We start from the raw sequence: 56488 nt of genomic DNA, 5'->3' as shown, positions 1-56488 counted from the left end.
TCATTTAATAGACTCAAGACACGATGATTTAGATATAGATGAAGGTGTTTATGAATATTTACAAGATTTTATGAATGAAAATCAAATTTATATAAAGGTTTTTACAAAAATTGATAAATTAAATCAGAGTGAATTTTCAAAGCTAAAATCAAAATATAAAGATGCAATTTATGTATCAAGTGCTAGTAAAAAAGGTATAGATAAATTGCAGGAAAAAATATATGAGTTTATTAAATGAAAGAACGAGTTGGGTTAAGCTATTATATAACAATATTTGTTTTATTTTTTTACCAATTACTATGCTCTATTACATTTTTTTTACCACCTTTACTCGGAGTTTTTTTTGTATTTTTGATTATACATTTTAAAAAAAGTGGTTTTGATAAAACTAGCTTGCTTATTATTTTATATCTATGTCTTATTGAAATAACCCACGGATTAGTGCTGTTTAGCACTACAATAGCGTTTTTAATATTTTTTTATTATTTTTATGATAAGTTGATTTACAAACTTAAAAATAGGGATATTTTGATAATTATTTTTATAATATTTGTATATTTTATAGATATATTTTTAAATTTATTATTTTCTTATTTATTTGAACTAGAAGTGCTTAAATTAAGCAATATTTTTATTTATTATATATGCCTTGAATCTTTATTATCAATTATTTTGTTTAGAGGTATTGTGTGAGATTAAAATTTGTAATTTTTGTAATATTGTCATTTTTTATAATGCTACTTTCTAGGGTATATTGGCTTAGTATTTATAGCAATGATTATTATGAAGAACTAGCACAAAAGAATTCAACCAAAGAAGAATTAATTCCGCCTATTAGAGGGATAATATTAGATAGAAATAATACCCCATTAGCTGTTAATCAGCTCGGATTTTCAATATCTTTAAAACCACATTTAAGTAGTAATTTATTAGATGTAACAACTAATAAAATTCTAAAATGCTTTAGTGATTTAGATATTGATAAAATTATTAAAATATATAAAAGAGAAAATAGCTATTACAATCAAGATGAAATAGAAATTATAGATTTTATAGAGTATGAGAAGATAAATCCTTGTTATTTTGAGCTGAATTTAGATGATAATATATTAATAAAACCAAGTGTTAAAAGACTATATCCATTTAATTCTTTAGCAAGTCATATAATAGGCTATGTGGCAAGGGCAAATGCTGAAGATATGGTAAATAATGATGTTGTAAAAGTTACAAAAAAAATTGGAAAAACAGGCATAGAAAAATATTATGATGATATATTACAAGGCACGCCTGGCAAAAAAGTTACAAAAGTAAATTCCATCAATCAAGAAGTAGAAGAAATTGAGTTTAAAAAACCAATTATGGAAAATGACATAAAACTCACTATTGATATAAGAATGCAGCAATACTTAGATGAATTGTTTAAAAATATTAGTGGTTCAGCAGTTGTTTTAAATATTGAAGATGGCTCAATTATTGCAGCAGGTTCTTATCCAGAGTATGATTTAAATCCTTTTGTTACTGGAATTTCACAAAACGAATGGGATATGATGATACAAGATTTAGACCATCCTTTTACAAATAAGATTATAAATGGTCGTTATCCGCCTGGCTCGGTTGTAAAAATGGGCGTAGGCTTATCGTTTTTACAAAGTGGTAAAATAGATACTAATACTACTTTTACTTGTTCTGGTTCTTTTGATTTTGGTGGTAGAAAATTTAGATGCCATAATGTATATGGGCATGGGGTTATGGATTTAAGAACTGCTATTAGGTCAAGTTGTGATGATTATTTTTATAAAGGCAGTTTAAAAGTTGGAATAGCTGATATAAGTGCAAGTTTATATAAGCTTGGATTTGGTAGAAAAACAGATATTGATTTACCACTTGAGAGTGTTGGTATATTACCAAATAAAGTATGGAAAAGTTCAAGATATAATCAGCCTTGGTATCAAGGTGAAACTTTAATTACTAGCATAGGGCAAGGTAATTTCCTAGCAACTCCAATGCAAGTAGCAGTCTATACAGCAAAATTAGCTAGTGGATATGAAATAAAGCCACATTTTGTAGATGAAATAAATAAAGAAAAAGTTGAAATTGTTAAAAAAGATATTTTTACTCAAAGCGAACAACAAGATTTAAAATATATTAGAGCAGCTATGTATGATGTAGCAAATACACCTAAAGGCACAGGATATAAACCTTTATTAGAGAGTAAAATCACATTAGCAGCCAAAACAGGCACAGCGCAAGTTGTAGGGATTTCTCAAAGTGAAAAAAAGCGTATGAAAGAAGAAAATATGGAATATTACACAAGAAGTCACGCTTGGATGAATGCTTATGGACCTTATGAAGAGCCAAAATATGCCGTGGTTGTTCTAGTTGAGCATGGAATGCACGGAGGTGCTACTTCTGGGCCAATTGTTGCAAAAATATTTAATAAATTATTAGAATTAGGCTATATTGATGAGCAATATCAAAAGGGATTTAAAAAACATAAATGATATTTCAAATTCTAAATGTATTAAAGATAAATTATTATGATTAGCCTATTTTTTTGCAAGGATTTATATGTTTAGAGCATTTTATTTATCTAAAAAATGGTTTTTATGGTCTTGGGGCGGGAGTTTGCTTATTTTACTTGCAATTTTTTCTCAAACCTTACTTAATGTACAAATCAATAATTGGTATAAAGATTTTTATAATCTCTTACAAGCAGCACCACAAAATAGCACCTACGAGCAGTTTTTAAGTGGCTTGAGTGATTTTTTATTTATAGCTTTACCTTATATTTTAATAGCTACATTAACAGCGTTTTTTTCTAGGCATTTTGCTTTTGCTTGGAGAGAAGCTATTACATTTGCTTATCTTAAGGCTTGGCGTAAGAATAATGATTATATAGAAGGCTCATCACAGCGTATTCAAGAAGATATATATAGATTTGCAAAAATCGTTGAGAGCTTGGGTGTTGATATTATAAAGGCTTTTATGACCCTGATTGCCTTTTTGCCTATTTTATATACTTTAGGGGCTAATTTAGTTTTGCCTATTTTTAATTTTCAATCAGGTTTAATTATGTGGGCTTTATTGACAAGTGTTGGTGGTCTTATTATATCTTGGTTTGTTGGAATTAAACTTCCTAATCTTGAATATAACAATCAAAAAGCCGAAGCTGCTTTTAGAAAAGAACTAGTTTATGCAGAAAATGATAGAACCAATCACGCATTACCAGAGCAAATGTTTGAGCTTTTTACAGGGCTTAAGTTTAATTACAAAAGATTGTTTTTGCACTATGGATATTTTGATGTTTGGCTATATTTATACGAACAATTTATGGTGATTTTTGCTTATTTGATAGTAGGGCAAAATTTATTCTTAGGAATAATTGCCCTAGGTGTTTTAGTTCAAATCAATAATGCTTTTAGTAGTGTTCGTTCAAGCTTTAGTGTTCTTACTAAAAACTGGACAACTATTACAGAATTAAGAAGTATTCACAAGCGTTTAAAAGAATTTGAAGAGCATATTAATTTTAAAATTAATTCTTAATTTATGTTATTTTGAATTAATTTTATTTGTATAAACTAATGGCATTTTTTAATTTTTAATAAAGGTTATTAATGAATTTTTTACAAAATCAAGCTTTAAAATATACTTGCAATTTTCTTAACAAAGAGCTTAAGTCTAAGTTTAATTTTAAAAATGAAGTTAATTTAGAAAAATCTAAAGATGGTAAAAAGGTAATGCTATATATTCATGTTCCGTTTTGCCATACTTTTTGTCCTTATTGTAGCTTTCACAAATTTGCTTATGATGAAGAATTATGTAAAGAATATTTTAAAACTTTAAGAATTGAATTACAGCAATTTAAGGATTTAGGATACGATTTTAATACACTTTATGTTGGTGGCGGAACTACTTTAATCAATGAAGCAGAACTTATAAAAACACTTAGTTTATGTAAGGATTTATTTAGTATTGAAGAGATTTCTTGTGAGAGTGACCCAAATCATATAAAGCCTGAAGCTTTAAAAGACTTTAAAGGGCTTATTGATAGGCTTAGTTGTGGGGTGCAGAGTTTTGATGATGAAATTTTAAGAAAAGTTAATCGTTTGGAAAAGTTTGGAAATCAAAAAGAATTAGTAAAAAAATTAGAATTAGCTAATGGTATTTTGCCAACTTTTAGTATTGATTTGATTTTTAATTTTCCATCACAAACAAAACAAATGTTAATAAAAGATATTGAATTAGCTAAAAATATTGCTCCATCACAAATTACTTTATATCCACTGATGAAATCTAATCTTACTAAAGAAATAATTGCAGCTAAATTAGGCATAGATAAACAAGATAATGAATATGAATTTTATAAGATAATTTGCGAATACTTTAGTGATTATGAGCAAAATAACTCTTGGAGTTTTTCTAAGGATAGAACTAGTTTTAATGATGAATATGTAAGCACACATCACGAATACATTGGTGCTGGTAGTGGGGCTTTTTCTTTTACAAATAATAAGCTTTTAGTAAATGCTTTTAAATTAGATGATTATAAAGCTAAGGTTTTAGCTGGTAAAAATCAAAAATTAGCTCACATAGATTTTAGTCCTGAAGATAGAATTAATTATATTTTTCTAACAGAGTTTTTTAAGGATAATTTGAATATTAATAATTTTAATTCTAATTATAATTGTGATTTAGAAAAACACTTAGGGCTAAAACTAAAAGCAATGCAGACTATTGGAGCAATTAACATAAATAATGGTATTATTAATAATACTTTTTTTGGTAAATATCTAGCACTTACCTTGATGAAAGAATTTTATATAAATATGGATTTAGTAAGGGCTTATTTTAGAAAGGATTTATAATGAAAAAATATTTATTTTTACTAATAAGCTCAATGCTTTTTGCTAGAGAAAATCCATTTGTGCCTATTGTAAAAATCAATAATCCAAGTCCTATTGAAGAGATAAAGGAATTTAAAAAAACAGCTTTTAGTGTTCCAAGCGATGCTAGAATTTTAAATAAAATGAAACTTATTTATACAAATGTAGATGGGACATTGAAAGAATTTGAATTAGATATTAATGAGGCTCTTGATTGGCATAAGGTTTATATGCTACTTGACGCCCAAGAGCTTACAAACCAAGATAAAGAAGAAGCAAAAACTGAATTAAAAGAAGTTGATAAAATAAAACTTGCATTAAAAAATCAAGAAAATGCTAACGATGACAATTCTAATGTGGAGCAAAATACTACTAAAATTACTGAAGTTAAGAAAGAAGAAAACAAAGAAAATCAAATTAGTAAAACCACAGAATATACACCTTTATCATTAGACATATCAAATAATTTTAAAATAGTTATAGACAAAAAAAATATTTCAATTAAAACAAATAGCGAATTAATTAGGGAATTTAGTTTAAAAAAACCAAATAGAATTGTTATGGATTTTAAAATTAATCCAAGTTTAAAAAATAAATCATTTGAAATAAAAGCTAATTATTTTGATGAAATTTATACTGGAGTTCATAGAAATTTTTATCGTCTTGTAATAAAACTTGATGGTATATATAATTATAATATTGAAAAAAAATCTAAAGAATATTTAATTAAATTACAATAAAAAGGGGTGTTATGAAAAAAATAATTTTTTTAGGTGCTGGATATGCAAATTTATCTTTAATTAAAAGTCTAAGCAAGGAAGATTTAACAAAGGCTGAATTTTTACTAATTAATAATAATTCATATCATTATAAAACTACAGAATTGCATAAAATTGCAGCAAATGAGAGTGAAAAAAATATTAAAATTCCTTTAAAAGATATAATTCCTAGTGAAATTGTAATTATTCAAGATAGTGCTATTAAAATTGAAGGAAATAAATTATATTGCAAAAATACTGATTATGATTTTGATGAGATTTATGTAGGTTTAGGTGCTAATAAAAATACTTTTGGTATAGAAGGGCTTGATGAAGCTTATGAAATCGGAACTTATGAAGACGCTTTAAAAACCAAAGAAATTATTTATTCTAATTTAGAAAAATCTGAAAGTATTTATAAAAATATTGTAATTTGTGGAGCTGGATTTAGTGGTGTTGAATTATGTGCTTCTATAGCTCAAGTTTGCAAAAGCAAAGGAATTGATGCAAAAATTAGCATAGTTGAAGCTATGGATGAGATTTTGCCTATGTATAACAAAGATTTAGCAAAAATAGCAAGAAATTATCTTGAAAAATTAGGTGTAAAAGTTTTAACATCTCATAAAATTATTAAAAAAGTTGGGGATAGATTGTATTTAAACAATGAAGATACTTATATAGATTCAAAAAATATAATTTTTACAGCTGGTGTTAAGGGAAGTGAAGTTATTAAAAATAGTGTATTTGAAAACAAAAATAATAGAATATTAGTTAATGGGTTTTTACAAGCGCCAAATTATTCAAATTGTTATATTTTAGGAGATTGTTCTTTAATTATGAATAATGATAGACCATTTGCTCCAACAGCTCAAATAGCTTGCAAGCAAGGTAATTATTTAGCAAGAAGTTTAAGTGCTAGGTTAAATAATGAAGAATTTAAAGAAACATTTATTTATAAAGACCAAGGAAGTGTTTGCTCTCTTAGTGAAAAATATGCCGTTGCAAGTATTCAAGGCAAAGATTTTAGTGGATTTTTAGCAAAAGTTCTTAAAAAAATCACAGAATTAAAATGGCAATATAAATTATTTGGATTTAAAGGTCTATAAATTTTTAATTCAAATTCTTTTTAGAATTTGAATTAAATTTTACAAAAATATTACGAATTTACACACTTTAAAATAAATTACAAAATTACACACAAATCTTACTCTTTATTAAACTTTAAAATCTAATGTTTGCTTAAAAATAAGGAGAAAGAATGGGAGTTTTAGAAAACTTTAAACAAATTGCAGCAATTCCGCATTGTAGTTTTGATGCAGTTAAATTAAAAGATTTTTTAATTAATTATGCAAAATCAAAAGGTTTTGAGGTATTAGTTGATAAGGCTGAAAATATTTTATGCAAAAAGGGAAATCCTAATATATGCTTGCAAAGTCATTATGATATGGTTTGTGTTGGAGATGCACCTAATATAAATATAATAGAAAGTGATGGATTTATTAAGGCAAATAATTCAACCTTAGGTGCTGATAATGGTATAGGAATTGCCATTATGATGGAAGCTATGAATGAGTTTAGCGACCTTGAATGTTTATTTACCGCTAATGAAGAAGTAGGGCTTATAGGTGCAAATAATTTAGAACTAAAAATTAGTTCAAAACACTTATTAAATCTTGATAGCGAGTGTGTAGATAGAGTAATAATTGGTTGTGCGGCGAGTTTAATGATGAATGTAAATATTAAGCTAAATTATAAAAACCCTAGTAAAAAATATTTATATGAAGCTCATACTAAAGGCTATAAAGGCGGTCATAGTGGGATTGATATTATTAAAAACATTCCTAGTGCTATTAGTGATTTAGCTTTATTTTTATATAAAAACGATGCTGAATTAGTAAGCTTTAGTGGTGGAGAAAGAACTAATAGTATAAGTGTAAATGCTAAGGCTATTTTTTATAGCGACACTGAACTTAAATCTAGCGAAAATATTGAAATAACCAAGCTTGAGAGTAAAGGTGAAAAAGTAATTCAAGAAGATATTTTAAGTCTAATTGCTAGTTATAAACACGGAGTTTGGTCTTATTCAAGGGATTTAAATATAGTAAAAACTAGCGTAAATCTAGCAATTATTAGTCAAAATAATGATGAATTAAAGCTTAAATTATTTGCAAGAAGCGATAATTCAGCAGATTTAGATGAAGTCTTTTATAAAACCAAAGCACATTTTAATAATTACGAAGCAAAACTACTTGCTAAAGATGAGCCTTGGGAGCCTGTGCCAAATGATTTTACTTATGCAGTGCTTAATTCTTTACAAAAATATAATCCAAAAGCTAGTATGAGTAGTATTCACGCAGGGCTTGAGTGCGGAGTGCTAAAAACTAAGCAAAATGAATTATTATGTGCTTCAATAGGTCCAAATATCCTAAGCCCACATAGTATTTATGAAAGATGTGAGATTAGCACAATAGATATTATTAAAAACACAACATTTGATTTAATTAAAAACTACAAATAAAAGGAGATAAAATGAGTTTTCGTATAGAACACGATACAATGGGTGAAGTTAAAGTTCCTGCAGATAAATTGTGGGCAGCACAAACACAAAGAAGTTTAGAGAATTTCAAAATCGGCACAGAAAAAATGCCTGTAGAACTAATCCACGCTTTTGCACATCTTAAAAAGTCTTTAGCTTTAGTAAATAATGATTTAGGCAAATTAGACAATGTAAAAAAAGATGCAATCGTTAAAGCTTGTGATGAGATTTTAGCTAATAAACATAATGATGAATTCCCACTTGCTATATGGCAAACAGGTTCAGGCACACAAACAAATATGAACCTAAATGAAGTTATAGCAAATCTTGCTACTAAACTTAGTGGAATGGATTTTACTAAAGAAAAAATAGTCCATCCAAACGACCATGTAAATATGAGCCAAAGCTCAAATGACACATTCCCAACTGCAATGCATATAGTTGCAGTTTTAGAAACTGAAAGGACTTTAATTCCTGCATTAGAAATTCTAGAAAAAACACTAGATAAAAAAGCAAAAGAATTTGAAAATATAATTAAAATCGGAAGAACTCACTTGCAAGATGCAACCCCACTTACTTTAGGTCAAGAATTTAGTGGATATGTATATATGTTACAAAGCTCAAAAAGACATATTTTAAAAGCGCTTGAAGATGTAAGAGAGCTAACAATTGGCGGAACAGCTGTTGGAACTGGAATTAATGCTCATCCAGAACTTAGTGAAAAAGTATCAGCAAAATTAAGCGAACTTTTAGGCACTAAATTTATAAGTAGCCCAAACAAATTCCACGGACTTACAAGCCACGATGCTTTAGTATTTTTACACGGAGCATTTAAAGCTCTTGCAGCAAATTTAATGAAAATAGCAAACGATATTAGATGGCTTGCAAGTGGTCCTAGATGTGGTTTAGGAGAGCTTAGTATTCCTGAAAATGAGCCAGGTAGCTCAATTATGCCAGGTAAAGTAAATCCTACTCAAAGTGAAGCTTTAACAATGCTTAGCGTTCAAGTAATGGGAAATGATGCGGCAATTGGTTTTGCAGCTTCTCAAGGTAATTTTGAGCTAAATGTATTTAAGCCTGTGATTATTTATAATTTCTTACAAAGTTTAAGATTATTAGCTGATGGTATGATTAGTTTTAATGATAATTGTGCTATAGGAATTACTCCAAATATTGATAAAATTACTTATAATTTAAATAATTCTTTAATGCTAGTAACTGCACTAAATCCACATATTGGCTATGAAAATGCAGCAAAAGTTGCAAAAAATGCTCACAAAAAAGGAATTAGCCTAAAAGAATCTTGCTTAGAATTAGGCTTAGTTAGTGAAGAAGATTTTGATAAATTTGTAGTTCCTGCAAATATGATTAAGCCAAAATGAGAGAATTACTTTTAGCAATAGAAAGTAGCTGCGATGATTCAAGCATCGCAGTTATTGATGTAAATACTTATGAATGTTTATTTTATGAAAAAATATCTCAAGATGAGCATAATGAATTTGGTGGAGTTGTACCTGAACTTGCATCAAGGCTACATACTGAAGCTTTACCTAAAATATTAGCTAAAACCAAGCCTTTTTTAAACGAATTAAAGGCAATTGCAGTTACTAATGAGCCAGGATTATCAGTATCTCTTCAAAGTGGAGTTGCAATGGCTAAGGCTTTAAGTGTGGCTTTAAATATACCATTAATTGCGATAAATCATTTAAAAGGTCATATTTGTTCTTTATTTTTAGATAAAGAAATAATGAATGATTTTTTAGTTTTGCTTGTAAGTGGCGGTCATACCATGATACTTGAGATTACTAAAGAATATGATATAAATTTAATAGCAACTACAAGTGATGATAGTTTTGGAGAGAGTTTTGATAAAGTTGCAAAAATGCTAGGACTTGGTTATCCTGGTGGGGTATTTATTGAAGAATTAGCAAAAAATGAACGCAATAATACTTATGAGTTTTCTTTACCAATCCCAAGTAAAAGTAGGCTTGAGTATTCATTTTCGGGTATTAAAAATCAAGTGAGATTAGCTATTAATGATTGTATAGCAAATAATACTTTAGATACTCAAAAAGCAAATATAGCAGCAGCATTTCAAAGAATTGCTTGTAAACATATAATTAATAAATTAAACATAGTTTTACATAATAAAAATTATAAAGCATTAGGCGTAGTTGGTGGTGCAAGTGCTAATTTATTGCTTAGGTCTAAATTAGATGAAATTTGTAAAAAAAATAATATGCAATTATTGTTAGCTCCGCTTAAATATTGTTCTGATAATGCTTTAATGATAGCAAGAGCAGGGGTTATTGCATACAAAAATAAAGATTTTGTAAATATAAGTGATGATATAATAAACCCAAAATCAAAAAATTTTAAAAGGCTTTAATTTAATGAAAAAAATATTTTTATGTTTAGGATTATTAGGTAGTTTATTAGCTAAGGATTATGGTAATTATATAAGTATTGATGAAAATGGTAAAAAAACTGCTAGATGGCATATTTATGAAGAAAATAATGAATTATTTGGCAAAGTTGTTAAATTGTTTGAATATGGCGATGATGAACTTTGTAAATCTTGTGAAAAAACTTATGATTATTTTACTTATGCAGAAGATGCTAGAAAGATGAAAATAGTAGGTGCGCCATTGCTTTATAAATTAAAAAAAGATGGTGAAAATTCTTATAAAAGTGGTTATATAATTGATCCAGAAAGTGGTAAATTATATAGAGCAAATGCAACTTTTAAAGATGATAAATTAATTTTAAGAGGATATGTTGGATTTTCTTTAATAGGAAGAAGTCAGACTTGGATTAAGGAAAAATAATGCAAGAGTTATTAACTCTTGCTAAAAGAGCAGCAAGAATTGCTGGAGATGAAATAATTGATATAAAACACCCTTTAATTAATACAAAACCAGATGGAACTTTAGTTAGTTCAGCTGATTTAAAAGCTAATGAAATCATATTTGATATTTTAGGAAAAAGTAAAATTAATATATGTTCTGAAGAACAGATTTTAGATTATGAAAAAAGAAAAAAATCTTTATTTTGGCTAATTGACCCACTTGATGGCACTAATAACTATTTAAAAAATAGAAAAAATTTTTGCGTTTGTATTAGCTTGATTGAAGATACAAGACCAATTTTAGGTGTAATTTATGATGTTTGCAATAAGAATTTGTATTATTCAGCTAAAAATATGCCAGTTTATAAAAATCAAGAAATCCTAAATAAAGTTAAAAAAGAATCAAATAAAGCTTTAGTATCTTTAAGAAAAGAACAAGATATAAATAATAGTAAAATTCCATTTAGCTACGGATACTCGGCATTAAATATAGGCTCTGCATTAAAGTTTTGTGCTTTATTAGAAGGTGATGCTGATGTATATTTAAGATACGAAAGGCTCAATTCTTGGGATTTAGCTGCTGGGGATTTTTTAATAAATCAAAGTGGTGGATTAATGTTAGGGCTTGATAAACAAAAATTGAATTATAATACGCCCAATTTTTCTTGCAAACCTTTTATAGCGTTTTCAAGTGTATTTAATAAGGATTAATATGAATATTTTTAACACACATAGAATAGTTTTTGAAGGTTCTTCGGTTAGCAAATATTTAAGTGATAATTTAACTTGCATTCAATTTAGTTTAAATGGTGTAATTGATGCGGGATTTTTACCAAAACCAACTGATGATAATTTTATAAAGCATGTTTTTATTTCTCACACTCATTTAGACCATATTTGTGCTATTGCTTTATATGTTGATAATTATTTTTTAAAACTTCAAGATAGTATTTGTATATATGCTAGTAAAGAAAGTATAGATAATCTTAAAGAGCATTTTTTTAACAATAAAATTTGGCCTGATTTTGCAAAGATAAAATTGCCAAATGGAAGTCCTGCTATAGTTTATAAAGAAATTAATGTAGGAGATAAATTATTAATAGATGATATAACAATAGAGCCAGTTAAGAGCTATCACACTGAAGGTAGTTTTGGCTTTATTTTAAGCTATGATAAAGATAGTATATATTTTACTTCAGATACTTATTATCACGATGATATAGTGGAATTAATCAATAAGAGAACTGATATAAGACAAGTAATTGCTGATGTTAGTTTTGATTCAAGTTTAGAAAAATTAGCACAAGATTCAAAACACTTAACTCCAAAATTATTAAAAAAAATACAAGAGCAAGTAAGAGATGATGTGATTTTCCATGTATATCACATTAAATATTGCTTTAAAGATAAAATAGAAGAAGAATTAAGAGAATTTAATATCTTAAAAGATTATGGAATGATTATTAAAAATGGTTCATTTATGCAATTTAATACAAATTATCAAAGTGATATGATAAATGTATTGAAAAGACATAATTTAGACCAAGAACAAAAACTAGAAACCATACTTGAATGCTTTTCTCAAATTTCTAAAAACTCTGATTCTAAAGCCAACCTAAATACCTTAGGCGAAATGGTTAAACAAAACATTCAAGCTGATAGATGTAGTGTATGGTTTATTGATAATGAAAGAAAAGAATATTATACCTTACACGCTGATGGAGTAGGTGAGATTAGAGTTCCTTTTGGTAAAGGAATAGTAGGTCGTGCAATTGAGACAAAAGAAGCTATTTTAGAAAATAATCCAAAAAGCAATCCGTATTTTGATAGCTCAAATGATGAGAGAACAAAATATAGCACTAAATCAATTTTAGCTATGCCTATTTTAAATAGTGAGCATGAAGTTATTGGGGTATTCCAAGCTTTAAATAAACTTACAGATATTAATAATAATTTTGATAAAGATGATTTAGATTATCTAAGAATTGCAGCTGATTATTCAGGTAAGATTTATGAAGGAATGAAATTCCAAGAAGATATTTTAAATGCTCAAAAAGATTTAATTTATTCAATAGCTGAAATGGTTGAGAGCAAAAGTGAAGAAACTGGAAATCATGTAAAAAGAGTAGGTAAAATAAGCGAAGCCATAGCAAGACAAATGGGATTAAGTGAAGAAGAAGTAACGCTAATTAGTTATGGTGCTCCAACTCACGATATTGGTAAAATTGGAATTCCTGATGCTATTTTAAATAAACCTGGAAGACTTGATGAAAAAGAATTTAAAACTATGCAAAAACACGCACAAATAGGATATGAAATGTTGCATAGATTTAAAGGCAAAATTATGGAAGCAGCAGCAATCATCGCTCACGAGCATCACGAAAAATATGCAGGTGGCGGTTATCCAATGGGTAAAAAAGGTGATGATATTCATATTTATGCAAGAATTGTTTCTTTAGCTGATGTTTTTGACGCACTTGCAAGTGATAGATGTTATAAAAAAGCTTGGCCACTTGATGAAGTTTGCAAATATATTAGTGATAATTCAGGTTTTCAATTTGACCCTAAAGTGGTTGAAGCATTTTTTGCTTGTAAAGAAGAAATATTTGCAATAAAAGAAAAATATGTTGATAAATATATTGATGATAATTTAATGTGATTGTAATTTGTTGATTTTTTAGATTAATCCAAATTAATTTTTCATTGATTTGGATTAATTATTTGCTTTAATTTAAACTATTAATACTTTTTTAAATAAAATTATTTATAATCGCTCCTTTTTTTAAAATTAGGAGTAATTTAATGTTTTTTAAAAATAATAAAGAAATACAAGACAAGATTATTAACGAGTTAAAAGATAAAGAAGCTATTTTAAAAGCTATTTATAAAGAAATGGCGATTATAGAATTTGATACTAAAGGAAATATTGTTGATGCAAATGAGCATTTTTTAAAAGCTACAAAATATACACTAGCAGAGATAAAAGGTAAGCATCATAGAATATTTTGTGATAAACATTATGTTAATTCAAGTGATTATTCAATCTTTTGGCAAGAATTATCAAGAAATATTCCACAAAGTGGTCAGTTTAAAAGATTTGCAAAAGATGGTCAAGTAGTTTATTTAGAAGCAAATTATTTACCAATAGTAGATGAGCAAAATCAAGTTTATAAAGTAATTAAGTTTGCTGCTGATATTACAGAGCATGAAAATGAATTGTTGGACTTAAAAAACACAATTAATGCAGCAAGTAAGTCTATGGCTTTAATTGAATTCACTCCAAACGGGGAAATACTTGATGCAAATGATAATTTTTTAAATACATTAAATTACAGAAAAAGCGAAATTATAGGCAAACATCATTCTATGTTTTGTGATAGTGAATATGTAAAAAGTAGTGATTATAGAAAATTTTGGGAAGATTTAAGAAGCGGACATTTTCAATCAGGTCAATTTATAAGATATACAAAAGATAATAATCCTGTATATTTAGAAGCAAGTTACAATCCTGTTTATAATGCCGAAGGTAAGGTTTATAAGGTAATTAAATTTGCAAGCGATGTTAGTGAGCAAGTAATAAGAGATTTGAATAAAAATAAAATCGTAAGCGAGTTAGCACAAAAAAATGATGAAAGCACAAATGAAGGTAGTAAAGTTATTGCTAAAACCGTGCAAAATGTCCAAGAAATAGCAGAAATTATGAATGAAAGTAGTGAATTGGTTAATTCGTTAAATACTCAATCAGATGAGATTGTATCTGTTATTCAAACTATTAAAGATATTGCAGAGCAAACTAATTTATTAGCATTAAATGCTGCTATTGAAGCTGCTCGTGCTGGCGAGCATGGTCGTGGTTTTGCTGTGGTTGCTGATGAGGTTAGAAAACTTGCTGAAAGGACTGCAACATCAATTAATGAAATTACTTTAACAATTAATTCTATTAGAAATGTTAGTGCTAATGTTGTTGAGAGTATAAATAAAAGCATAGCTCAAGTAAATGATAGTGTTGTGTTAGCAAATACTGCAAATGAATGTATGAATAAAATCAAACAAAGTTCAGAAGAAGTAGCAAGAGCTATGGAAGAAAATAAATAAATAAATAAATAAATAAATAAATAAATAAATAAATAAATAAATAAATATAATTTGAAATTCTTAGGAATTTCAAATTAGTTTTTTAAGTCTTTTTGCAATTCTTTTAAAAAAATTCTCGCAACATCACTTAATTTATCATCAATCCAAATTAACCTTAAATTAGAAGTAATTAATGGGTTTATAGGCTTAAAACATAAATCATCATTAGTATTAATTAATTTATCAAGAGATAAAGCGTATCCAATATCTTCTTTAACAAAAATTGCAGCATTGTATAATAAATCATAAGTAGCTACTATATTTAGCTTATCTTGATTTTGTCTTAAAACATTTGGCATTTCTTGCGTAAAACCTTGTCTTGATACTATAAGTGGCATTTGAAATAAATCATTTATGCTTATGTCTTTTTGCTTAGCGTATTTTGAAGTATTTTTCATAATAATCCCCCAAGTATCACTATGATTTAAATCTAAATAACTAAAATTGCTAATATCAAATTCTTGAACTACAACGGCAAAATCTATTAAAGAATTTTGTAATTTATTTACCACATTTTCATAGTTTCCACTAAATATATGAAACTTAAAATTTTTATTTTGTAGTTTTTTAGCAGTTTTTGCTATTTTGGCTATTCCAATTGACTCAGCACAGCCTATATAAACATCTCCACCATTAAAATCTTTTAAATTTTTAAATTCTTGCTCGGTTTTATCAACTAAATCTAAAATATCACAAGCTCTTTTATAAAGCATTTCTCCTTCTTTTGTGAGAATAATTTTATAATTTGTCCTAATAAAAAGTTTTTGCCCTAATTTTGTTTCTAAATCTTTTAATTGTCTTGATAGATTTGGTTGAGTAAGATTTAATTTATTAGCTGCTTTAGTTATGTTTTGCAATTTTGCAGATTCTATAAAATATTTTAAAACTCTAATTTCCATAATATTCCTTAGAAATAATTAATTTTTATAATTAATTATATATTATAAGTATTTGATATTTCTACTAAAAATAAATAAAATTATTTTACTTTTAAAACAAGGAGATTTTTTATGAATAATTTTATTTTTCACAATCCAACTAAGATTTATTTTACTGATGAAGTAGAGCAATCTTTAGAATTTGAACTAAGTAAATATGGTAAAAATATTGTTTTGGTTTATGGTTGCGGTTCGGTGCATAAAAATGGTATTTTTAACCAAATTGTAAAAATACTAGATAAATTAGGCAAAAATGTAGCATATATTGATGGTGTTATGCCAAATCCTACTTTAGAAAAATTAAACTCAGGTGTAAAGATAGCAAGAGAGCATAAAGCTGATTTTTTATTAGCTTTAGGTGGCGGTTCTGTTTGTGATTATACAAAAGCTTTAGCAGTTAGTATAAACTCAAGCGATGATTATTGGGATAGGTATTTTATAAATCAACTTGAGCCAAATTGTGATGTAGTTTCGCTAGGTTGTATTTTGACAATGTGTGGGACAGGCTCTGAAATGAATGGTGGTAGTGTAATTACAAATGAAAAAACTCATCAAAAAATAGGAAAAGTTTTTAATGATAAAAGAGTATTTCCTAAGTTTTCTATATTAAATCCTAAATACACTTTAAGTCTTAGCAAATACCAAATGATAAATGGAATTTATGATGCGTTTAACCATATTTTAGAGCAATATTTTTCAAAAGAAGATGATAATGTGAGCGATTATTTAGCAGAAGGGCTTATGCGTTCAATAATCTCATCAAGCAAGATTGCAAACAAAAATCCTAATGATTATAAGGCTAGAAGCGATATTATGTGGGCAAGTACTCTAGCATTAAATACTATGCTTCATTGTGGTAAAAATGGAGATTGGATGGTTCATATGATAGGTCAGGCTATTGGTGGCTTTACCAATGCAACGCACGGAGCTACTTTAAGTGCTATTAGTTTGGCGTATTATGAATATATAATGCCTTATAATATTGATAAATTTAAAAGGTTTGCTATTAATGTCTGGGATATAAAAGATAATAAAAGCGATGAAGAAATAGCTAAATTAGGACTATTTGCTATGAGAGATTGGATGAGTGAGCTAGATCTTTGTATGAATATAAAAGATTTATTAGTAGATGAAAGCTTGATTGAAGATATTGCTAATAATGTATTCATCTTAAATGGTGGTTATAAGGAGCTTAATAAAGATGAAATTATTCATATACTTAAGAAAAGTTTTTAGCATTTTTATTGGTTTAGGAGCTTTTTGTGTGTTAAATGGATTTAGCAATGATGAAATATATGTTGAAATAAATAATCAAGAATTAAGAATAAAATTAGAAAGCAATTCATCATCAACTGCTCTTTATGAAGTATTACAAAAGTCTGATTTGAATGTTTTAATGAATGATTATGGTGGGTTTGAAAAGGTAGGAAGAATTGATAAAAATCTTCCTACTAATGATAAATATTTTCAAGCTAAAGCACTTGATTTGATTTTATATAATGCTAATAATATAGTAATTTATTATGATAATAATTCTTGGAGTTTTACTAAATTAGGAACAATTTATGGCATTAATAAAGATGAGTTAAAAAGGCTTTTAGGTAATGGCAAAATTAATGCTAGGTTTTATGTTAAAAATAAGGATTAATTATGATTAAGTATGTAAAAGCAAATTCTATTGAGCATAAACTTATGCTTAAACAAGCTAAAGAAGCTATGAAAATAACTTTTAAAATTAACAATACTTATAATGAACCAGAAGAATTAAATAAATTATTTTCTCAATTAATTGGTAAAGAAGTAGATGAAAGTTTTACTTTATTTCCACCTTTTAATACGGATTGCGGTAAAAATATTTCAGTAGGCAAAAATGTATTTATAAATAGCGGTTGTAAATTTCAAGACCAAGGTGGAATTTATATTGGAAATAATGTTTTAATAGGGCATAATGTAGTATTAGCTACTATAAATCACGATATCAATCCATTTAAACGCTCTGATATGGTATTAAAGCCAATAACAATAGAAGATAATGTTTGGATTGGTTCAAATGCCACAATACTTAGCGGAGTAAAAATTAAAAAAGGCTCAATAATAGCAGCTGGTGCGGTGGTTACTAAAGATGTTGAAGAATTTCAAATAGTAGCAGGAGTTCCAGCTAAATTAATTAAAACTATAAAATTAAGCTAATTAATAAATTAGCTTAATAATTTTTCTTGTTGAGTTTTTATGATATTTACAATTGAGCGAATATTATCAATTGTATATGGTAATGGTAGGAAATCTACTTCTTGAATAATCTTTTCAATATTAGGTGTTATTTTATGATTATTTAGTATAAGAATTAATTTAAAGCAATATTCATCTTGTGCTTTTACTAAACGATTTAAATCATATTCATTAAAAGTATTAATTAGATTTGCGTCTAATAAAACAGCTCTATAAGCGCAATTTACCCCATCTTCAATTTTTTCTAAAAGACCATTACTTGATTGGTTTTGAATGCAGTTTATTTCATAGCTTTCAAGATTTGCAGTGATTGTTTTTGATATGTCAATATTGTTATGAACTATTAAAACACTTAATCTATCTTTTGGAGTTACATCTGGTAAATTATTTTCTTTATCATTGATTAGTATTGGGATACTAAGACAGATTGCGTGATTAATTCTTTCATTTGTATCCTTAAAGGCATAGCTAGAACCATCAATTTTTTTCATATATCCACTAAATTTATGTAATTGTTCTGAAATAGATAATTTTTTAGGATTAGTAAAGCTTTTAAATAGTTCAGTTTTTTTATCATCAACAACCCCACAAACTCCAATATCAACGCATAAAAGAGTTCTATTTTGCATATTATTCATAATTCCAATATCAATAAATATGGTTTCATTTTCTACATTTTGATTAATCAAATCAGCAGCAGCCCAAATAGCATTGATAATATTTGTATAATCTCCATAAAAATACCTATTTGGCATACATTTTTCATTGTTATCGTTTAGATATAACATATCTTGTCTAACTAAAAATATATTATTTTTAACACTAGCTTCGTAATTTAGCGTTTTGAAAAAATACAAAAATACTTCTTGTAAATCAAAATATAAAGATGATTTTTCAAAACTTTCACTTTCAAATTCTGCTTCATCGCTAACACTAAACATTTTTACTTTTTTAGTTTTTAATTTCATTTTTAGCTTGTAAATATAAGCTAATAATAAAACTATTAAGCCACCTAAAACTACAAATAAAAGTATTGTATCTTTATCAGAAAAATCTATTTTAGAATCTGCAAATAGATAGGTTGAGATTAAAATTAATAATAATTTTTTCATATTTTCCTTTCAAATAATAAGCATTGCATCGCCGTATGAGTAAAATTTATATTTATTTTTAATAGCTTCTTCATAAAGTTTTAAAGTATTTTGCCTACCTATAAAACTAGCTACTAACATAATTAAAGTTGATTTTGGCAAATGAAAATTTGTTAATAAATAATTTTGTCTAATTGGTCTATTAGATGGGTTTAAAAACAAATCACATTCACCACTACTTTTTTTTGTCCTTGCATAATACTCTATTGTTCTTGTAGCAGTTGTGCCAACCCCTAAAATAGGTATATCACTATTAATTAATTTTATTGCTTCATCGCTTAGATTAAAGTATTCGCTATGCATTTTATGTTCTTGTATGTTTTCACATTCTACACTAGCAAAAGTTCCTGCACCAACATGTAAAGTAATATAAGCGCTTTTTTTATCTTTTAGACTATCTAAAACTCTATTCGTAAAATGCAATGACGCAGTAGGTGCTGCAACAGCTCCAATATTTTTAGCAAACACACTTTGATAATTTATCTCATCATCTAAATTATCCATTCTTTTAAGATATGGTGGTAGTGGAATATGTCCGATTTTTTCGCTAATTGTTAAAACTTCATCGGTTTTTAAAACTTCATTGTTTTTGCAAAATTTCACAATTCTGGTGCCATCTGTGTTTAGCTTTAATATTTTTGCGTTTAAATTATCTTGAAAAATTAAAATATCATCTTCTTTAACTTTACCCCTAATTTGCACTAAAAACTCATCATTTGCTAGAATTTTATTTATAAATAATTCACATTTTGCACCACTAATTTTATTGCCATAAAATCTAGCTTTAAATACTTTAGTATCATTAAAAATCAAAGCACATTCAGGCAAAAAATTAGCTAATTCATAAAATACACTATGAGTAATTTTTCCACTATTTTTTTCATATACTAATAGTTTTGCACTATCAGCAGGATTTGCAGGGTATTTTGCTATTAATTCTTCTGGCAAATCATAATCATAAGAACTTAGTAAATTATCAAGCATTTTTATCTTCTAATAATTCTTTTTCATCATCTTCGCTATCTATATCAGGGTCAGCTGGATTTACTACTTTAGCAATATAAATTGAAATAGCATAAAGCCCAATTAAAGGAATTGCCATTAAAAATTGCGAAAATACATCAGGCGGGGTCATAATTGCTGCGAATATAAAAATAATTAATATAGCAACTCTAAAATTTCTAATAAGAGTTTTTTCAGTTACAAGACCAATTTTTGCTAAGAAAAATATAGCAACAGGTAATTCATATCCTAATCCAAATGCAATTACTAATTTTGTAAAAAAACTCACATATTCAGAAATTGAAGGCATAGCCTTATATTCTCCACCGCTAAAATTGATTAAAAAATCAAAAGCAATAGGAACTACTAAATAATAGCAAAACGCCGCACCAATCAAAAACATAATAGTAGCGCTAAATACAAAAGGCACTACAAATCTTTTTTCATTTTCATATAAACCTGGTTCAACAAATTTCCAAGCTTGCCACAAAATTATAGGCAATGCTACAAGAAATGCTGCAAATAAAGACACTTGCATAGCAGTGAAGAAATTCTCTTGTGGTTTATAAAATATAATTTCAGAGCCTTCAGGCAATACATTCATAAGTGGAACACAAATAAAATGCAGTATTGGTTTCCAAAATACAAAACATACAAAAAAAGCTAAAATCAAAGCAACTACACTAATAAATAATCTTTTTCTAAGTTCAACTAAATGTGGTTTTAATTCTTCAAACATTTTCGCTCTTTTCTTTTAAAAATTGTTCTCTTTTGCTAAGTTGCTTTTCTTCTGTATTTATATTTTTTTCTTCTGTAGAATTTGAATTTTGATTTGAGTTTTCTGTATTTTTTACACTATCAATAGTGCTATTTAAAGCATTTTGTGCGTCTTTTTCAAAATCACTTAAAGTATTTTTAATCTCATCAAATTCTTCAAAGCTTAGTTTTTTTCTGATACTATCATTTGCTTTTGTGATTTCTTCTTTATATTTTCTAGCTTCATCTTTTAATTCGCTAATATTGATTTCGTTTTCTATACTTGATTTAGCTTCGTTAATTTGTTTTTTAACAGCCTTTAATAATTTTGCGATTTCAACTATAGTGCCAGGTAGTTTTTCAGGTCCTAAAACCAAAACAGCAACTATTAAAATAATAACAATTTCCATAAAACTCATAATAAAACTCTTTTAGATAATTTTTTGCTGAATTTATCTAATTTTTTTTAATCGTTAGTTTAAATTAAGTTTTGCTACTTAATCTTTTTAAAGTTATATTTAGTTATATTTAATTAATATATTTACTAATTATTAAATTATTTTAAAGGGATAAAATATGAAAATTAGTTCAAATAATTATAACTTACCATTACAAAAGCCAAATAATAATCAAGCATTAGTTCAAGGAAGACTTGAAAATAAAGAAAATGCAAAAAGATATGATGATTTTATTAAAATGTTTTACCCCGATACTCACGATAGCTTGGATTTTAATTACCCAACTAATAGCAATGAAGCAAAAATTCAAAGTATGGTTATTTATATGTTACTTGAACATCAAGATGCTTTATATGGCGATATGTATACGAATACAATTTATGAAAGAGCCTTTAGTCCTGAAGCAAATCAAGATGTGCAAAAAGATTTAAAGGATTTTTTAAAGGAGCATTCTGATAGCTTAGGAGATTATAAATGGAATCAAGATGTAATAATAGCAAAGCTATTTAATGCAAGAAATATTAGCGAAGATGAGTTTAAGCAAAGATATCTAGCAAGAATTGATGAGATAAAACAAGGCAAAGAGCATGAAAATATTCAAAATAGTGAAAATATTCAAGATAGCAAAAATCCAAAGCCAAGTGATGAAATATCTAGCATAAATGAAAATGATGAAAAAGTTGAAGATAAAAAAGACAAAACCGAAGATAAAAAACCATTCGAAGCCATAGAAGTAAAAGGCACAAGCACTCGTGAAAGTATGGAAGAAATACTTAGCAAAATTAATATTCAAAATATTAAAGATGAAAGAGATTTATTAGCTATATTTTTAGCCTATAAAAATGGCGAGAATTTATATGATAAAAGAGTTTAAAATAAAGAAAATTTATAAAATTGTTAAAATGAATATAGATTAATATTTTATATGAATAAGAATTAAAGCTAAAAATTTTATAAAAGAGTTCAGATATAAATTAAATATCTATTAATATTTTTTTAAACTTACCGATATAGAAAAATAACGGGGGTTTAAAATGCAAATAACAAATAACAATTATATAAATTATCAAACAAATATTAAAAATCAAATTCCAACCACTCAAACTCCTAAAGATAATATAAAAGAGCAAGTTATGAATTTATTAAAAGATGTTCCACAAGATGAATGTGGAACTTATGAGCCAAATAATACACAAAGAATACTTTTGGGTGTAAATAAATCTAAGCATCCAGAGCTTCACGCTATGCTTGAAAGCGAGTTTATGGAAGGTATGCTTTTTTATGGAATGAATAAAAAAGAGCGAGAATACTGGATAGAAACGGGCAAGAGTGTCGGAGCTGAAGAAATGGTAAAAGTGATTAATTCTTTACACCCTGCATTTTTCAACGAAAACGATGACAAAAAGGCTCTTTCTAAGTTAGACGCTTTACAAATAAATACAAAAGCTAATAATATTTATAATCAAGCATTTATTAAAAACGATTTAAAACTTTTAGAGTTTTTAAAGCAAAACGAGATTGTGGGCGTTAGATTTGCTACTAATGATACAAATTTTGGAGATACTAGCGTGCCTGAGTTTTATCTAAGCAGATTTTCTCAAGGCAATATAAAGCTAGGAGATGTTTTTTGTGGGAGCGGTGGCTTTATGGATAGGCTTATGGATTTATTTGCTCTTGATGATTTAGATGAGTTTAAAATCGGTTATTTGGCTTTAAAATTAGAAGTTGATTTATACAAAGAGCAAAATGGTTATGAAAAACATTTTGGAGAGAAATATTTACAAGAAAATTCCGAAAAAGATGAGAATATAAAAAGAAAACCCATAGAAGTAAAAGGTACAAGCACTCGTGAAAGTATGGAAGAGATTTTAAGTAAGATTGACCCACGCAAAGTAAAAGATGAAAGAGATTTATTAGCTATTGTAATGGCATATAAAGATAGCAAGAATTTATATGATAAAAGAGTTTAAAATAAAGGAATAATTATGAAAATAAATTCTTATTCAACATATCAAATAACTAATATAAGCAAAAAAGAAACAAATAACGAGATTAAAAAAGTAGACAATAAAGCAGATGATAAAAAGGTAGGAGTTGTTTTAGGATACGGAATTGATAAAGATGGCTTTTTTACAAGTGATTTTAACAAAGCAGCAGGAATTGCTGAAGATTTTAAAATACATAGCGATAGTTTAAAATCTTTAATAGAACATAATGAAAATGCAATATCACTTTATAAAATTTGTAAATCAATTGATATAGCAAAAAGCGTTGGTAATGCTTATAATGTTGTAAGACAAGTTGTAGGAGATGAATTTTTAAACTTAAACGATAGTTTTTCTAAAGATACTTTGTCAAACACCCCACATTTATATGAAATGAGAAAAAGCACCTTAGAAGTTACTCAAATATTTGATAATGATGACAAATTTAATAATTATTTTAAATCTAAAGAGTTTTCTAATGTTTTTTCAAAGCACAAAGACACATACTCATTATCAACCATTTTTGGTGCAGATGGTAATGTTTTTAATTATTATGAAACACGAGATGATAATATTTACGCTAAATGGCTTAGAAACTCTGCTTCAGTTTGCTGGAATCCACATGAAGAACATTATAAAACAGAAAACAGCGAATACACAAAAGGTGGCTTACTAATTGCAGCTCTTAGTAGTAATTATTTTTTGGTAGAAGGTGAGCGAACTGATTATGCTAAGCAAATAGGAGAGGATAGATTTACTCCTATGGATAGGTTAAATTATGGAGCTTTACCAAAAGAACTTAGCTCATTAAAATTACAAAATGTAGATGGGTTTGATGGTAAAGAATTTGAAAGTATTATGAAGCGATATCAAAAATTATTATATGAAATGCTAAGTGGTAAAAATCTAAAAGCTCCTAAAGATATAGATAGTTATGAAACATTTGAAGAGTTTTTGCAAGTGGCTTTACAATACAGCCAAAAAAATATAAGTTTATTTGATATGAAAGTATAGGGATTTGTTATGATGGTTAATGGAGTAAATAATTTTTCAAATACTTATGCAAATACGCTTAATAATAAAAATTCACAAAATAAAGCAAATGATGGGGCTAGTTTAGAATATCTAAAACTAGCTCAGCAAAAGCTAGAAAACGATCCGACCTATAAACCATTATATGACAATAATTTAGGTCTTCGTGATAAGCTAACTTATGGTATGTATGGAGCGTTAGACCCTGATGTTGTAAAGCATATAAGGTTGGAATTGGAGAAATCTCCAGAAATTGATACAGAAGAATTGGTAAAAACTCTAAATAAACTTTTTAAAAATTTAGATAAATTAACTTCAGATAACATAAGTAATGAAGAAAAAAATAAATTAATGAAAAGTATTTTTTCTAATACAGATGAAGATTTAAAAATATCACAATCTAAAGAAGAAATTAAACAAGAAGAAAAAGAAGAACAAACTAAAGAAAAACCTTACGAAGCCATAGAAGTAAAAGGCACTAGCACTCGTGAAAGTATGGAAGAAATACTTAGCAAAATTAATATTCAAAATATTAAAGATGAAAGAGATTTGTTGGCTATATTTTTAGCCTATAAAAATGGCGAGAATTTATATGATAAAAGGGTTTAAAATAAAAGAATTTAAAAATCTTAATTTTTATCAAAAGAGTAAAAAATGAAAATTAATTTTAATGATTTAAATCTAAGAAATTGGAATGAAGCTTATAAAGATTATCAAAAAGCAAAAACACCAGAAGAAGAGAATAAATACTTAAAAGAATTAAGTAATATCGCTTTATTTAAAGGTCAAAATGATAGTCAAGAAAACAATAATATAAGTAACAATAATGCATCGACAAATATTAGTGATATTTCTATATTTTATGTTTATATGCGAGATTTTGGTTATGCTAGGCTTCATCCTGAAATGTTTATTTCTAAGCTTTTTCAAAACGATGATGAGGCAAAGGATATTAAGGCATTTTTAAAAGAAAATGCCTTAAACAACGATTGTACTGCTAATTATGATTATGAGATTAAAGAGCTTTTTGCAAGTGATATTAGCGTGAATGAATTTAAGCAAAAATACTTAAAGCGTATAAACGAACTTAAGCAAGAAAATCTAAAAGATAATATAGAAGAAACTAGCGAAGAGCTTAAAAAAGATGAGTTTAAACCCATAGAAGTGAAAAGTGATAATATTCGTGAAAGTATGGAAGAGATTTTAAGCAAATTAAATAAAACTGAAATCAAAAATGAAAGAGATTTGTTGGCTATATTTTTAGCCTATAAAAATGGCGAGAATTTATACGATAAAAAAGTTTAGATTAAAAGAATTTAAAATCGTAAAATTAGCATAATTTTAAAACTAATCAAAAATTATTATATGTGTTTGATAAGCTAAGGAGTTTAATAAAATTAAGGCTTAAAAACTTAAACCCTAATTGTATTTTCAATTTTTTTTAAAATATAATTGTTTTATTACCTGCAATAAATACTTTATCATCAAACACTTTTTCAAGGGCATTTCTTAGCACTAGAGTTTCTATTTTTTTACCTGCTTTTCTTAAATCTTTTGAATTATAAGTGTGATTTACTCTAACTATGTCTTGAAAAATGATAGGTCCTTCATCTAAATTATCCGTTACAAAATGCGCACTTGCTCCTATGATTTTAACCCCACGCTCATAAGCTTGTAGATATGGATTTGCACCGATAAATGCAGGTAAAAAAGAATGATGAATATTGATGATTTTATCTTTAAAAGTATTTACAAAATTTGGGCTTAAAATCCGCATATATTTTGCTAATACTATATAATCAACATTGTATTTTTTAATCTCTTGAATTATATCTTGCTCGTAAAGTTCTTTATCTTTGCTAGTATCAATTAGGCTAAAATCTATATCAAATCTTTTCACAAAATCGCTTAAATCGTGATTTGCCATAACTTTTAAGATATTCGCATTTAGTTCATCTTCATAGTTTGCAAGTAGCAAATCCCCTAAACAATGAAGTTCTTTTGATGCTAGGATTATTATGTTTTTCTTTCTTTTTGGGCTAAATGTGATTTGTGCGTCTGTTAAAATCTGTTTTAAATTATTTATAAAATCATCTTTTACACTCTCACTTGAGCTTAAAATCGCTAGAAAATAAAAAGAATTTGTATCGCTATTTACAAATTCATTATTGCTTTCTATATTAAATCCCGCCTTATAAATCTCATTTGAGATAATAGCCACAAGCCCTTTTTTATCAGGGCAAGTGATTTTTAAGATATATTCATTCATAATTTATCCTATGTTATTTAATTCAGCTTTTATTTCATTTAATTCGTTTTCAGCTTTTTGCATAGCAATTTTGTTTTGTTCTACAACTTGTGTTGGTGCGTTAGCTACGAATTTTTCATTACTTAGCATTTTGTTTAGCTTTTCGTATTCTGCTAGAACTTTTTTATATCTATTTTCTAACTTAGCTTTCATTTCATCAAGTGCTTTGCTATCTACAAAAATAGCGGTTTTTAGGTTCGTGCTAACATTTACACTAAAGCTTTCTTTAGGATTTTCATCTTGGCTTAATTCTCCTACTTTAGCTAATTTTGCTATTAGTTTTAGATAATATTCATCAAATTTATGTTCGCTTATAATTTGTGCCGGAGCGTTTTTATCAGTAATATTTGCTGTTTTTTTGATACTTCTTAGGCTATTAATCGCTTCTTTGCAAAGCTCGTAGTTTTTGATAATTTGCTCTTCAGTGGTTGAAATTTCATTTATTTTAGGATATTTTTCTACCATAATTGAGCCGTTTTCAAAAATACTTGTGCTACCTAATTTATGATATAAATAATCACTAATAAATGGCATAAATGGACTAAGCAATTTCATAGCATTTAAAAATACGCTCGCAAGCTCATCTATACTACTCTCATCAGCCTTGCTAAACTCAATTCCATAATCACAAAACTCATCCCATAAAAACTTATAAATATTCATAGCAGCATCATTAAATCTATATTCATCTAAGTTTTTGCGAGTTTCATTTACGCATTTTTGAAATTCTGCGTTCATATAAATACCTAGTGTTGTTTTATAGCTATCTAGTATCTTATAATCCTTACCTTTAAGTAGTAAGAAATTTACCGCATTATAAAGCTTATTTGTGAAGTTACGAACTAAAATCATTCTATCTTCACTCATTCTTATATCTCTTCCTTGAACGGCTAAAAGTGCTAAAGTAAAGCGTAAAATGTCAGCACTATATTTATCAATGCTATCAAGTGGGTCAATTACATTGCCTTTACTCTTACTCATTTTTTGTCCGTTTTCATCTTTTACAAGTGCGTGAAGATAAATGTCTTTAAATGGGATTTCGCCTAGCTCATTTTCACTTTGAAATAGCATTCTACATACCCAGAAAAATAATATATCAAAGCCTGTAATCAAAAGCGAATTTGGATAAAAGTCTTTTATATCACTTTCATTCCATAAAGTGCCTTTACCAAAATCGCCATTGTTATAACCTAGAGTTGAAAATGCCCAAAGTCCCGAGCTAAACCAAGTATCAAGCACATCTTTATCTTGAGTGATACTCTCACAACCACATTTTTCACATTTTTCTACCTTTCTCTCACTTACATGAATATGTTCGCACTCATCACAATAATAAACAGGAATTTGATGTCCCCACCAAAGTTGTCTGCTGATACACCAAGGGCGTAATTCTCTTAGCCAAGCATTAAAGCTATTTATCCAATGAGCTGGATAAAACTTAGCATCACCATTATTTACCTTTTCTATAACTTTTGTTGCAATGTCGGTTTTTACAAACCATTGTTTAGAAATATACGGCTCAACGATATTTTTACAACGATAACAATGTCCAACTTGATTTACATAATCTTCAATTTTTTCAATAAAGCCTAATTCGTTTAGTTTATCAACTACTATTTTTCTAGCCTCAAGTCTTTCAAGTCCTTTAAACTCAGCACAATGCTCGTTTAAAATTCCATTTTCATCAAAAATAGTTAAAAACTCTAAATTATGTCTAAGTCCTACTTCATAGTCATTATTATCATGAGCTGGTGTTACTTTTACAATTCCTGTTCCAAAGCTCATATCAACATGGCTATCAGCTATGATTTTTATTTTACGATTTATAATAGGCAGCGTAACTTCTTTACCAACTAAGTGCTTATATCTTTCATCTTCTGGATTTATCATTACGGCAGTATCGCCAAAATAAGTCTCAGGTCTAGTAGTTGCAACTACTAAATAATCCTTATCATTTAAAAAATATCTTATATGATAAAGTTTGCCTTTATTTTCTTCATATTCAACCTCAATATCACTTAATGCTCCATCTTTTGTGCACCAGTTTATCATTCTGTTATTTTGCTCTATTAAGCCTTTATTATAAAGGTCCACAAAAGCTTTTTTAACAGCATTTTGAAGCCCTTCATCCATAGTAAAACGAAGTCTTGAAAAGGCAGGAGTAATGCCTAGTGCTTGCATTTGCTTAACTATAGCTCCACCGCTTTGCTCTTTCCATTCCCATACTTTTTCTATGAATTTTTCACGCCCTAGCTCTTCTTTTTTAATCCCTTTTGCTAAAAGTTGCTTTTCAACTACATTTTGAGTAGCAATGCCTGCGTGATCTAAGCCTGGTTGATAAAGCACCTTAAAGCCATCCATTCTTTTATATCTTGTAATAATGTCTTGCAAGGTAAATGTAAGTGCGTGTCCTATATGTAAAACACCTGTAACATTTGGCGGTGGCATCATAATTGCAAAGTTTTTGCCATTTTCTTGAATGTTTTTATTTCCATCTATTTCAAAATAGCCTTTTTGTTTGCAAAATTCATAATAATCTTTTTCAATTTCTTTTGGATTGTAAAAATCGCTCATAAATAATCCTTAAATTAGTGTTTTTTGCCATTTTATTAATTTTTGCTTATTTTTAGGTTATTTTGCTAGACTTTTTGGCTTTTAATTTAATTTGTGGAGATGTTTTGAATAGATTAAATGATGAACAATTTGCAGCGGTTAATACTAGTTTAGGTAGTAATTTGATAATAGCAAGTGCAGGAACAGGAAAGACAAGCACAATAGTTGCAAGGATAGAAAAATTATTAAATGATGGTGCTAAAGCAAATAGCATTATGCTACTTACATTTACAAACAAAGCCGCTCGTGAAATGATAGCAAGACTTGAAAAAAAACTCGGCTCAAGCAAGATAAAAGGCATTGTAAGTGGGACATTTCACGCAATTAGTCTTGAATATCTTAAAAAGCATAAAAATATTCAGCTTAAGCGAAATAGTGAATTAAGAGCCTTGCTAAAAAGTATTTACGAAAAATATTCTCCTAATAAAGATGATTTGTTTGATTATTCATATTTAGCCGATATTTATTCAAGGTTTAATAATACTAATTTAGTTGATGATTTTCGTGGATATTTGAAGGCTAATTATGAAGAGCAAGGCGATAATATTAATTTTTATTGCAAAGTTTTAAGCGAATACGAAGAGCAAAAAAAAGCTCATAATTATTATGATTTTGATGATTTATTGCTAAATGCTAAGGATTTTTTCACAAATGATTATAAAAATGAGCCTTTTTATGAAGTTTTAGTAGATGAATATCAAGATACAAATAATCTTCAAAGTGCGATTTTAGACGCAATCCCTAAAAAATCTCTTTTTTGCGTAGGAGATTATGACCAAAGCATTTATGCGTTTAATGGGGCAAATATAGAAATAATTGGAAGTTTTAAAGATAGATATAAAAATGCTAGAATTTATTCACTTAATAAAAACTATAGAAGTGTTAGCAATATTTTAGAATTTGCAAATAGGGTTATTACAAAAAACGAAAGGCTATATCCAAAAGAGCTAATCGTAACTAGAAAAGAAGCTACAAAACCTATTAAATTACATAGTTTTAATCTAGCAAACGAACAATATGAATTCATTGCCAATGATATTTTAAGCAAACTTGAAGCAAATAATAGAGCTGATATTGCAGTGATTTATCGCAATAATTCAAGTGGTGATTTAATGGAAAGAAGCCTAAAGCAAAAGGGCATTAAAATAGCTAGAAAAGGTGGCAGTAGTTTTTATGAATTAAAAGAAATAAATACTCTTATAAATTTAGCTAATTTAACTAATAAAAATAGTGATATTTTAAGCTTTTTAGGAATTTTATTAGAGAGTAAAGGTGTTGGAAATGCTAAGGTAAATATTATTTATAAAGCATTTTTAGAATTAGGAAATGGCTCTTTATTAGAAGGTATTTTAAGACCTATTAAAAAAGATAATTATGATTTTTTAGCTAAAAGCGATGAGGCTTTTGGTCTGTTTGCAAGAACTCAAAATCAAGCTAAGCAAAGTGAGTTTAGCTTTTTAGCAACCGAGTTTAAAAATAATCCTGTTTTATTGTTAAAAGAATTAAAATTTGATAATGTAACCTTTCTTGAAGAGCTTTATAAATTCTTAAAAGAAAATGAAAATATTGATAATCCTAGCGTTTTATTAAATAATGCTTATTCATCTAAGATTTTTAGCTTGATTATCAATAATCTTGCAGCTAAGCGTTCTTTTAAAGGTGCAAAAATAGTCAATGAGATAAAAGAGCAAAAGCTAGAAAATATTAAAAATAATTGTAAATATATTTTAGACGATGCGAAAAACTACAATACTTTTAAAGAATTTTATGAAAAAACTATTTTAAATATTGATTATGAAAATACTAAAGGGGTTCAGCTTTTAACCGTTCATGCTAGTAAAGGTTTGGAATTTGAAATTGTTTATTTGATTGACTTAGCACAAGGTAGATTTCCAAATCTAAAGCTTAGCAAAAGTGCTGGGGGCATTGATGAAGAGCGAAGATTATTTTATGTAGCACTTACAAGAGCAAAAGATGAGCTTATTATGAGCTGGGCTAAAAGGCAAAAAGAAGATGATAAAACAGACGCAATACGCTCAATTTTTATTGAAGAAGGTAAGAAAAATTAAAAGAATTTAAATCTTATTTTAAATTCTTTATTTTTTTAGCATAATTTTTAATTCTTATAGAATTAAGTATCACACAAATTGAGCTAAGCGACATAAAAATGCTAGCAATTAATGGATTTATAAGCCCCATAAAAGCTAGTGGAATACTAATTATATTGTATAAAAAGCTTAATGCTAGGTTTGTTTTTATTAGTCTATAAGTTCTTTTTGCTAATAAATGAGAGTTTTTAATGCCTATTAATTTATTATCAAGCATAATTATATCACTTGAATTAAGGGCTAAATTAGTAGCGTTTTTAAAGCTAATTGATACTAATGCTAATTTTAAAGCTAGTGCGTCATTTATGCCATCACCTACCATTAAGACTTTATTATTTTTACTAAGATTTTGAATTATTTTAAGCTTATCTTCGGGCAAGCATTCACTGTATAAATCATCAATTTGTAGTTCTTTTGCTATTTTTTCGCAAGGCTTTTGCTTATCTCCTGATAGCATTATTACTTTTATATTTTGCTTTTTAAAATAATTTATTAGTTCTAAAGCATCATCATTTAATTGATTAGAAAATACAAAATGCTCTAAAATCTCATCATTTTTAGCAAAAAACATTTCAGTTTCGTTTTTAGAATTTGCATTAATATTATGACTATTTAATAATTTTGCAGAGCCTAGATAGTATTTATCATTTTCAAATTCTGCAATCACTCCTAAGCCGCTTAATTGCGTGAGTTTAAAGTCTTTTAAACTAGGCTTAGTATCTTTTATATATTCATTTAGCGAACTTGCTATGAAGTGATTATTTTTATCTAAAATTGCTTTTAAAATGCTTTTTTCATAATCATTTAGATTTATTTGGCTTAATAATTCTAATTTTGATTTTGTTAAAACCCCAGTTTTGTCAAATACAGCTATGTCAATTTTGCTAAGATTTTCAATATAATTTGAGTTTTTAAATAATACTTTAAGCTTTAAAGCTTCGTGTAAGCATAAAAGATTTCCAACAGGAGCGCTAAGTGCAAGAGCGCAAGGACAAGCAATAATTAATAAACTAACGCTTCTAATAATTGCTTCTTGAATATCGCTCATATTATATAAAAAGCACAAAAACGCAATGCTAAAAATCGCATAACAAAAATAAACACCAATTTTATCAGTTAGTTTTTCTAGGTTTGATTTTTTAGTTTTATTTAGTAATTTTGCAAGTTTATTAATATAGCTATCTTGAAAAGTGCAATTTGCTATGTAATCAAAACTAGCACATTCAACCACGCTAGCGCTTTTTATAAAATCTCCTTGCTTAATATCAACTAATTCACTCTCGCCTGTAATAGCACTTAGATTTAATCTAGCTTGTAAGCTTTTACAAGTGCCATCTATTAAGATTTTATCCCCTAAAAATACTCTAATTACATCATCTTTTTTTATTTTAGTAACGCTTATTTTTTCTATTTTGTCATTTTTAACAATATTTACACTAGCGTTTAATAAATCACTTAAAAAATCAATATTTTCTAAAGCTTGTTTATATGATAATTGTTCTAAAAATCTACCTATAAAAACAAAGCAAATTATCATAGCTACGCTATCAAAATACACATAAGAAAGTCTTGTAAACATAGCATAAATACTATAAATATAAACTAAACTAGCCCCAAATGTAACTAGACAATCCATATTTAAAATCTTATTTTTTAAAGCAGAAATTGCGCTCTTAAACATAGATGAAGCACTATAAAAAAGCACAGGAGTGCATAAAACAAATTCTGCAAAATTAATAATATCTTGAACGCTTTGCTCCATACTAGAAAAATACCCAGCATATCTTGCGATACTAAGCCACATAATATTCATAACACAAGCAATTGCTACAATTAGTTTTGAATAAAACTCAATATGAGTTCTTTTAGCTTTCATTGTTGTATTTGGATTGTAAGCTAGTGGGATATAGCCTAGAGATATTATTATATTTAATATATCTTTTGCTTTAGTTTTATTAGGATTATATTCTATACTTGCTCTTTTTGTTTGATAATTTATATTAATTTCTAATACGCCTTCATTTTTAAGCAGCATTTTTTCAATAAGCCATACACAAGCTGCGCAATGTAAATTGTCTATTAAAATTAAAATTTTTTCATAATTATTTTCTTTTTCTATGCAAAAAGAGTTCTCATCATAAGAAATTTGCTCATTAATTTTAGATAAATTTGAAGCATTTTTATAAAAATCTTCTAAATTATTTTCGTTTATGAGATTAAAAACATTTTTACAACCATTACAGCAAAATGCGTTATTGCCTTGAAAAATCATACTATTTTTATCAAAATCTATTTTACAATGAGAGCACTTCAAGATAATTTCCTTTAATTTTATTGACAATTTTATTTTTAATTTATAAAATAATTTTTAATACTTCGTTTTTTACAAATAAGGAAATCAATGGATAAAGATATACAAACAGAACAAAAGCAAGATAAAAAAAATCAAAAAAAGCATATTCCAGTAGATGGATATAAAATAGAAGAATTAAAACTACTAACTCTTGAAAAACTAATAGAAATCGCAAACGAAGCTGGTGTTGAAAATCCGATGGAATTTAGAAGACAAGAGCTTATGTTTGAAATATTAAAAGCTCAAACAAAAAAAGGTGGTTTTATACTCTTTACAGGTATTTTAGAGATTAACCAAGAAGGTTACGGCTTTTTAAGAGCTATGGATGCGAATTTAAGTGATAGTGCAAACGATGCTTATGTTAGTAATTCACAGATTAAAAAATTTGCTTTAAGAGTGGGTGATATCGTAACAGGTCAAGTAAGAGAGCCAAGAGAACAAGAAAAATATTATGCACTTTTGAAAATTGAAGCGATTAATTATTTACCTTTAGCAGAAGCTAAAAAAAGAGCTTTATTTGATAACTTAACTCCAATTTTTCCAACAGAAAAATTACAACTTGAATACGACCCTTTAAAGCTAACGGGTAGGGTGCTTGATTTATTCACACCTATTGGAAAAGGTCAGCGTGGATTAATAGTAGCACCACCTAGAACAGGAAAAACTGAATTAATGAAAGAATTAGCAACTGCAATTGCTAAAAATCATCCTGAAAGCCAACTAATAGTGCTTTTAATTGATGAGCGACCTGAAGAAGTAACTGATATGCAAAGATGTGTAAAAGGTGAAGTTTTTAGCTCTACATTTGATCAACCTGCATTAAATCATGTGCGTGTGGCTGAACTTGTGATTGAAAAAGCTAAGCGTTTAGTAGAAATGGGTAAAGATGTAATAATCTTACTTGATAGTATCACAAGACTTGCTCGTGCTTATAATACTGCAACTCCTAGTAGTGGTAAGGTTTTAAGCGGTGGTGTTGATGCAAATGCACTTCATAAGCCAAAAAGATTTTTTGGAGCTGCTAGAAATATTGAGCATGGTGGAAGCTTAACAATAGTTGCAACTGCTTTAATTGATACGGGTTCAAGAATGGATGATGTGATTTTTGAAGAATTTAAAGGAACAGGAAATAGTGAAATCGTTCTTGATAGAAATATTTCAGATAGAAGAATATATCCAGCTATAAATATTACAAAGAGTGGAACGAGAAAAGAAGAATTATTACAAGGGCCAATTAATTTACCTAAGATTTGGGCAATTCGTTCAGCTATGAATTCTATGGAAGATGTAGAAGCGCTTAAATTTTTATATGCAAAAATGCTAAAAACTCAAAATAATGAAGAATTATTGTCAGGATTAAATGAATAATATGCAAAATTTATCACTTAAATATCGTCCAAAAAATTACGATGATTTAGTAGGGCAAAGTGCTGTTAGTAAGAGTTTAAAATATGCACTAGATAGTAAAAACATAGCTAATGCTTATCTTTTTTCTGGTCTTCGCGGGAGTGGAAAAACTAGCTCTGCTAGGATATTGGCAAAAGCACTAAATTGTGAGCGTGGGATTAGCTCAAAACCTTGCGGAATGTGTGCTAGTTGCGTTAGTAATGATGGAATAGATATTTATGAGCTTGATGCGGCTAGTAATCGTGGTATTGATAGTATTCAAGATTTAATAGAAAATACAAAATATGCACCACTTCATTCAAGGTTTAAGATTTTTATAATTGATGAAGTGCATATGCTTACTCGTGAAGCCTTTAATGCGCTTTTAAAAACACTTGAAGAACCACCTAGTCATGTTAAATTTATTTTAGCAACAACTGATGTGCATAAATTACCAGCTACTATTTTAAGTAGGGTTTTACATTTTAGATTTAAAAAAATTCCTTTACAAGATATTGTGAGTAGAATGGAATTTATATTAGCAAATGAGCAAATTCCTTATGAAAAAGAAGCTTTAACTCTTATTGCAAGAAGCGGTGGCGGGTCTTTAAGAGATAGTCTTACTTTATTAGAGCAAGGCATAATTTATTCTCAAAGAAAACTTAATAAAGAAAGCATAGCTTTAATGCTAGGCTTAATAGAGCCAAATATTATAAAGCAATTTTTTGCTGATGTTTTAAGCTCAAATGATAATGGTATTTTTAGGTTTTTAGAACTTGCTAAATCTTATGAAGCAAGTGTGGTAATTGATGAGATGAGTTCTTTTTTAAAAGATAGTTTTGCTAATAAAAATCCAAATTTTTCTTTAATTTTATACGATAGGTTTTTTCATATTTTAGCAAAGGCTAAAAATATGACAAAGATTAGCGATGATGATGAATTTATTTTATACATTTTAGCATTTATGCTAAAAGACGCTACAAAATTAAAAAGTATAGATGAAGATTTAAAAGTAGAAAATATAAATAAAAACGAGCAAGATTACTTAAATTTTGTAACTATGATTGCTAAAAGAGATTATAAATTAGGAGAAATATTTAAAGAATGTGCTTCTTTTGTTAGTTTTGATGGTAGTGAGTTTTGTATTAAAATCAACCCTAAAAATGAAGAAGATAAGCAGTATTTTAAACAATATTACACAAGCGTTGTAAAGAATGTATTTGCTAGTATCTTTAATGATGCAAAATTAGTTTTAATTAGCGATTTAACGAAACAAAATGTAAAAAATGAAGCAATAAAAGAAGAAAATAATTATCCTAAAATAAATAATACTAATTTTGAAAATAATTCAAGCAAGAATTTAAAACAGGAATTTCAAAATAATTACAATACTTATGAAGAAGAGATTAAATATCCTGAGTATCAAAGCGATGATTTTTTAGATTCTAATATGGCTTTTGAAGATGAAGATAATATTTATGAAATACCAGATGATATTTTAGAGCAATACGAACCTGAACTTCAAAATATTTTATTTGAATCATTAGTAAAAATTAAAATAGAAAATGATACTTTAGAATTACATGTAATGCCGCCTTATAATGAGAAAGAAAAGGCTATTTTAAGAGATAATATTAAAAATGTTTTAGCTAAATGTAGTGCGTTTTTTAAAACTAAAAATGCAAAAATAATCAATGCAGAGCTAGATAAAAAAAAACTTCATTAGAAACTAAACCTAATGAATTTAATAAAGAGCAAGATTTTAATATATCTAGGCATTTAGGCGAATTAGAATTATCTAAATTTGTAATAGAGCCAGATTTTCAAAGTAGTATTGATTTAGAAAATAAGGCTAATGAATTTAATAGAGAACAAGATTTTAATATATCTAGGCATTTAGGCGAATTAGAATTATCTAAATTTGTAATAGAGCCTGAAAATATTGAAGAAAAAAATATAAATTTAGAAATAGAGCATTTAAAGTTAAGTAAAGAACAATTAGAAATTAAGAAAAAATTAGATTTAATTACAAATGCTTTAGGACCTTTAAGTGAAAATAGACCTTGAAAAATAATGTTAATTTGATATAATCACGACTTTACTTTTCTTGGGGCTGACTAGGTTTCGACAGGATTAGTAAGGGATTAGCTGCATGCCGTGTTGCTACGTTAAACGCTAAATTAAAATTAAACGCAAACAAAAAAGAATTAGCTCCTGCTTACGCTTACGCTGCGTAAGTTCAGTTGAGCCCTGCGATGCTTAAAGCTTGTAATAGCATTAGCGGGTCATCATTCAAGCTAGTTTAAAGTTTTGGCTAGACTTTAAATAAAATAAAAGCCTTAGTTTTTGCTAAAGTCGTAAGCTGCACTTGGTAAAAATGAATTTAAGCAGCCTACTAAGCATGTAGACGCTGGTTTTGAGCTAGTTTTGGACTGGAGTTCAAATCTCCACAGCTCCACCATTCTTATTTTTTATCATCTTTTATCATTATTTATCAAATTATCTTTAAATGTCTATAATATCACGCTTTAAGCTTGTTTATTTTGTATGTTTCTTTTATCTTTATTTATCATTGTTTATCTTTTTTTATCATTATTTATCAAATTTTTAGTCCTTAATTTAAGTCCTTAATCATTTTTAAGGACTTAAATTGAACTATTAGGGACTAAAACAATAAAAAAAGGAGCTTATTATGCTAACTGATAGTGAAATCATAAAATTAAAGCCAAATGATAAAGTTTATATGAAAAAGGTCGTTTATAATTTATATATTTGTATAACACCTAAAGGTAAAAAATCTTTTGTTTTAATTACATTCATTAATAAAAAAAGAGTTAAAAAGACACTAGGCGAGTTTAGCTCAAGTTTTAGAATAAGAAATGCAATAATGCAAATTGATAGCACACAAGAAAAAATTATTAATGATAAAAATAAAATACCTTTCAAACAAGTATGTTATGATTATATGCAAACTCAAGAAAACCAAATTAGCGATAAGCAATTACACACATATTATTCACTATTAGATAGATTTATACTTGATAAAGAATTGAGCGACAAAGACATAAAAGAAGTTAGCAAAGCCGATATTATAAAACGCTTTGGAATACTAAAAGATAAAAGTTCAACTGCTAAAAAGCTTTTAAATCTATTAAAACGCATATATTCTTACGCTTGCATGCTTGATTATACTGACAATCACATATTATTTCCTATAAAGCTTGATATGATAGTTCGCTATAAGCCAGTAGAAAATTATCCTACAATAACTAAAGGCGATGATTTAGAATATCTATTCACACTAATTCAAAAAGCAAGACCTATTACAAAATACGCATTAATTTTTAATGCACTTACGGCATTAAGACCTGGCAATGTGAGACTGCTTAAATGGGAATATATAAACGATGATATTTTAGAAATACCTGCCGAACAAATGAAACGCAAAAAGCCGTTTTATTTACCACTTAGCACCCAAGCAAAAAGAGTGCTAGAAATTATGAAGACTATGAAAAATAGTGATTATGTATTTTATAGTGAGAAACAGCAAAATCAAGGTATAAGCGATAATACTATGCGTTCATTTTTGCGTAAAAATGGCATTACAAACGATGAATTCACGCCCCACGGATTTCGTGCAATGTTTAGCACGATAGCTAACGATAATAATTATTCAAGCGAGATTATAGAGCTTTGCCTAGCTCATACGGTAGGAGGAGTTCGTGGCGTGTATGATAGAAGCCATAAGCTAGAAGCTAAAAGGGAATTAATGCAATGGTGGGGAGATTATTTAGAGAAGTTTATTAAGGATTTTCTATGAATTACGATGAATGGAATGAAGTAAAAAAGAATACTAGTAAAAGCACAGAAAAAGCTGTTAAAGTAGGTAAAGTATACTGGGTACGATTAGGTTTAAATATTGGCTCTGAAGTGTACGGTAAGGGTAAAAACTATGTAAGACCTGTGCTTGTGTTAAAATTAATTTATAAAAACTCTTTTATAGGAGTGCCATTAAGTACTAAGGCGAAAGATAATAGCTTTCCATACTTTTATAGCTTTTATACTAAAAATAATGATATTAGAACGGCTTTGTTATCTCAAATAAAATTATTCGATACAAAAAGAGTAGAAAATATAGCAAATATTAATATAAGTAAAAGTGATTTTGAAAACATTAGAGATAAGATAAAGGCTAATTTAATTTAGCCTTTTTTAATTCCCCTAGCTCTAAGGCTAGGCATCCGAGCCGTTATCTTGCGATAAGGGGACAAAACTTGCTATTAAAAGCAATTGTCATTATTTTAACTAAAAATTATTAACAAACCATTAAATTAACCCCACACCTAAAAGGTGGGGGAAACCCGAGCCATTATCTTGCGATAAGGGGGCGACTAAGCCAACACGGCTGAAACATTTTAATTATAGTGTTTATTTGGTTAAAATAAATAAGAATAGAATTTATTTCCGTATTAGGGAGCCATTAGCCCCCATAACTTAATTTTTTATCCCCTTTCCACCTTAACTCAAGTTCCCAACCTGCAATCTGCTTTCCATCTTCAATTACCCATTTGCCATAGATTGGCGTATAAGAACTATCGGCTCTTTTTATTTTATAACTTTCTGCTGTAAATGGCAATCCTTGATTAGTACTAATTCTTTTATTAAAATAATTCCTTGTTTCCATAAAACTAACATCAATTAATTGCTTCAAGCAAGGCGGATAATTAGTGCCTAGAATATCTCTTAGGCTAATGCAAATCCTAGTTGCTATATTTTCTCCTAAAACACTGAAATTATCCTTATTCATAAGCAACCACCCACGCTCGGCTAATGCTTTCTTTAGCTCTTGGCTTGGTTTATCATAATCAATCTTGCTTTTATGTTCTAGTTCGCACTCTAAAACCTTGAGCTTTAATTCATACTTTTCTTTCTGTTGTGCTAATTGTGATTTATAACCTAAAGCAACTCGCTTATTTCTGCGTTCTAGGGTTGTGATGCTATTATTTAGGCTTTTTAGTTTTTCTTCGCTTTGTTCTCTCAATAGCCTTGCTACTTTTTTACGATATTCTTTTGCTTTGGCACTTTTGATAAAAAAGCCTAACATATAAACGCCTTCTAAAGTCCATTTAATTACTTTTTGAACCCCACCTTTTGTTCTTTCGTATTCGTAAAAATAATGTATTCCTTCTATTAACTCGTCTGAATTGCGAGTAAAATGTTTTAAAATTGTGCTTTTTATAATTCCATAATAAGAAGCAACTAACAGTGAGTTGCTATTTTGTATTTTTTGCAACATAATCATCTCCTAATTTAATATTTTTAAGAGATGAATGTTTAATTTTATTTAACTATCTTTTCCCTTTTTTGGATTTGGTACGAAAAACCATACCAAAATCGTTAATATTATTCCAACGAAAGTAATTGTTTTATAAATTATATCAAGCGTTTCCATCTTTACCTCCTTTGTAAATACAAGCTGAACCAAATGCAACACATACGATAACAGCTATAATGCTCCAATAATTAAAACTTTCATCTTTTAAAACAGGTGTGATTATCGCTAATGCAAAAATCACTTTTGCAAAATCAAATGAAAGTTTGCCTAATTCTTTTAATAAATCTTTCATAGTAAAAATTATAGCAAATAAAATTAATTAACAATCATCTCTAAAAGAACATAAATTACTAATACTAGTAATTATAATAATATTATATTCTAATTTTAGAATAAAGTCAAGTATTTTATTTTAATTTTAGGATTTTATTTATTTTAAAATACTAATTTTAGTATTTTAAAGGTATAGACATTTTGTCTACACCTTATAATTTGCTAGCGAGTTCAAAAGCTTTTTTAAATACATCTAATTTTTCCTTTAGTTGTTTGTTTTCTGCTAAGAGATTAAGCGATAACTCTGCCATCTTTGGAATATTCGTTGTAGCCCAGCCTGATATTGTTGATTGTGGAACATCTAGCATTTCACTTAGTTCTTTTTGTGTAATTCCTAATTCTTTACAAGTTTGTTTTACTATATTTTCTTCTTTGTTGTTTGCATAATGCCACTTTATACAATAGTATTCACCACCGATTGATTTTTCTGCACTTTCTGCAAACACTATATGATTACCACCTTCATGAATAAATGGCTCTTTGCCTGTAATGGCTTCAATTTGTGCTTTTATATCTTCTATTAATAGTTTTTCGTTTCCACGCTTTACTTCTATATTGTTTTTTATTTTTCTTTTTAATGAACCGTAAATATAAATTCTTTCATTTGTTAAACTATCATAACCATAAAAATCTTTTCCCATAAAATCTCCTACTTATTCCTAAATACTAAAATATTCAAGTAAGAATTAAGTTAATTTATTACTTAATTCTTTAATATGTTTTATAGCCATACTTACTAGGCTATCTTGTTTAAGTAGTCTTGTAAATTTTCTTCGCTAACTTTCCAAGTCGCTTTAAAAGCTGTTGATTTAGCATTTAAAATACCTTGCTGTAAATGTCTATAAACTGTTATATAACTTTGGCTTGTAATTTTTGCTACTTCTTTTAATGTGTATGTTTTTTTCATTTTAACCCCTTGCCATATACTCTAAAATTTCAAGCATACATCTATCATCTACTGAATGAAAATCTTTATTTTGTAAATACTCTAGCTTCGTTTTAAGCGATTCTTCTGTCACTTTCCCAGCTAAAATACGATAAGCTAATTGATTATTCAGTAACTTCGCACAATCAATAAGCAAAGCTGTGTAATAAAAGCTCTCGTATTTTTCTTGATTGTCCTGTTCGCTTTCGCCTTGCTTTTTGCCTTTTCTTGCTTTGTATTTTGCAGTATTAATTCTGCACCAAGCTAATAAATCTTTTTGCTTATACTTATCATACATTTTATAAATGGTTGCGTCCTTACCACTTCCGTAGTGGGGGCTTTTTGGATTTAGTAATGGATGTAGTTTCATTCTTCATCTCCCCAAACAAAAGTAATATAATCTTGCTCTTTGTTGTATTCATCAATGATTTGCTCTATATATTTTGCTATGTCTTTTGAAGTACAATGCTTTTCTAGCTCGATGGTTTTTTGAATGTTAATAGCTTCGTTATAGCTTGTAAAATTTGTGTCAATTGTTGCATAGTTCAAATCAATATAAAAAATAAAGTTATTTATATAATTAGTTCCTAGTTTTTTTCTTATTTCTTCATTTTTTATATGCAAGAAAACGCAACCGTCAACTAATAAAGCAACACTGAATAAATTACTATACTTATAAAAGTTATTAATTTTTAATTCTAATTCTATTATTTCTTCTAAATCTTTTTTATTAATTAGTTTTACTATTTCTCTCATCTTAAACTCCTTAAAATCTTTAATTCTTTATCTCTTAGTTTGTTTAGGCTGCTAGCTGTGTAGCTAGTGCCTAAGTTTTCGTTATATCTTGCTAAACCAAAACGCTTTATAAAAAGCTCTCTAATGCTTATTTCTAAGCAAAAGATAATTATATTTCTTACATTACCAAGGCAATTCATCAGCTCCACCTTGTTGGTAATTATTGTTTTGATAATTCTGCTGTGGCTGTTGATAATTATTAGCTTGATTTTGTCTTGGTTGTTGCTGATAATTATTGTTTTGATAATTATTTTGTCTTGGTTGCTGATAGTTATTTTGATAACCACCTTGATTGTTATTTTGATTATCTTGCTTATTGTCTAGCATTTCCATATTTTCTATAATCAATACGATTTTACTTCTATTCTGCCCTGTTTGATTATCTACCCATGTTTGCTGTTGTAAATATCCTTCAACTGCTAGTTTTGAGCCTTTATGTAAGTATTGGTTCATTACTTCAGCTGTGCGATTAAATGCTACTATGTCTAAAAACAATGTTTCTTCTATTCTCTCGCCGTTTTGATTATTTCTAATACGACTTGTTGCGATAGTGTTATTTACTATCGCTGTGCCTGTGCTGCTTGAAGTTTTTAGCTCTATATCTTTTGTTAATCTTCCTATGATGATTGTCTTATTCACGCTATCTCCTTAATTCTTATTGTTCTTGTTTCGCTAGTCTTTTTATCACTTTCTAAAATCTCATATCCGTTACGCTCAACTATCGCTTTATAATCAATTGTTTCTCTCGTGCTTATGCTATAAGTTAGCTTTGCTGTAGGTGTTTCGTAAATCGTGCTATCATCAAACTGATAAAAGTAGCTTTTAAGCTCTTTTTCACGCTCCCCTAATGCTTTTAATTGCTTTTGCACTTCGCATAATTCATCTGTTTTTATTAGTGCTTGATAATCAATATTTTTGTATCTATAAGTGCTTTCAAACTCTAGCCATTTGCTTTTAATCTCATCTTGCATTGCCAAATCAGGCTCTATGTTTATAAGTTCAATATCAAGTGTGCCATCGTATTTTGGATAAGCGATAGCTAAAAGTGCTTTTTTAGCTACGCTTACCATCATTTGATGCTGTATTTGATACATATATCTTAATGGAACTTCGTGTGACTTTCTATAAGCGATTAACCCTAGTTCGCTTACCTTAATTTCTAATATCTCGCCGTTATCATATCCATCAAGACTAGCGATAAAGCGTCCGTCGTGTTCGTCTTCGCACACTAAAGGCTTAAAATTACGCTTCAAACTAACATTTATAAAATCTCTAACTTTTGGCTCATATTCTACGCCAAGCTCAACTGCAGGTATCCAAGAGATGTCAGGACGCTTTCCACCACCATATCTATAATATGCTTCTTGATAGGCTTTGTGATAACCCACACCAAAAAGCACAGGTGTAATACTCGCACTAAACTTATCTTTGCGATAATCTAACCATTCTTGTGTATTTTGCTCTAAATTAATTATTTTCATATTAACTCCTTAAATTATCTAATATTTTGTGTAATTGCTCAGGTTTTGCATTTTCTAAGCTTTTAAGTTTTTCGCACTTTAGTATTTGTTCTATTGCTACATTTTTTATTTTTGCTAGGTTTTTGATTTCATCAACTAAAGAATTTGAATTTGGGTTTTCATCATTATCTAAACTATCAGGATCATCTTCGCTATCATCAAGACATAATAAAGATGAAACGGCTCTTTTTTTAGCATAAGTTGAAGCTGTTCCCCAAATCTGCTCCTTACTCATACCTTTGTGGTTATAGTCAATCTCCACGATAGCATTAGAACTAATACTCTCATTTGCTTTTTGTAGAATAGCTGTAGCTTCTAAGATAATCTTGCCATCAAAATCGCATAAGATTTTTTCGCTAAATGTAAGCGTCGTTTCTAATCCTTCGCTTGCCTTTTTATAATTTTCTAAAATGCTTTCTATTGTTCTATATTCGTATTTTGCAAACTTATTTTTGGCATCTTTTTTCGCTTTTATCTTTTGCTGAATAGTGCTTAATACTTTTATAATCTCACTCATCTAAATCTCCACAATCAATTCTGTATTTTCTAGTTCTAATAATTGAATTATCAACAACGTGGTGAGTTGAACTAGAAAACTCAACCCCTTCTTTATTGCGATAAAATCTACAATCATCACGGCTTTTATCCCTAAAGCCACTGCAAAAGTTAGTAAGATTAAATCTTGCTATGTCTGTTAAATAAAAATCACGCATTTTTTAAATACCTTTCATTAAATATCTTTTTTAGTATTTTTTAATCTATCAACTGCAAACTTAAATCTTCTATCTCTTATTATGTTACGATTATCTACATAATATACTAAAGCCGAATAATCTTTTCTATGTCCTGAAATTGCATAATCATAAGTTAAAGTTTTGATTTCTAAACAATTCATATAAATCTCCTTTTTTAATAATATACTTAAAAGTATAGTTAAAAATATCTTAATAATATCTTAAAATATATTTTTTAGTATATTATTTTTAAACTATTGATTTTTTTTATTTATTTCACTATACTAAAAAAGATATTTATAAATTAAGGACTAGCTATGAATACACAACAAGTAAAAGAAGAAAGTAAAATAATCAAAAAAATATTAGATATTGATGTGTTAAGAACATATCTAGGCAGAAATGGTTATGCTTGGTGGTCTAGGCATTTTCTTAGTTTGGGTATTAAAGGAGCAAAAGAACCTAGTATTAAGTGTTGGGTAAACGAAGATAAAAATATGGCACCAAAAAGAGAAATGCTTTTTATAATTGCTAAAGAGAATAATGTAGATGTTAGTACATTTTTTAAAGACAGGACAATGTTAAATGATAGCGAGAGAGAAGTATTAGATAGTATATTAAATGAGGCACAAGAATTAGATTTGGAAAGCTCTAAGATTATTTATATCCCTTTTTATAAAGATTTAACTGTTTCAGCTGGAACTGGGATAGAAGTATTTGAAACTGACAAAGTTGATATACCTTTTTTAAAAGATGAGATTATGGCTCATTTGGAAATAAGAAAAGTAAAAGAGCTTAATGAATTAGCACTGTTTCCCATGATAGGAGATAGTATGAAGCCTACAATAAACGAAGGAAGTTCGTTAGTCGTTAAAAGGCTAAGTAATATTCCTGTATATGGTGCCATTTATGTTTTGTTTTATGAAGATAAATACTATGTAAAAAGAGTAGTTGAGATAGATGATAAACTATTTTTACGCAGTGATAACAAAGAAGATTATAAAGATAAAGAAGTTTTACCAGACCGTAATTTTAGTGTCTTAGGAATGGTCGTTGGTATTTATAATTACGATTTTAAAAAATTATGCTAGTTTAAAGTATTTTAGCTATCCTTTTAATAAAAAAAGGATGGCTTATGAATAAAGATGATGTTTTAGCAAAATTAAAAGAAGATATAAATATTTTTAAAATACTTGATAAAGAATTATATAAAGATAAAAATATTTGCTATTACGCACTCACACAAAATACAAAGCTAGTAAAATATGTAGATGAAAGCTTGTTAGATGATAGTGATTTTGCCTTTTCTATCTTACAGCTTAGTAGCTCCCATTTTAACAAACTTAGCGAAAGATTGCAAAATGATTATGATTTTATACTAAAGCTATCCGAAAACAAAATCAATGTGCTAAAACACATAGGTCCTGTTATCAGACAAGATGCTAAGATTATGATAAATTATGTAAAAATGCTAGGCATTACAAAAGCATTAAGCTATGCTGCTGAAGAGTTGAAAAATAATAAAGAGTTTGTTTTATATATAGCACAAAATACTAAAAAAGCTGATTTTATAGGCGATAAGCTAAAGCAAGATGATGATTTTATGAAAGAGTTAATTAAAATTGATTTAAATTACATAAAACACGCCTCTAATAATATTAAAAACGATAAAAGCTTTTTGATGTTTTTAGAGAACTTTCATCACGCAGAACATCTAGGAGAACAAATATTAAACGATTTGGAGTTTTGCGAATGGTTGCTTGATTTAGACGCTAAAAACTTACAATATATATCAGAAAATATGCAAAATAACCTAGAATTATTTAAAAAGATATTGCCTAAAAGATATTCTTTAATAAAATATGCAAATGATAATATAAAAAACAGCTTAGAACTTGCTATGTATTGTGTGGATATAAACAGCTTTAGAACTCTTGCTTTGTTTAATGATAGCGTATATTTAAATAAGGATTTGTGGAAATACGCACTTTCTAAAACCACTTGGGCTTTAAGTTCAATGCCAAAAGAGTTTAAGAATGATAAGCAGATGTGGATTTTTGCTTGGGAAGAATATGTAAAAAGAGTGCAAAATCACTCTATGGATAATTATGATATAGTATGTGAAAGCTATTTAGATTTTATAGATCAAGCACCTGATGAATTAATTGGCGGATTAAAAAAAGAAAAAGTCAGCACTAGAAAGCTTGATAAACAACTATTAGTAAAAGATTTGCTATCTAACAATACTTATAAACTAAGCGATAAACAATTAAAAGACTATGATGTTTTAGTGGAGCTTTTGACAAAAGATAGAGAGGCTATAAAAGATTTATCAGATGAGATAAAATCAAGCGAAGAAATGTTTAGAGCATTGATTACTTGTAGATACTTTGGTGGATTTTATGAAGTGCCTGAAGAAGCATTCAAAAACCATTTACAAATAATATATGATGAGCTTTGCAAAAGTCCGCACTTATTTAAATACTTACCTGATGAAATAGCTACTGAAGCGGTTTTTTGTAAAGCTTGGTATGAATATAGCAAAACTACGCCAAAAAACGAGAGAAAATATAGCGTATTAGATGAAATAGATTTAAGTCATTTAGATAGCGATAACATAGATAAATATGCTGAATATTATAAAGATTTTAAAATACCTGATGCGTTTTTTGATAGCGAAATAAGAGAAATAGATAGTCCACTTAACGAGTATCCTGAAGAATTACAAAAAATGCTAAAAGAAGAGATAAGAAAATCTATGAAATTTTCAAAAGATAGTAAAGGCATTTCAATTTCATCTGATTTTGATAGCAAGAATGTAGAAAAAGTCATTAAAGAATACGAAATGAAACAAAATCAATCATCAGACATCAAAGCAAAAAAGAAAAGCAAATGGAAAAAATATTTATTGATTTATTTAGCTATTTGTTTAGTTGGTTATATTGTAGAACAAATGCTATCTTGATATAACATTCTTTTTATTTGTAATACAAATAACAACCAAAGCTTTTTTAAACTTCATCTATGTATAAGATAAGCATAGATGATAATTTAACTAGAATTATAAAAAAGCGTAAGTTTAGTCACGCATTACGCCCATTTTTGGGTTGTGATAGCTTGGTTGATAAAGAGCTAACACATGCTAACACTCACGCATATTTAAAGACTTTAGCAGAGCAAATAAAACTACTTGAGCCACGCATTATCATTAAAAAATTAGCCCTAAACGGAACAAATGTGCTTATTGATTACGAAGTAATTGAGAGCAAGGAGCGTGTCATTTATGAATTATAATGATGTATTTTTCGCTCCATTTGATATAGATAAAGCTCGTAATGAAATCATAGAAAATTACAAAAACAAAGCAAATCAAAGCGATTATAAGCCGCTAATAAATGATGATATTATGATTTTAACTGATTGCTTTTTGGAGTGGTTTAAGACAAAGCATGAATATATCACAAATATAGCTATGCAAAACTATTTAGTATATTCACGCGATACATTTTTAGATGAGCTTGTAGCACTTGTAGGACTAACTAGAAAACACGCAAATAATGCAACATGCAAAATAAAAATCACAGCAAATAGCCCTACATTTATACCTAAGAATACCAAATTAAGCGATGGCAAAGGTCATTATGCGTATTTGCTAAATGATGTATATGTAAAAGATGAGATTATAGAGCTATGTGAGATAGAAAATAACGAGTTTTTAGATATGAAAATATCAATGCTTGAAACTCAAAATATCTACATTGAAAAAATAGAGCAAATAACAGAATGGCAAAACGATAGTTATCGTGAGAGCGATGAAGAGCTAAAAGAACGCTTTAAACTAGCACTTCATAGATTTAGCACGGCAGGAAGTGCTGAAAGCTATTTATTTTATGTCTTATCAACTAAAGCTGTATTAAAAGCTAAAGTATATGATGATAACACAAAGCCAGGACAGGTCTTCATTTGCTACTACACTCAAGCTGAAAATATAGAGCCACAAATCTTAAAGGCCCTTGAAAATAAAGTGCCATTAACAGATAAAATTAATCTTATTAAATGTAAAGAAATCACGCAAGATTTAGTAATAAAAATCAAAGTAAAAGATGATTTTTTATTTGCCGAGAACTTAGCAAAGATTGATTATATCATAAAAGATTTTTATAAAAAGCTTGACATTGGCGAGAGCGTAAGCGAGAGTAAAATCATAAGCTTATGCAATGATGAGAATATAAGTGATATAAGTATCACAACGCCACTTCAAACGATAGATAAAAATAGTATTTTAAAGCTAAATTCATTAAGGATTGAAAAATGGATTTAAGTATTTATTCAAAATCTTTAGAAGATTACAAAAACTCTATTTTAGAAGTGCTTGATAATGCATATTCTATAAATACCGAGCATTTTTATAAGCCAAATGTAAAAAATACAAAAGTTTTATCATCACAATGGGGACATCATCAAGAACTAAAAACTCCACTTCTGCTAAATCAAAGCGAAGGGACTGCGAGCTATTTTAAAACTATGCTTCGTGGGGTTTTTGCTGATTGTAAAGTTGTTAATTTAGATAAACCTTATACTTTTAAAGCAGTGGTTGAGATTAGCGAAAACACAACTAGCGAAAACATACTAAAGCTTAGCGAATACATAAATAAATATAAAAACGTAAGAAGCGTATGTGAAAACATAGAACTTATCACAATACACGAAAAGCCTTTAATAATTCAGGCAGTAATGCAAATTAAGGAGTTTAAAGAACTATGACAATAATTACGAATGCAGGTAAAAAGCTAATAACACACGCAATTATAAATAAGCTTGATTTATTTATATCAAAGGTTGTTTATGCTGATTGTAATTTAGATACACTAGATGAAAACACAGCGTCTTTAACAAATATCAAATATGAAAATCTTCCAACAAGCGTAAGAATAGATGAATTTGATAACTCAAAAATAATCCTTGAAGCAGTGCTAAGAAATGATACAGCACAAGATTTTTTCATAAATTGCGTTGGATTTGTGGCAAAAAATAGAGAGCTTTTATGCTTTACTAAAATAAAAAGAACACCAGTGCTAAGTAAAGCAACAGATACAAACGCTTCATTGTTTCATTATAAGTTAGCAATGGAGCTTAAACACGCAAGTGAATTAAGTATAAAAATAGATGAAACGATAGTCTATCCAACTTTAGCACATTTTAATACTTCTCAAAAAGCACAAGATGAGTTAATAGCAAAACTAGGATTAGATAAAGTCAATATAAGCGATTTTACAGCTTCTCAAAACTTGCAAGATGATAAGATAAAAACTCTTGAAAATACTAAAGCTGATAAAGCAGCTTTGAATAATTACTATACTAAAACAGAAACGTATACAAAAGCTGAGATTGATAAAAAAGATACAGACAAGTATAATGCTTTAAATAATACTAAAGCTGATAAAACTACAACTTACACAAAAGCTGAAGTTGATAACAGCCAAACCACACAAAATACAACAATTAGCACAAATCATACAAGTGTATTAAATCAACTCGCACTTCAAAACACACAAATGAGTAAGTTAATGACCCAATGCCAAAACCTACTCACTAAAATTGAATTGGGGGGGGGTAAAGTAGGTATGATATTTATGTATGCAGGTGCGACAATTCCTAGTAACTATATGTTGTGCGATGGTCGTGAATTATTAAAAACAGCTTACCCACAATTATTTAGTGCTATCGGCACAATTTATGGAGAAAGTGCTGACAAACTTAAGTTTAAGATACCTGATTTGCGTGGTCGTTTTGTTCGTTGCGTTGGCGGTAATGCTGCAGCATTAGGCGTATCACAAGGTGATGCGATTAGGAATATAACAGCTTCAATATTTGCTTCTTATCCAATATTCACAAAAGGTGTCGGAGCATTTGTTAAAACTAATGGCAAAGGTGATGATTTGGCGCAAGGTGGTAGTAGAGTAGGTAATGGTAATTCCTATGTTGACTTTAATGCTAGTCGTGTTGTTCCAACCGCTAATGAAAATCGCCCAATCAATATGTCAATGAATTTCATAATTCAAATAAAGGAGTAAACAATGGAAGAAATACAAAGAAGTTTAAGTGAATTAATCACCAATCAAAGAGCAATGTTAGATGCTCAAAGTAAGCTACTAGCTAGTGTGTATGATAAGCAAGTAGTAGATAACAAGCTTAATGCTAAGCTTAATATTACTGATTTTACAGCTATTAAAAATGCTATAAATATGCACTTAAGCCAAAAATCTTTTGCAGACAATGGTTATACAAAATTACCTAACGGACTAATTTTGCAATGGATAAATGCGAACAATACAAAAGTATCAACTGAAGTAATAAAATTTCCTATAGCTTTTCCAAATAAAGTTTTAAGCGTTATTGCAAATTCAAAAGATAAAACAGATTCAGGTAGTAGTATTGGTGGTGGTTATGGCTCTATATTACATATTACAAATTATACAAATACGCAAGTTGAAATTCATAAGACTTATTGGAATAAATATGCCACTAATTCAAATGTTATAGGTTCAATTTTTGCGATTGGTTTTTAAAAGGAGAAAAAATGATTTATGTAAATTATGATGAAAATACAAGAGAAATTAAAGCTTATTATGATGATGAGATAAGTGATTTTATACCTGAACCAAATTTTACAATAAGCGAAAAAGAACACTCACAAGCTTTAAATATAAATGCTAATTATGTAACAAATGAAATGCGTTTAATTTATAAAGAAAAAGAACTAAGTATAGATGAGTTGAAAGAGCTTAAATTAAACGAGCTAGAAAGTTTAAAATCATCAGTTGAGAATGCTGATATTTTATATAAAGATAAGTTTTATCAAGCAGACGCTAAAGCAAAAGAACTTTTAACTCAAAGCTTGGTTATTTTTTCTAGTGTTGGTGCAGTGCCACCTGATTTTGCTTGGAAAAGTAGTGATAACTCTCTTAATATTTTTGGCTTAGATGATTTAAAACAACTATCTTTATTAATAGCTACAAGACTTCAAGTTATTACAGCAAAATATTGGGCTTACAAAGAACAAATTAGAAATGCTGAAAATAAAGAAAGTTTAGATGCAATTAATTTGGAGTTTAACTAATGCAAAGAGTAGTAATAAAACCTTTTGATAAAGATAAATACGAATTAGCAGAGCCATATTGTTACGAATGTGGATTTGCTAAAGTTGAAATTAATAAAGGTTATCAAACCAACGGGGCAAATATACCTCGTTTGCTTTGGTCTATCTATCCACCAAATAGTCCAGAGTATCTAAGTGCTGTGGTGGTGCATGATTTTTTATGCGATAAAGCATATAAGAATGACAAAAATTATGAAGACTTTATTTTAGCTGACAATATATTTTTTATTGCGTTAAAAGAGCTAGATGTTAGTAATTTCAAATCGGCTTTATTTTACAACTCGTGCAGATTTTATCATTTTTTAAAATACAAGGTTTTTAGATGATTTATATTGCAAAGCAAGGCGAAAAATTAAGCGTGATTTATGCCAAACATTATAAAAGAGATGATTATTCATCTAGCTTTTATCAAGAGTTTTTAAGAGCTAATCATAAGCATTTAAACACGCTTTATTTTCGTGGTGGCGAACAAATAGAACTAATAGAGCCTAAAGTTGAAACTAAAAAAACGGAGACTTTATGGAGCTAGTTTATAAGCCAAAGATAACATTATTTTATAATGATATTGATAAAACGGCTCAAATGCCTTTTATAAATATTACTATTAATGATTATGCAAAAGGTCAGGCTGATACTTGCAATATCACGCTAAGCTACAACACGCCTGAGCCACGCCTAAATGATACTATAAAAGTTTTTTGCGATGGTGTTTTGCTAGGTGCTTTTTATATAAACAAAATCAAAATCAAGTATAAGCAAACTTATGAGCTAGAATGTGTGAGTGCAAATCTAAGCCGTGCAAAACAAATAAAAAATAGGACATTTAAAGAAAGCGAGTTTTTAAAAGTTGCACGTAGTATCGCAAAAGAAAATGGACTAAAGTTTAAAGCACAGGTTAGCAAAAACGAGCTTAAAAACTATCAGCAAAATAACCAAAGCGATTTAGCATTTTTAAGTAGTGAATGTGATAAGCTAGGTGTAAATATGAGTATCAAAAATGATACATTGATTTTGCACGATGCAAATAAAGAGAATAAAAGACTTAAATATGAATTGCAAGAAGGTGAATTAATAGAGCTTGATTATGAGTTCATCGCTGGGGTGTCGGCAGGTAGTGTAGAAGTTACTTATTTTGATGCAAAAGAGAATAAAGATATTGTTGTAAGAGCAGGTAGCAGTGAGCCTGTAAAAAAAATTAATTCTTTTGTAAAGAATAAGCAAGAGGCACTAACCCTAGCAAACTCTAAGCTACAAACTCAAAAGAATGCGAGCTTTAAAGGCTCTTTAAAGGTGCTTGGTCGTGCTATGAATGCAGGTGCATTGCTTGATATAGTGCTTGAAAATAAGACTTTAAACACTCAAATAGAAAAAATAACGCATTCAATAAATGCTAGTGGGTTTATTACTAGCGTGGAGTTTTGCTAATGAAAATAAATGCGATTTTAGGAGTTATCATCTTGCTAATGTATTTATACATAAGTGATTTAAAAGCGAGTTTAGATAAAGCAAAAACTAAAGCATTTGAGCTAAATGCCGTGATTTTAGCAAAAGATGATGAGCTAAAAAGAGCAAATTTAGCAAGAGATGAGCTAAATAAAAAACTACAAGATAAACAAAAAATCCGTTTATCTGTAGTAAAAAAGGTAAGTGAAAATGAGAAGAGCAAAGATAAGCTTGATGATTATTTTCTTGATATTTTTAACAGCTTGCAGTGAAAAAATAGTGTATGTAAAAGAGCAAGTGCCAACAGACTTTTTAGAATGCGAGAATTTGGATATGGATAGAAATATGAAAACAAACGGCGATTTTGCTTTATTTGTGATAGATAGCGTGAGTGCTTATCGTGATTGCAAAGCTAAGTTAAAAGCCGTGAGAGATTTTGTAAAAGGAGATAAATAATGGAAGAAGGATTATTGCATTTAATTTTAAAAGGCGCGACTATACAAGATTTAACGGTCGCAGGAGTTCTTGGTGGAATGCTGATTTATCAAACGTATTTAAATCAAAAGAAATTAGAAAGAATTGAGAACTTAAGTCAAGAAATCGTAACGCTTTTAAAAGTTTTGAGTGAGAGAATGAAATAATGAATTTAAAAAAAACAACAGCGAAAATAGCTTTTTAAAGATTATTGATGCGTTGAAAAATCATCATAATTTTATATTTTTTAGTAAGGAGGTAAAAATGACTTAGCTAAGAACATGTATTTAATAAAAAGCAAGCAGTTAAAATAAATATAAAGGAGAATTTATGACAAGAGAAAGAAAAGAAGTTGCATTAGCGTTTATTCAAGCATTTTACACAAGAGAAGAGTTAGGCATAGATACAAGTGAGTATAAAGCTGATGATATTAGCGATGAGTTAGTGCTTTTAGTTGATGAGATTATGGATAAGATGGTAAAAAACAAAAGATTAATGTCAGCAGCTAGTTTTTTAAGTAGATTTATCAATTTTAATTCAGTAACACAAGTTGTAAGTTCACATTTTGTTGAAAATGATGGAGATTTAGATATGTTATTAGAAGACACAAGAAAAAGTTTTGCAGATGATAAAAAGCAAATGATGGCAAATTTCTTTACTCGTGGGGCATTACTTGCTTTGCTTGGTGGAAGAAAATCAGAAGTAGCTATGAAACTTTATGGCTTTTAAGCTTGTTGGTGGATTATTTCCACCAACTATCTAATTCTTTATAATTTTCACAAGCTAATTTATAACCACTATCACAAGAAAGCTTATAATACTTTAAAGCTTGTTTTTTATCTTTTTTATCTTTAGTATCAGCGTATAATAATTTATAATGTTTTCCTACCATAATGCAATATTTATTATTTAATTCACAAGATTTTACATAATAATCAAATTCTTTTTTTTCATCACTAAAAATAATTTTATTTTTTGGAGAATACTTAGAATAAAATTTAGCCAAAACCAAACAAGACTTAGCACTTTGTAACTCATCGCAACCTTTAAAAGCTACTTCAGCACTCTCTTTTAATTTTAAATAATCACTACTATCATATTTTTTATAATCCAAATAATTCTCACAAGATTTAGCATTGTTTTCTTTAATGCACTCATCATATAATCTTGCTTGAGTAAAATTTAGTGTTGGTTCTGGTGTAAAAACCCCTCTAGCATTACACACTAAAGCTAAGGCTAATAATGCTAATAACTTTTTCATGCGACTCTCCTTTTTTAAATTTTAATGCTAAAAAATCTTAGTTTTTTAACATATTGATTTCATATGTTAAAATTCTATGAATTTTTTAACACAAATTATAAAAATTACTCCCATTTTTTTCTTATTATGTTTCGTATTTAAAAGGAGCGAAACGACTAAAGTTCTGCAGATTTTAGTTTTTAAGCTCCTTTGCGATTTTATCTAAAAATCGTTATTAAAACTTTTTAGCCATTCTCCTTTTTATTGCTAACTTTTAACGCTACATATACAAGTAATGTTGAAATATTGTGGAATAAGGAAATGTGTAAAGAAGTAAAAGAAGAAATCAAAGGCGTTGATAAGACCGCTCAAGCCATCTTATTTAAGATGGCTTGAATCAGCTTTAATTTATAGGCATTTTTTTAAAAAATACCATGTCTTATAGAAGTATTTTTTAACACCTTTTGCTGTTAATATATCATACATTTTTTTGATATACTCATAATCTCTTGAACAAATTTCTAAGTTTTGCTCAAACGATTTCTTTAGCTCTTTTTCAAATTTTCCAACAATGCAGTAAGGATTGATTTTAATCCAATCTTTGCAATAAATATTGAGCGTATATAAATAATCAATTATCGCTGTACTTATAGCTTCTGCTTCATTTTTAATTTCATGAGCACCTTTATCATTTAAATTCTTTTTTCTATTTTCAATAGAATTTAATTTTTTCTTAAGCTTATTAATAGCTTTATCGACTAATACCGTATTATTTTGATTATTGTTCTTTGTAATAAAATATACAGGTATTACAATATTGCATAATGAGTCAAACATTAGTTTTATCATTATAACTCCTTAATTAATAAAATGGTTGATATTTTTAAATCATTAAACTCTAAAAATCTGTATATCTTTAATCGGTATAAGAGTTTTATAATTAAACTCTAAAAATCTGTATATCTTTAATCGGTATAAGAGTTTTATAATTAAACTCTAAAAATCTGTATATCTTTAATCGGTATAAGAGTTTTATAATTAAACTCTAAAAA

63 protein-coding genes, 1 other RNA gene and 1 pseudogene (1 of these 65 cut by a window edge) are annotated in these 56488 nt (G+C 28.1%); 43 read left to right on the top strand and 22 right to left on the bottom strand.

Features of this window, described 5'->3' with window-relative positions:
* The 14 genes and pseudogenes from yihA to AVBRAN12647_RS09720 all read left to right on the top strand — a co-directional run.
* A protein-coding gene (yihA, locus tag AVBRAN12647_RS04190; protein ID WP_214117994.1) for a ribosome biogenesis GTP-binding protein YihA/YsxC crosses the window boundary here: on the top strand, positions 1 to 238 show its 3' end. Its footprint begins 341 nt before the window's first position; the window shows 238 of its 579 coding nt (coding positions 342-579); its start codon lies beyond the left edge, outside the window; the stop codon is at positions 236 to 238.
* Positions 239 to 689: 451 nt separating this feature from the next.
* The gene (mrdA, locus tag AVBRAN12647_RS04185; protein ID WP_214117996.1) at positions 690 to 2501 is read left to right on the top strand and encodes a penicillin-binding protein 2; all 1812 of its coding nucleotides are present in this window, start codon (positions 690 to 692) and stop codon (positions 2499 to 2501) included.
* 67 nt (positions 2502 to 2568) lie between these two features.
* Positions 2569 to 3543: a putative transporter gene (locus AVBRAN12647_RS04180; RefSeq protein WP_214117998.1), complete on the top strand. Its 975-nt coding sequence runs from the start codon at positions 2569 to 2571 to the stop codon at positions 3541 to 3543.
* A gap of 71 nt (positions 3544 to 3614) precedes the next feature.
* Positions 3615 to 4865, top strand: coding sequence for a coproporphyrinogen III oxidase family protein (locus tag AVBRAN12647_RS04175; RefSeq protein ID WP_239802643.1), 1251 nt, complete (start codon positions 3615 to 3617; stop codon positions 4863 to 4865).
* Positions 4865 to 5623, top strand: coding sequence for an AMIN domain-containing protein (locus AVBRAN12647_RS04170; protein ID WP_336608762.1), 759 nt, complete (start codon positions 4865 to 4867; stop codon positions 5621 to 5623). Before AVBRAN12647_RS04175 ends, AVBRAN12647_RS04170 begins: the two co-directional genes overlap by 1 nt.
* Before the next feature lie 11 nt (positions 5624 to 5634).
* Positions 5635 to 6747 (top strand): NAD(P)/FAD-dependent oxidoreductase, encoded by a 1113-nt coding sequence (locus tag AVBRAN12647_RS04165; RefSeq protein WP_336614746.1) that lies wholly within the window; start codon positions 5635 to 5637, stop codon positions 6745 to 6747.
* Positions 6748 to 6899: 152 nt separating this feature from the next.
* Positions 6900 to 8159, top strand: coding sequence for an aminoacyl-histidine dipeptidase (locus tag AVBRAN12647_RS04160; RefSeq protein ID WP_336614745.1), 1260 nt, complete (start codon positions 6900 to 6902; stop codon positions 8157 to 8159).
* 11 nt (positions 8160 to 8170) lie between these two features.
* Positions 8171 to 9559: a class II fumarate hydratase gene (gene fumC / locus AVBRAN12647_RS04155; RefSeq protein WP_267524896.1), complete on the top strand. Its 1389-nt coding sequence runs from the start codon at positions 8171 to 8173 to the stop codon at positions 9557 to 9559.
* Positions 9556 to 10566, top strand: coding sequence for a tRNA (adenosine(37)-N6)-threonylcarbamoyltransferase complex transferase subunit TsaD (gene tsaD / locus AVBRAN12647_RS04150; protein ID WP_336614744.1), 1011 nt, complete (start codon positions 9556 to 9558; stop codon positions 10564 to 10566). Before fumC ends, tsaD begins: the two co-directional genes overlap by 4 nt.
* Before the next feature lie 4 nt (positions 10567 to 10570).
* On the top strand, positions 10571 to 11005 hold the full coding sequence (locus AVBRAN12647_RS04145; protein WP_214118015.1) for a DUF2147 domain-containing protein: 435 nt from the start codon (positions 10571 to 10573) through the stop codon (positions 11003 to 11005).
* Positions 11005 to 11736 carry a 3'(2'),5'-bisphosphate nucleotidase CysQ gene (locus AVBRAN12647_RS04140; RefSeq protein WP_239802638.1) on the top strand — a complete coding sequence of 244 codons (732 nt, stop codon included), beginning with the start codon at positions 11005 to 11007 and terminating at the stop codon, positions 11734 to 11736. The genes AVBRAN12647_RS04145 and AVBRAN12647_RS04140 overlap by 1 nt, the downstream gene beginning before the upstream one ends.
* A 1-nt stretch (position 11737) precedes the next feature.
* Positions 11738 to 13684, top strand: a complete 1947-nt coding sequence (locus AVBRAN12647_RS04135; RefSeq protein WP_214118019.1) for an HD domain-containing phosphohydrolase — start codon at positions 11738 to 11740, stop codon at positions 13682 to 13684.
* 143 nt (positions 13685 to 13827) lie between these two features.
* Positions 13828 to 14586, top strand: a pseudogene (locus AVBRAN12647_RS09725) (PAS domain-containing protein); the annotation flags it as partial.
* Between the two features lie 24 nt (positions 14587 to 14610).
* Positions 14611 to 15120, top strand: a complete 510-nt coding sequence (locus tag AVBRAN12647_RS09720) for a methyl-accepting chemotaxis protein (RefSeq protein WP_239803726.1) — start codon at positions 14611 to 14613, stop codon at positions 15118 to 15120.
* Positions 15121 to 15194: 74 nt separating this feature from the next.
* On the opposite strand, the gene AVBRAN12647_RS04125 is transcribed toward AVBRAN12647_RS09720, so the two are convergent.
* Complete coding sequence (locus AVBRAN12647_RS04125; protein ID WP_214118028.1) at positions 15195 to 16058, bottom strand: LysR family transcriptional regulator; 864 nt, start codon at positions 16056 to 16058, stop codon at positions 15195 to 15197.
* Positions 16059 to 16169: 111 nt separating this feature from the next.
* Here AVBRAN12647_RS04125 and AVBRAN12647_RS04120 point away from each other — a divergent pair, with 111 nt between their 5' ends.
* The 3 genes from AVBRAN12647_RS04120 to AVBRAN12647_RS04110 are packed head-to-tail and all read left to right on the top strand — an operon-like array spanning position 16170 to position 18287.
* A complete protein-coding gene (locus AVBRAN12647_RS04120) occupies positions 16170 to 17333 on the top strand; it encodes an iron-containing alcohol dehydrogenase (RefSeq protein WP_336614742.1) in 1164 nt (387 codons plus the stop codon).
* The gene (locus AVBRAN12647_RS04115) at positions 17299 to 17745 is read left to right on the top strand and encodes a cyclophilin-like fold protein (RefSeq protein ID WP_336614741.1); all 447 of its coding nucleotides are present in this window, start codon (positions 17299 to 17301) and stop codon (positions 17743 to 17745) included. Before AVBRAN12647_RS04120 ends, AVBRAN12647_RS04115 begins: the two co-directional genes overlap by 35 nt.
* A gap of 2 nt (positions 17746 to 17747) precedes the next feature.
* On the top strand, positions 17748 to 18287 hold the full coding sequence (locus AVBRAN12647_RS04110; RefSeq protein ID WP_214118035.1) for a DapH/DapD/GlmU-related protein: 540 nt from the start codon (positions 17748 to 17750) through the stop codon (positions 18285 to 18287).
* A gap of 8 nt (positions 18288 to 18295) precedes the next feature.
* Here AVBRAN12647_RS04110 and AVBRAN12647_RS04105 read toward each other — a convergent pair whose 3' ends face one another.
* The 4 genes from AVBRAN12647_RS04105 to tatB are packed head-to-tail and all read right to left on the bottom strand — an operon-like array spanning position 18296 to position 21654.
* Positions 18296 to 19438 carry a hypothetical protein gene (locus AVBRAN12647_RS04105; RefSeq protein WP_214118037.1) on the bottom strand — a complete coding sequence of 381 codons (1143 nt, stop codon included), beginning with the start codon at positions 19436 to 19438 and terminating at the stop codon, positions 18296 to 18298.
* A gap of 9 nt (positions 19439 to 19447) precedes the next feature.
* Complete coding sequence (gene queA, locus AVBRAN12647_RS04100; RefSeq protein WP_239802634.1) at positions 19448 to 20461, bottom strand: tRNA preQ1(34) S-adenosylmethionine ribosyltransferase-isomerase QueA; 1014 nt, start codon at positions 20459 to 20461, stop codon at positions 19448 to 19450.
* Complete coding sequence (gene tatC, locus AVBRAN12647_RS04095; RefSeq protein WP_239802633.1) at positions 20454 to 21218, bottom strand: twin-arginine translocase subunit TatC; 765 nt, start codon at positions 21216 to 21218, stop codon at positions 20454 to 20456. Before tatC ends, queA begins: the two co-directional genes overlap by 8 nt.
* Positions 21211 to 21654, bottom strand: coding sequence for a Sec-independent protein translocase protein TatB (tatB, locus tag AVBRAN12647_RS04090; protein WP_214118044.1), 444 nt, complete (start codon positions 21652 to 21654; stop codon positions 21211 to 21213). The genes tatC and tatB overlap by 8 nt, the downstream gene beginning before the upstream one ends.
* A gap of 157 nt (positions 21655 to 21811) precedes the next feature.
* Between tatB and AVBRAN12647_RS04085 the strand changes: the two genes are divergently transcribed.
* From AVBRAN12647_RS04085 to AVBRAN12647_RS04065, 5 genes are all read left to right on the top strand, one after another.
* Entirely contained in the window at positions 21812 to 22567 is a 756-nt protein-coding gene (locus AVBRAN12647_RS04085) for a hypothetical protein (protein ID WP_336614740.1), read from the top strand.
* Positions 22568 to 22727: 160 nt separating this feature from the next.
* The gene (locus tag AVBRAN12647_RS04080; protein ID WP_336614739.1) at positions 22728 to 23663 is read left to right on the top strand and encodes a hypothetical protein; all 936 of its coding nucleotides are present in this window, start codon (positions 22728 to 22730) and stop codon (positions 23661 to 23663) included.
* Between the two features lie 15 nt (positions 23664 to 23678).
* Positions 23679 to 24692, top strand: coding sequence for a Cj0814 family flagellar-dependent secreted protein (locus AVBRAN12647_RS04075; RefSeq protein ID WP_336614738.1), 1014 nt, complete (start codon positions 23679 to 23681; stop codon positions 24690 to 24692).
* Positions 24693 to 24701: 9 nt separating this feature from the next.
* Entirely contained in the window at positions 24702 to 25319 is a 618-nt protein-coding gene (locus AVBRAN12647_RS04070) for a hypothetical protein (RefSeq protein ID WP_336609869.1), read from the top strand.
* Between the two features lie 45 nt (positions 25320 to 25364).
* Complete coding sequence (locus tag AVBRAN12647_RS04065) at positions 25365 to 26015, top strand: hypothetical protein (RefSeq protein WP_336609870.1); 651 nt, start codon at positions 25365 to 25367, stop codon at positions 26013 to 26015.
* Positions 26016 to 26151: 136 nt separating this feature from the next.
* On the opposite strand, the gene purU is transcribed toward AVBRAN12647_RS04065, so the two are convergent.
* Both purU and AVBRAN12647_RS04055 read right to left on the bottom strand, forming a co-directional pair.
* Positions 26152 to 26979, bottom strand: a complete 828-nt coding sequence (gene purU / locus AVBRAN12647_RS04060) for a formyltetrahydrofolate deformylase (RefSeq protein ID WP_214118690.1) — start codon at positions 26977 to 26979, stop codon at positions 26152 to 26154.
* Between the two features lie 3 nt (positions 26980 to 26982).
* Positions 26983 to 29592, bottom strand: a complete 2610-nt coding sequence (locus AVBRAN12647_RS04055; protein WP_336609871.1) for a valine--tRNA ligase — start codon at positions 29590 to 29592, stop codon at positions 26983 to 26985.
* 104 nt (positions 29593 to 29696) lie between these two features.
* Here AVBRAN12647_RS04055 and AVBRAN12647_RS04050 point away from each other — a divergent pair, with 104 nt between their 5' ends.
* A complete protein-coding gene (locus AVBRAN12647_RS04050) occupies positions 29697 to 31700 on the top strand; it encodes an ATP-dependent helicase (protein ID WP_336609872.1) in 2004 nt (667 codons plus the stop codon).
* A 13-nt stretch (positions 31701 to 31713) separates the two neighbouring features.
* On the opposite strand, the gene AVBRAN12647_RS04045 is transcribed toward AVBRAN12647_RS04050, so the two are convergent.
* Positions 31714 to 34053: a heavy metal translocating P-type ATPase gene (locus AVBRAN12647_RS04045; protein WP_336609873.1), complete on the bottom strand. Its 2340-nt coding sequence runs from the start codon at positions 34051 to 34053 to the stop codon at positions 31714 to 31716.
* Between the two features lie 87 nt (positions 34054 to 34140).
* Between AVBRAN12647_RS04045 and rho the strand changes: the two genes are divergently transcribed.
* From rho to AVBRAN12647_RS04020, 5 genes are all read left to right on the top strand, one after another.
* A complete protein-coding gene (rho, locus tag AVBRAN12647_RS04040; protein WP_214118675.1) occupies positions 34141 to 35460 on the top strand; it encodes a transcription termination factor Rho in 1320 nt (439 codons plus the stop codon).
* Position 35461: 1 nt separating this feature from the next.
* Complete coding sequence (gene dnaX, locus AVBRAN12647_RS04035; protein ID WP_336614737.1) at positions 35462 to 37204, top strand: DNA polymerase III subunit gamma/tau; 1743 nt, start codon at positions 35462 to 35464, stop codon at positions 37202 to 37204.
* 383 nt (positions 37205 to 37587) lie between these two features.
* Positions 37588 to 37939: a transfer-messenger RNA gene (gene ssrA / locus AVBRAN12647_RS04030) on the top strand.
* A gap of 231 nt (positions 37940 to 38170) precedes the next feature.
* Positions 38171 to 39298 carry a tyrosine-type recombinase/integrase gene (locus AVBRAN12647_RS04025; RefSeq protein ID WP_336608977.1) on the top strand — a complete coding sequence of 376 codons (1128 nt, stop codon included), beginning with the start codon at positions 38171 to 38173 and terminating at the stop codon, positions 39296 to 39298.
* Positions 39295 to 39684 carry a type II toxin-antitoxin system PemK/MazF family toxin gene (locus AVBRAN12647_RS04020; protein WP_336608976.1) on the top strand — a complete coding sequence of 130 codons (390 nt, stop codon included), beginning with the start codon at positions 39295 to 39297 and terminating at the stop codon, positions 39682 to 39684. Before AVBRAN12647_RS04025 ends, AVBRAN12647_RS04020 begins: the two co-directional genes overlap by 4 nt.
* 274 nt (positions 39685 to 39958) lie before the next feature.
* On the opposite strand, the gene AVBRAN12647_RS04015 is transcribed toward AVBRAN12647_RS04020, so the two are convergent.
* The 12 genes from AVBRAN12647_RS04015 to AVBRAN12647_RS03960 form a co-directional block, all read right to left on the bottom strand.
* Complete coding sequence (locus AVBRAN12647_RS04015) at positions 39959 to 40774, bottom strand: hypothetical protein (RefSeq protein ID WP_336614736.1); 816 nt, start codon at positions 40772 to 40774, stop codon at positions 39959 to 39961.
* A 142-nt stretch (positions 40775 to 40916) separates the two neighbouring features.
* On the bottom strand, positions 40917 to 41105 hold the full coding sequence (locus tag AVBRAN12647_RS04010) for a hypothetical protein (RefSeq protein ID WP_214118665.1): 189 nt from the start codon (positions 41103 to 41105) through the stop codon (positions 40917 to 40919).
* A gap of 193 nt (positions 41106 to 41298) precedes the next feature.
* Positions 41299 to 41787, bottom strand: a complete 489-nt coding sequence (locus AVBRAN12647_RS04005) for a helix-turn-helix domain-containing protein (protein WP_336608974.1) — start codon at positions 41785 to 41787, stop codon at positions 41299 to 41301.
* 95 nt (positions 41788 to 41882) lie between these two features.
* Complete coding sequence (locus tag AVBRAN12647_RS04000; RefSeq protein WP_214118661.1) at positions 41883 to 42053, bottom strand: helix-turn-helix domain-containing protein; 171 nt, start codon at positions 42051 to 42053, stop codon at positions 41883 to 41885.
* Position 42054: 1 nt separating this feature from the next.
* Positions 42055 to 42441 (bottom strand): DUF3310 domain-containing protein, encoded by a 387-nt coding sequence (locus AVBRAN12647_RS03995; RefSeq protein WP_336608973.1) that lies wholly within the window; start codon positions 42439 to 42441, stop codon positions 42055 to 42057.
* The gene (locus tag AVBRAN12647_RS03990) at positions 42438 to 42827 is read right to left on the bottom strand and encodes a hypothetical protein (protein ID WP_336608972.1); all 390 of its coding nucleotides are present in this window, start codon (positions 42825 to 42827) and stop codon (positions 42438 to 42440) included. Before AVBRAN12647_RS03990 ends, AVBRAN12647_RS03995 begins: the two co-directional genes overlap by 4 nt.
* Positions 42824 to 43006 carry a hypothetical protein gene (locus tag AVBRAN12647_RS03985; RefSeq protein ID WP_214118655.1) on the bottom strand — a complete coding sequence of 61 codons (183 nt, stop codon included), beginning with the start codon at positions 43004 to 43006 and terminating at the stop codon, positions 42824 to 42826. Before AVBRAN12647_RS03985 ends, AVBRAN12647_RS03990 begins: the two co-directional genes overlap by 4 nt.
* The gene (locus AVBRAN12647_RS03980; protein ID WP_336608970.1) at positions 42990 to 43505 is read right to left on the bottom strand and encodes a single-stranded DNA-binding protein; all 516 of its coding nucleotides are present in this window, start codon (positions 43503 to 43505) and stop codon (positions 42990 to 42992) included. Before AVBRAN12647_RS03980 ends, AVBRAN12647_RS03985 begins: the two co-directional genes overlap by 17 nt.
* Positions 43502 to 44347, bottom strand: coding sequence for a lambda-exonuclease family protein (locus tag AVBRAN12647_RS03975; protein WP_336614735.1), 846 nt, complete (start codon positions 44345 to 44347; stop codon positions 43502 to 43504). Before AVBRAN12647_RS03975 ends, AVBRAN12647_RS03980 begins: the two co-directional genes overlap by 4 nt.
* Before the next feature lies 1 nt (position 44348).
* A complete protein-coding gene (locus AVBRAN12647_RS03970; protein ID WP_336614734.1) occupies positions 44349 to 44903 on the bottom strand; it encodes an ERF family protein in 555 nt (184 codons plus the stop codon).
* A complete protein-coding gene (locus tag AVBRAN12647_RS03965; protein WP_214118649.1) occupies positions 44896 to 45099 on the bottom strand; it encodes a hypothetical protein in 204 nt (67 codons plus the stop codon). The genes AVBRAN12647_RS03970 and AVBRAN12647_RS03965 overlap by 8 nt, the downstream gene beginning before the upstream one ends.
* 17 nt (positions 45100 to 45116) lie before the next feature.
* On the bottom strand, positions 45117 to 45281 hold the full coding sequence (locus AVBRAN12647_RS03960) for a hypothetical protein (RefSeq protein ID WP_214118647.1): 165 nt from the start codon (positions 45279 to 45281) through the stop codon (positions 45117 to 45119).
* Between the two features lie 156 nt (positions 45282 to 45437).
* On the opposite strand from AVBRAN12647_RS03960, the gene AVBRAN12647_RS03955 reads away from it, so the two are divergent.
* The 15 genes from AVBRAN12647_RS03955 to AVBRAN12647_RS03885 all read left to right on the top strand — a co-directional run bounded on the left by AVBRAN12647_RS03955 (position 45438) and on the right by AVBRAN12647_RS03885 (position 54925).
* Positions 45438 to 46211, top strand: coding sequence for a S24 family peptidase (locus AVBRAN12647_RS03955; RefSeq protein ID WP_214118645.1), 774 nt, complete (start codon positions 45438 to 45440; stop codon positions 46209 to 46211).
* 44 nt (positions 46212 to 46255) lie between these two features.
* Positions 46256 to 48085, top strand: coding sequence for a hypothetical protein (locus tag AVBRAN12647_RS03950; protein ID WP_336608968.1), 1830 nt, complete (start codon positions 46256 to 46258; stop codon positions 48083 to 48085).
* 59 nt (positions 48086 to 48144) lie between these two features.
* The gene (locus AVBRAN12647_RS03945; RefSeq protein ID WP_336608967.1) at positions 48145 to 48414 is read left to right on the top strand and encodes a hypothetical protein; all 270 of its coding nucleotides are present in this window, start codon (positions 48145 to 48147) and stop codon (positions 48412 to 48414) included.
* Positions 48404 to 49441 (top strand): baseplate J/gp47 family protein, encoded by a 1038-nt coding sequence (locus AVBRAN12647_RS03940; protein ID WP_336608966.1) that lies wholly within the window; start codon positions 48404 to 48406, stop codon positions 49439 to 49441. Before AVBRAN12647_RS03945 ends, AVBRAN12647_RS03940 begins: the two co-directional genes overlap by 11 nt.
* Positions 49432 to 49884, top strand: a complete 453-nt coding sequence (locus AVBRAN12647_RS03935; protein WP_336614733.1) for a hypothetical protein — start codon at positions 49432 to 49434, stop codon at positions 49882 to 49884. The genes AVBRAN12647_RS03940 and AVBRAN12647_RS03935 overlap by 10 nt, the downstream gene beginning before the upstream one ends.
* Positions 49881 to 51194, top strand: coding sequence for a tail fiber protein (locus tag AVBRAN12647_RS03930; protein WP_336614732.1), 1314 nt, complete (start codon positions 49881 to 49883; stop codon positions 51192 to 51194). Before AVBRAN12647_RS03935 ends, AVBRAN12647_RS03930 begins: the two co-directional genes overlap by 4 nt.
* A 3-nt stretch (positions 51195 to 51197) precedes the next feature.
* Positions 51198 to 51689 (top strand): gp53-like domain-containing protein, encoded by a 492-nt coding sequence (locus AVBRAN12647_RS03925; RefSeq protein ID WP_336608938.1) that lies wholly within the window; start codon positions 51198 to 51200, stop codon positions 51687 to 51689.
* Between the two features lie 11 nt (positions 51690 to 51700).
* On the top strand, positions 51701 to 52240 hold the full coding sequence (locus AVBRAN12647_RS03920) for a DUF4376 domain-containing protein (RefSeq protein ID WP_336614731.1): 540 nt from the start codon (positions 51701 to 51703) through the stop codon (positions 52238 to 52240).
* Positions 52240 to 52605 (top strand): DUF1353 domain-containing protein, encoded by a 366-nt coding sequence (locus AVBRAN12647_RS03915; protein WP_336612781.1) that lies wholly within the window; start codon positions 52240 to 52242, stop codon positions 52603 to 52605. The genes AVBRAN12647_RS03920 and AVBRAN12647_RS03915 overlap by 1 nt, the downstream gene beginning before the upstream one ends.
* Positions 52602 to 52808: a hypothetical protein gene (locus AVBRAN12647_RS03910; RefSeq protein ID WP_336609854.1), complete on the top strand. Its 207-nt coding sequence runs from the start codon at positions 52602 to 52604 to the stop codon at positions 52806 to 52808. The genes AVBRAN12647_RS03915 and AVBRAN12647_RS03910 overlap by 4 nt, the downstream gene beginning before the upstream one ends.
* Complete coding sequence (locus AVBRAN12647_RS03905) at positions 52799 to 53704, top strand: phage late control D family protein (protein WP_336614730.1); 906 nt, start codon at positions 52799 to 52801, stop codon at positions 53702 to 53704. The genes AVBRAN12647_RS03910 and AVBRAN12647_RS03905 overlap by 10 nt, the downstream gene beginning before the upstream one ends.
* Positions 53704 to 53994 carry a hypothetical protein gene (locus tag AVBRAN12647_RS03900; RefSeq protein ID WP_336609856.1) on the top strand — a complete coding sequence of 97 codons (291 nt, stop codon included), beginning with the start codon at positions 53704 to 53706 and terminating at the stop codon, positions 53992 to 53994. Before AVBRAN12647_RS03905 ends, AVBRAN12647_RS03900 begins: the two co-directional genes overlap by 1 nt.
* Positions 53957 to 54178: a hypothetical protein gene (locus AVBRAN12647_RS03895; RefSeq protein ID WP_336614729.1), complete on the top strand. Its 222-nt coding sequence runs from the start codon at positions 53957 to 53959 to the stop codon at positions 54176 to 54178. The genes AVBRAN12647_RS03900 and AVBRAN12647_RS03895 overlap by 38 nt, the downstream gene beginning before the upstream one ends.
* Positions 54178 to 54363, top strand: coding sequence for a hypothetical protein (locus AVBRAN12647_RS03890; protein WP_336614728.1), 186 nt, complete (start codon positions 54178 to 54180; stop codon positions 54361 to 54363). Before AVBRAN12647_RS03895 ends, AVBRAN12647_RS03890 begins: the two co-directional genes overlap by 1 nt.
* Before the next feature lie 163 nt (positions 54364 to 54526).
* On the top strand, positions 54527 to 54925 hold the full coding sequence (locus AVBRAN12647_RS03885) for a hypothetical protein (protein ID WP_336607391.1): 399 nt from the start codon (positions 54527 to 54529) through the stop codon (positions 54923 to 54925).
* A 13-nt stretch (positions 54926 to 54938) separates the two neighbouring features.
* On the opposite strand, the gene AVBRAN12647_RS03880 is transcribed toward AVBRAN12647_RS03885, so the two are convergent.
* Together AVBRAN12647_RS03880 and AVBRAN12647_RS03875 are read right to left on the bottom strand one after the other, a co-directional pair.
* Positions 54939 to 55457 carry a hypothetical protein gene (locus AVBRAN12647_RS03880; RefSeq protein WP_336609858.1) on the bottom strand — a complete coding sequence of 173 codons (519 nt, stop codon included), beginning with the start codon at positions 55455 to 55457 and terminating at the stop codon, positions 54939 to 54941.
* Positions 55458 to 55844: 387 nt separating this feature from the next.
* Complete coding sequence (locus AVBRAN12647_RS03875) at positions 55845 to 56285, bottom strand: hypothetical protein (protein WP_336609860.1); 441 nt, start codon at positions 56283 to 56285, stop codon at positions 55845 to 55847.
* Positions 56286 to 56488: the final 203 nt, after the last annotated feature.

Source organism: Campylobacter sp. RM12647, from assembly GCF_020138135.1.
Classification (GTDB): domain Bacteria; phylum Campylobacterota; class Campylobacteria; order Campylobacterales; family Campylobacteraceae; genus Campylobacter_E.
Note: the sequence above shows the minus strand (reverse complement) of the source record. Positions and strands in the feature narration are given on the sequence as shown.

What these genes read in the sequence shown, in the direction of transcription:
- AVBRAN12647_RS03970 (WP_336614734.1), bottom strand. Translation starts at nt 44,903, where the DNA reads ATGAGTGAGATTATAAAAGTATTAAGCACTATTCAGCAAAAGATAAAA.
- AVBRAN12647_RS03990 (WP_336608972.1), bottom strand. Translation starts at nt 42,827, where the DNA reads ATGAGAGAAATAGTAAAACTAATTAATAAAAAAGATTTAGAAGAAATA.
- AVBRAN12647_RS04075 (WP_336614738.1), top strand. Translation starts at nt 23,679, where the DNA reads ATGAAAATAAATTCTTATTCAACATATCAAATAACTAATATAAGCAAA.
- AVBRAN12647_RS03940 (WP_336608966.1), top strand. Translation starts at nt 48,404, where the DNA reads ATGAATTATAATGATGTATTTTTCGCTCCATTTGATATAGATAAAGCT.
- AVBRAN12647_RS03935 (WP_336614733.1), top strand. Translation starts at nt 49,432, where the DNA reads ATGGATTTAAGTATTTATTCAAAATCTTTAGAAGATTACAAAAACTCT.
- AVBRAN12647_RS04085 (WP_336614740.1), top strand. Translation starts at nt 21,812, where the DNA reads ATGAAAATTAGTTCAAATAATTATAACTTACCATTACAAAAGCCAAAT.
- AVBRAN12647_RS04135 (WP_214118019.1), top strand. Translation starts at nt 11,738, where the DNA reads ATGAATATTTTTAACACACATAGAATAGTTTTTGAAGGTTCTTCGGTT.
- AVBRAN12647_RS04160 (WP_336614745.1), top strand. Translation starts at nt 6,900, where the DNA reads ATGGGAGTTTTAGAAAACTTTAAACAAATTGCAGCAATTCCGCATTGT.
- AVBRAN12647_RS04110 (WP_214118035.1), top strand. Translation starts at nt 17,748, where the DNA reads ATGATTAAGTATGTAAAAGCAAATTCTATTGAGCATAAACTTATGCTT.
- AVBRAN12647_RS04015 (WP_336614736.1), bottom strand. Translation starts at nt 40,774, where the DNA reads ATGTTGCAAAAAATACAAAATAGCAACTCACTGTTAGTTGCTTCTTAT.
- AVBRAN12647_RS04120 (WP_336614742.1), top strand. Translation starts at nt 16,170, where the DNA reads ATGAATAATTTTATTTTTCACAATCCAACTAAGATTTATTTTACTGAT.
- AVBRAN12647_RS04140 (WP_239802638.1), top strand. Translation starts at nt 11,005, where the DNA reads ATGCAAGAGTTATTAACTCTTGCTAAAAGAGCAGCAAGAATTGCTGGA.
- AVBRAN12647_RS04105 (WP_214118037.1), bottom strand. Translation starts at nt 19,438, where the DNA reads ATGAAAAAATTATTATTAATTTTAATCTCAACCTATCTATTTGCAGAT.
- AVBRAN12647_RS04025 (WP_336608977.1), top strand. Translation starts at nt 38,171, where the DNA reads ATGCTAACTGATAGTGAAATCATAAAATTAAAGCCAAATGATAAAGTT.
- AVBRAN12647_RS04005 (WP_336608974.1), bottom strand. Translation starts at nt 41,787, where the DNA reads ATGGGAAAAGATTTTTATGGTTATGATAGTTTAACAAATGAAAGAATT.
- AVBRAN12647_RS03900 (WP_336609856.1), top strand. Translation starts at nt 53,704, where the DNA reads ATGAAAATAAATGCGATTTTAGGAGTTATCATCTTGCTAATGTATTTA.
- AVBRAN12647_RS04055 (WP_336609871.1), bottom strand. Translation starts at nt 29,592, where the DNA reads ATGAGCGATTTTTACAATCCAAAAGAAATTGAAAAAGATTATTATGAA.
- AVBRAN12647_RS03945 (WP_336608967.1), top strand. Translation starts at nt 48,145, where the DNA reads ATGTATAAGATAAGCATAGATGATAATTTAACTAGAATTATAAAAAAG.
- AVBRAN12647_RS03915 (WP_336612781.1), top strand. Translation starts at nt 52,240, where the DNA reads ATGCAAAGAGTAGTAATAAAACCTTTTGATAAAGATAAATACGAATTA.
- AVBRAN12647_RS04165 (WP_336614746.1), top strand. Translation starts at nt 5,635, where the DNA reads ATGAAAAAAATAATTTTTTTAGGTGCTGGATATGCAAATTTATCTTTA.
- queA (WP_239802634.1), bottom strand. Translation starts at nt 20,461, where the DNA reads ATGCTTGATAATTTACTAAGTTCTTATGATTATGATTTGCCAGAAGAA.
- AVBRAN12647_RS03930 (WP_336614732.1), top strand. Translation starts at nt 49,881, where the DNA reads ATGACAATAATTACGAATGCAGGTAAAAAGCTAATAACACACGCAATT.
- purU (WP_214118690.1), bottom strand. Translation starts at nt 26,979, where the DNA reads ATGAATGAATATATCTTAAAAATCACTTGCCCTGATAAAAAAGGGCTT.
- AVBRAN12647_RS04020 (WP_336608976.1), top strand. Translation starts at nt 39,295, where the DNA reads ATGAATTACGATGAATGGAATGAAGTAAAAAAGAATACTAGTAAAAGC.
- fumC (WP_267524896.1), top strand. Translation starts at nt 8,171, where the DNA reads ATGAGTTTTCGTATAGAACACGATACAATGGGTGAAGTTAAAGTTCCT.
- AVBRAN12647_RS03975 (WP_336614735.1), bottom strand. Translation starts at nt 44,347, where the DNA reads ATGAAAATAATTAATTTAGAGCAAAATACACAAGAATGGTTAGATTAT.
- AVBRAN12647_RS04180 (WP_214117998.1), top strand. Translation starts at nt 2,569, where the DNA reads ATGTTTAGAGCATTTTATTTATCTAAAAAATGGTTTTTATGGTCTTGG.
- AVBRAN12647_RS03985 (WP_214118655.1), bottom strand. Translation starts at nt 43,006, where the DNA reads ATGAATTGCCTTGGTAATGTAAGAAATATAATTATCTTTTGCTTAGAA.
- AVBRAN12647_RS03920 (WP_336614731.1), top strand. Translation starts at nt 51,701, where the DNA reads ATGATTTATGTAAATTATGATGAAAATACAAGAGAAATTAAAGCTTAT.
- AVBRAN12647_RS04115 (WP_336614741.1), top strand. Translation starts at nt 17,299, where the DNA reads ATGAAATTATTCATATACTTAAGAAAAGTTTTTAGCATTTTTATTGGT.
- tsaD (WP_336614744.1), top strand. Translation starts at nt 9,556, where the DNA reads ATGAGAGAATTACTTTTAGCAATAGAAAGTAGCTGCGATGATTCAAGC.
- AVBRAN12647_RS04000 (WP_214118661.1), bottom strand. Translation starts at nt 42,053, where the DNA reads ATGAAAAAAACATACACATTAAAAGAAGTAGCAAAAATTACAAGCCAA.
- AVBRAN12647_RS03995 (WP_336608973.1), bottom strand. Translation starts at nt 42,441, where the DNA reads ATGAAACTACATCCATTACTAAATCCAAAAAGCCCCCACTACGGAAGT.
- rho (WP_214118675.1), top strand. Translation starts at nt 34,141, where the DNA reads ATGGATAAAGATATACAAACAGAACAAAAGCAAGATAAAAAAAATCAA.
- AVBRAN12647_RS04010 (WP_214118665.1), bottom strand. Translation starts at nt 41,105, where the DNA reads ATGAAAGATTTATTAAAAGAATTAGGCAAACTTTCATTTGATTTTGCA.
- AVBRAN12647_RS03950 (WP_336608968.1), top strand. Translation starts at nt 46,256, where the DNA reads ATGAATAAAGATGATGTTTTAGCAAAATTAAAAGAAGATATAAATATT.
- AVBRAN12647_RS03890 (WP_336614728.1), top strand. Translation starts at nt 54,178, where the DNA reads ATGGAAGAAGGATTATTGCATTTAATTTTAAAAGGCGCGACTATACAA.
- AVBRAN12647_RS03905 (WP_336614730.1), top strand. Translation starts at nt 52,799, where the DNA reads ATGGAGCTAGTTTATAAGCCAAAGATAACATTATTTTATAATGATATT.
- AVBRAN12647_RS04080 (WP_336614739.1), top strand. Translation starts at nt 22,728, where the DNA reads ATGCAAATAACAAATAACAATTATATAAATTATCAAACAAATATTAAA.
- tatB (WP_214118044.1), bottom strand. Translation starts at nt 21,654, where the DNA reads ATGAGTTTTATGGAAATTGTTATTATTTTAATAGTTGCTGTTTTGGTT.
- AVBRAN12647_RS03875 (WP_336609860.1), bottom strand. Translation starts at nt 56,285, where the DNA reads ATGATAAAACTAATGTTTGACTCATTATGCAATATTGTAATACCTGTA.
- AVBRAN12647_RS03965 (WP_214118649.1), bottom strand. Translation starts at nt 45,099, where the DNA reads ATGCGTGATTTTTATTTAACAGACATAGCAAGATTTAATCTTACTAAC.
- AVBRAN12647_RS04125 (WP_214118028.1), bottom strand. Translation starts at nt 16,058, where the DNA reads ATGGAAATTAGAGTTTTAAAATATTTTATAGAATCTGCAAAATTGCAA.
- AVBRAN12647_RS03960 (WP_214118647.1), bottom strand. Translation starts at nt 45,281, where the DNA reads ATGAATTGTTTAGAAATCAAAACTTTAACTTATGATTATGCAATTTCA.
- AVBRAN12647_RS04145 (WP_214118015.1), top strand. Translation starts at nt 10,571, where the DNA reads ATGAAAAAAATATTTTTATGTTTAGGATTATTAGGTAGTTTATTAGCT.
- dnaX (WP_336614737.1), top strand. Translation starts at nt 35,462, where the DNA reads ATGCAAAATTTATCACTTAAATATCGTCCAAAAAATTACGATGATTTA.
- AVBRAN12647_RS03955 (WP_214118645.1), top strand. Translation starts at nt 45,438, where the DNA reads ATGAATACACAACAAGTAAAAGAAGAAAGTAAAATAATCAAAAAAATA.
- AVBRAN12647_RS04070 (WP_336609869.1), top strand. Translation starts at nt 24,702, where the DNA reads ATGATGGTTAATGGAGTAAATAATTTTTCAAATACTTATGCAAATACG.
- AVBRAN12647_RS03885 (WP_336607391.1), top strand. Translation starts at nt 54,527, where the DNA reads ATGACAAGAGAAAGAAAAGAAGTTGCATTAGCGTTTATTCAAGCATTT.
- AVBRAN12647_RS03880 (WP_336609858.1), bottom strand. Translation starts at nt 55,457, where the DNA reads ATGAAAAAGTTATTAGCATTATTAGCCTTAGCTTTAGTGTGTAATGCT.
- AVBRAN12647_RS04170 (WP_336608762.1), top strand. Translation starts at nt 4,865, where the DNA reads ATGAAAAAATATTTATTTTTACTAATAAGCTCAATGCTTTTTGCTAGA.
- AVBRAN12647_RS04065 (WP_336609870.1), top strand. Translation starts at nt 25,365, where the DNA reads ATGAAAATTAATTTTAATGATTTAAATCTAAGAAATTGGAATGAAGCT.
- AVBRAN12647_RS03925 (WP_336608938.1), top strand. Translation starts at nt 51,198, where the DNA reads ATGGAAGAAATACAAAGAAGTTTAAGTGAATTAATCACCAATCAAAGA.
- AVBRAN12647_RS04175 (WP_239802643.1), top strand. Translation starts at nt 3,615, where the DNA reads ATGAATTTTTTACAAAATCAAGCTTTAAAATATACTTGCAATTTTCTT.
- AVBRAN12647_RS03895 (WP_336614729.1), top strand. Translation starts at nt 53,957, where the DNA reads ATGATTATTTTCTTGATATTTTTAACAGCTTGCAGTGAAAAAATAGTG.
- AVBRAN12647_RS03910 (WP_336609854.1), top strand. Translation starts at nt 52,602, where the DNA reads ATGATTTATATTGCAAAGCAAGGCGAAAAATTAAGCGTGATTTATGCC.
- tatC (WP_239802633.1), bottom strand. Translation starts at nt 21,218, where the DNA reads ATGTTTGAAGAATTAAAACCACATTTAGTTGAACTTAGAAAAAGATTA.